Origin of the sequence: Micromonospora citrea, assembly GCF_049629545.1 — a bacterium.
GTDB lineage: Bacteria > Actinomycetota > Actinomycetes > Mycobacteriales > Micromonosporaceae > Micromonospora > Micromonospora citrea_A.
This window is the reverse complement of sequence record NZ_JBNADX010000004.1, coordinates 1-57,671: the sequence shown is the minus strand read 5'-3', so window position 1 is coordinate 57,671 and position 57,671 is coordinate 1. Positions and strand designations below refer to the sequence as shown.

Sequence of the window (57,671 nt, the reverse complement as noted above, 5' to 3'; positions counted from 1 at the left end):
GGTCCTTCAGACCCCGACGGCCCGGCGCGACCGGCAGCGGCTGGCCGCCAACCTGAGCTTCCTGGGCTACGGCACCCTCGACGAGCACACCTGGGTCGCCACCCGGGCGAGCGAGGACGTGGACCTGCTCCTGGAGGAGGCCGGGGTGCGCTACGAGCGGTTCACCGCCGCGCACGCCGCCGGCACGCCGGGCGCGATGGGGGTGGTCCGGCGGGCCTGGGACCTCACCGAGATCGGGCACGCGTACGAGCGTTTCGTCGCCGAGCAGCGTCCCCTGCTGGCCGGGGTGACCGTGCGCAGCGGCGACGAGGAGGCGTACGCAGCCCGGTTCCGGCTGGTGCACGCGTGGCGTACCTTCCTCTTCCGGGACCCGCAGCTGCCACCGGCGCTGCTCCCGGAGCGCTGGCCCGGCATCGCCGCGGCCAGTTTCTTCGACCGGCACGCGGCCCGGCTGCGCCCGGCCGCCGACCGGTACGTCGAGCAGTGCCTCGACAACGGCAACCGCACCACCCGACAGAAGGGTCGTTGAGAACGTGACCGAGCCGCTGCTCGTCGACCGCACCGACGCCGTGGTCACCCTGACGCTGAACCGTCCCACGGCGATGAACTCGCTCGACGTGGCGCTCAAGGAGGCGCTCCGGGACACCCTGGCCGAGCTGGAGACCGACCGGTCCTGCCGGGCGGTGGTGCTGGCCGGGGCCGGCGGCTCGTTCAGCGCGGGACAGGACCTGCGCGAGCACGTGCAGACCCTCCAGTCCCCCACCACGAACCCGCTGGACACCGTCCGGGCGCACTACAACCCGATCGCGGCGAAGCTGGCCAACCTGCCCAAGCCGGTGGTCGCCGCGGTACGCGGGATGGCCGCCGGAGCCGGCGCCTCGCTGGCGTTCCTCGCCGACTTCCGGATCGGCGGGCCGAAGACGAAGTTCCTGATGGCGTTCGCCGGGGTGGGGCTGGCCGCCGACACCGGCGCCTCCTGGACGCTGCCCCGGCTGGTCGGCCATGCCAAGGCCGTCGAGCTGCTGATGCTCGCCGAGCCGGTGGGCGCCGACGAGGCCAGCCGGCTGGGCCTGCTCACCAGGCTCGTCGAGGACGACGAGGCGGTGCTGCCGACCGCGCAGGAGCTGGCGGCCCGGCTCGCCGCCGGCCCGACGGTGGCGTACGGGGCGATCAAGCGGCAGCTCTCCATCGCCGACGCGGGCACCCTGGCCGACGCCCTGGCCGCCGAGGCCCAGGCCCAGGCGATCTGCGGGGCCACCGCCGACCACAAGGCCGCCACCCTGGCCTTCGTCAACAAGCAGAAGCCCACCTTCGAGGGCCACTGACACCTGACGCGGCCCGCGCGACCCGCACGCGCGGGCCGCGCCCAGGCCCTGCGCACACCACCCGGCCGCGCCCTCGCCCAGTGCGCCCGCTGCCGGGCGGCGGCACGGCACCCCGCGCACGACCACGCCGGGTGACGTTACCGCCGGAGGACCGCCGCTGGATGCGGGCCCTTTGCTCTGCACCCACCGGCGCGACAGGCACCCTGGGTATCCGCCCCGGCCGAGGCGGCAATCTGCGCGGATCACACAAGCGCAGCTCAACCCGGTGGTGCGTGGGTGGCTGCAGAGCAAAGGACGCGGTGAGCGGTCCCGCTCCCCGCGCCGCCCGGTGACACACTGTGATCGACCCAGATGTCACTGATGGTCACGTACGCCGGAGCCGACGTACCAGACCGCGTCGGAGGGTGCCGGTACCGCGAACATCACCGGGTAGCCCCATCTTCACCGGGACGCGGGCTAGTCGTCCTCCTCCGGGTCCTGGTTGGCCTCGGCGCCCAGCACGAACGCCTGCATGGCCAGCTCGTCGCCGGAGGGGGAGACGAACGCGGGCAGCTCGGCCGGGCCCAACTCCTGCACGTACGCCCAGAAGAGCCGGACCGCCTCGGCCCGCGAGTCCGCCTCGATGGGCAGGTCGAGGCTGACCAGCCAGGTCCGGCGCGGCGCGGGCGGCCCGAGCCGGTCGACGAGCTGCCGGAACACGTCGGGATCGAGCGGGCCGACCGGCCCGGTGACCGTCACCTGCTCGGCCGGGACGGGCTCGTCGAAGGCCCGCCGGGTGTACGCGACCACCAGCCCGGCACCGGAGCGGGTGACCCGACCCAGCGCCACCAGCCGGGGCGGGGAGTCCACCAGCACGGCCACCGGGTCGCCGGGGCGCGGCCGGGGCCCGGCGGCGGAGCCGGGCAGCTCCAGCGAGTCGTGGTGGACGAGACGCTCGGCGTCGAGGCGCCCCGGCGGGAGGAGCACCGCCCAGGCGCCCTCGGCCCGCCCGGTGCCCGCGTCGGTGCTCCGGCTGGCGCGGTGGTCGGTTGCGGTCATGCCCCCATCCCATCACGCGCCGACGCCGGGGCGGCGACGTGGCAGCCCGCCAGGTGGTCGTCGACCATCCCGGTGGCCTGCATGAGCGCGTACGCGGTGGTCGGACCGACGAAGCGGAAGCCGCGCTTCTTGAGGCCCTTGGCCATCGCCGTGGACTCCGGGGTGAGCGCGGGCACGTCGGCGAACGACTCCGGCCGGGCGGCCCGCGGCGGTGGCGCGTACGACCAGAGCAGCGCGGAGAGCCCGTCGGGCAGCTCCAGGGCGGCACGGGCGTTGGCGATCGCCGCCTCGATCTTGGCCCGGTTGCGGACGATCCCCGCGTCGGCGAGCAGCCGGGTCACGTCGGCCTCGCCGTACGAGGCGACCCGCTCGATCCGGAAGTCGTCGAAGGCGAGCCGGAACGCCGGCCGCTTGCGCAGGATGGTCAGCCACGACAGGCCCGACTGGAACGCCTCCAGCGTGAGCCGCTCGTAGAGCACGTCGTCGCCACGCAGCGGACGGCCCCACTCGGTGTCGTGGTAGGCGGCGTAGTCCGGGGTGCTGAACCCCCAGGCGCAGCGGGCCAGCCCGTCGGCGCCGGTAACCAGGTCACTCACGTCGTACACGGTAGGGCAGGGCCCCGACAGCGGGCCGGGGTCAGGGCAGGCGGCCCTGCTCGACCAGTCGGGCGAACCGCTTCAGGGCCAGGGTCAGGCTGGCCTTGGAGCCGGGCCAGAGCAGCGGCCAGGCGACCCGACCGGCCGCCCCGCCGGGCAGGTGGAACCACTCGTGCCAGACCACCTGGGTGCGGTCGCGTGCCAGCGGGGTGCAGCGCAGCACGCCGGGGCCACGCAGCAGCTTCCCGCAGTGGACCACACCGACCTCGTACGGCGCGTCCACCCGGACCACCCGCATCTCGTCCCGGAGCGCGGCCGGTCCGAGCGTGGTGACCGCCTCGACCAGGCTGCCCTCGCCGCCGTCGCCCTCCACCACCCGGACGGTGGTGAGCGGGATCCAGTCGGACTGCCGCTCCCAGTCGGTGAGCGCGGCGAAGACCCGGTCGGCGGGGGCGTCGACGATCACCGTGGCGGTGAACTCACCGGCCCCCTTGCGGGCGGCCTCGCGCAGCCCGTCCGCGCCGTCCGGGCCGGTCACACCGGCTCCGAGCGGACCTTGGCGGTATCCGCCGGATCGGCGTCCCGCCCGTCGGCCGGGTCGGTTCGCCCGGCGGTGGTCGGCTCGGCCACGTCGACCGGGGCCGGTGCGGCGGCGGCGTCGCGCAGGGCCGGCGTCGCGTCACCGGCCGCCGGCTCGTCACCGGCCGGCGTCGGGTCGGTGGTGGCCGGCGTCGGGCCGGTGGGCACGTCGGCGGCGGCGCCGGCGGCCTCCTCGCGGGTCCGGCGCAGCGCGTCGGCGTCGGCCGTGCGGCCCTCGCGCAGCGCGGTGACCTCGGCCTCCAGCACGCCGATCAGCTCGGTCTTGTAGCCGATGTCGTAGGCGGCGCGGCGCATCGCCTGGTCGACCTGGGCCATCCGGTAGCCGCGCAGCGCGGTGTCGAAGCGGACCTCGCCGACGTCCGACTCGCGCAGCGGGCGGGCGCCCGGCAACGGCACCGCCCGGCCGTCCGGCTCCGCCGGGACCAGGCCCGGATCCCGCCCGGAGACCAGCACCGTCACCCCGAACACCACCGCCGCCACGGTCAACGCGACAACCAGTACGAGCAGAACCTGACCCATGGACAGATCGTGGCACGGCGACCGGCCCCCGAGCGACCCCAACCACGCCACCGGTTCCCGATCCCCTGGTCACGCCACCGCACACGCCCCGCGCCCGGCAGCGGCGGCGGCCGCCCCGACGGCCGGCCAGGCGACCGGATAGCGTCGTCAGCGGCCGGGTGGACCCGGCCGGCGAGGTCGGGAGGCGGAATGGCCGGGGCGCTGCGGCTGGGTGGGCGGACGTTCGCACCGGGCGAGCTGGTGGTGATGGCGATCGTCAACCGGACGCCGGACTCGTTCTTCGACCGGGGGGCCACCTTCGCCCAGGACAGCGCGTTGCGCGCGGTGGAACGCGCGGTCGCCGAGGGCGCGGAGATCATCGACATCGGCGGGGTGAAGGCCGGGCCCGGCGACGAGGTCGACGTCGCCGAGGAGATCCGGCGGACGGTGGACACCATCGCCGCCGTGCGGGCCGCCTTCCCCGAGGTGGTCATCTCGATCGACACGTGGCGGGCCGAGGTCGCGGTGGAGGCGGTGGCGGCCGGCGCCGACCTGCTCAACGACACCTGGTCCGGGGCAGACCCGGCGCTCGCCCGGGTCGCCGCACGGACCGGCGCCGGGCTGGTCTGCTCGCACGCCGGCGGCCTCGCGCCGCGTACCCGGCCGCACCGGGCCGCCTTCGACGACGTGGTCGCCGACGTGGTGGCCACGGTGACCGGGCTCGCCGAGCGCGCGGTTGCCCTGGGGGTACGCCCCGACGGCATCCTCATCGACCCGGCGCACGACTTCGGCAAGAACACCCGGCACTCGCTGGAGATCACCCGGCGGCTCGACGAGCTCTCCGGCACCGGCTGGCCACTGCTGGTGGCCCTGTCGAACAAGGACTTCATCGGCGAGACGCTGGACCTGCCGGTGCCGGAGCGGCTGGAGGGCACCCTCGCCGCCACCGCCGTCTCGGCCTGGCTCGGCGCCCAGGTCTTCCGCGCCCACCAGGTCCTGCCGACCCGCCGCGTGCTGGACATGGTCGCCTCGATCCGGGGCGACCGCCCCCCGGCGCTCACCCGCCGCGGCCTCGCCTGATCCGTCCGACGGCGGCCGGGTCAGGTCCAGCGCAGGATGTTCTTCCGCCAGGCGTAGAGGATGCCGAGGGCGACCACGGCCACGAAGACGCCCATCTCGACGACGGTGACCAGGCCGAAGCCCGGGCGGTCGAAGACCAGCGCCCAGGGGAAGAGGAAGACCGCCTCCACCGCGAAGAGCACGTACAGGTACGCGTACACGTAGTAGCGGATCTGCATCTGCGCCCAGTCCCCGCCGACCGGGTCGAGACCGCACTCGTAGCTGGCCCGCTTGCCCCAGGGATCAGCCGTACGGCTGGGACGTAACACCCGGTTGGCCGAGAACGCCGTAACGAAGAAGAGGACGCTGGCGAGCAGCAAGAGCCCGAGCGTCGCGTACGAGCCCAGGTAACCGGTCACGGTGGGTCAGCCTACCGGGCACCGTCCCGCGCCCGCCGGATCAGGACTCGTACCGAATGCGTTACGGACTTGTTTCCCGATGGGACTAGTGCGCTCCGGCAACTTTTAACGAAGATGAAACCTCACCCAGTGTCACGGAGGACAGATGGCCCGCGTGGACGTACGCCCCCCTCGGCGGGCGCTCGCCCGGCGTACCTCATCGCTGCTCGCGGCATCGCTCGCGGCCGGCCTGGCGGTGGCCCTGGCGGTCGCGCCCGAGCTGGCCACCGCAGCTCCGGCGACCACGGTGACCACCCCCGGCACCGGCGAGACCGCCCCCGGCGGTGAGCCGACGGACGACACGAGCACGCCTCCGGTGGAGCCGACGGCGACGGAGCCGGTGCCGACCACCGCGCCCCCGACCCTGCCGCCCGATCCGACCACCCCGGCGCCGGCGCCGACCACCACCGCGCCGACCACCACCCCGCCGGGCGACCCGGCCCCGACGACCGCCGCGCCGACCACCACCCCGCCCCCGCCGGCCGGCGGCAGGCCGGCCCCGCCGAACGCGCCGGCGTCGAGCCAGCCGAACGCCGACGGGCTCGGGGTCCGGGTCACCACCCGGGACCTCACACTGGGCCGCTCCTACTGGAACGCGAAGAGCACCGTGGCCAGCCTGCGGGTCACCGTGGAGAACACCGGCACGGTCGGCGAGCGGGTCCGCCTCGGCTACACCCTGCCCGCCGGGCTGAGCGACGCCGGGACGGCCGGCTGCGTCGCCGCGGGCGGCGGGAGCTGGGGCTGCGGTGAGTGGAGCGTCGCGCCGGGCGCGCGCTTCACCAGCCTGATCAAGGTACGCGTCGGCGGCGACGCCTGGCGGAGGATGCCGCTGAGCGGCTCGGTCCGGGTGACCGCCACCGGGCCCGGCACGAGCGGCGCCGTCGAGGACAACGAGGGCTTCGCGGTCCTCTTCCCGCCCGGCCCGCCGGTGCCCGGGATGCTGCTCGACGCCGACGAGGTGGCCTTCGACATCACCGGAGGCGCGACCGAGCTGGCCGTCCGGCTGGGCAACACCGGCGGGGTGGACGCCACCGGGCGGGTCGAGGTGGTCCTGCCGTCCGGGGTCAGCGTGCAGAGTCCCCCGCCGTACTGCGCCGTGGCGTCGCCGACGCGTACCCGCTGCGACCTGGGCATGCTGCCGACGGGCCGGACGCAGACCCTGCGGCTGCCGGTGGTCGCCACCCCGCAGGCCCAGCGCGAGGCGCCACTGGCCGGCGCGGTGATCGGCGAGCTCGACCCGCGCAGCGGTCGTACCCGGCAGATGCAGATGAGCTTCCGGATCGTCGCGGCGGCGGCGCTGGCCACCCCGCCGGCGAGCACCCCCACACCGACCGGTTCGCAGGGCGTGCTCGCCGCGGCCGGCCGGAACGCGGACACCGGCGGGATGAATTCGGTGCAGCGGATCGCGGTCGCCCTGATCGCGGTCTCGGTGCTGCTGGTCGTCCTGGCGCTCGCGCTGGCCACCACTTCGCTGCGGCGGCGGATGGGCGGACCGGCGCCGGACCCGACCGCGAATCCGGCAGCGGACTGAGCCGACCCCGCCGGAACTGTCACCAGCCGGTGATATGGATTACGGCGGCGGTCATGAAACGGCACAAATAAGGAAAAAAATCCGCCGAATCCATTCCCATTCGTCGGACCTCCACCAAGGTTGCCCTAACGGCTCGACGTAGGCTCTGGGGTGAGAAACGACAGCGGGCCGGACCAGCCACGGGCGGATCGGCGCAGCGGCGCGTCAAGGAGGTCACGTGGCGGGGCAAGGCCGGGTCACCATCAGGTTCAGCCGCCCGCGCGACGGGGCTGAGCGAAGCGAGGTGCAGGCGTGACCAAGCAGATCCGTCAACTGGACCGGGTGGTCATCCGGTTCGCCGGCGACTCCGGCGACGGCATGCAGTTGACCGGCGACCGGTTCACCTCCGAGACGGCGCAGCTGGGCAACGACATCTCCACGTTGCCCAACTTCCCGGCCGAGATCCGGGCGCCCGCCGGCACGCTGCCCGGCGTGTCGAGCTTCCAGGTGCACTTCGCCGACTACGACATCCTCACCCCGGGCGACGCCCCGAACGTCCTGGTGGCGATGAACCCGGCGGCGCTCAAGGCCAACCTGGCCGACCTGCCGCGCGGCGCGGACATCATCGTCAACACCGACGAGTTCAACCGGCGCAACCTGGCCAAGGTCGGCTACACGACCAGCCCGCTGGACGACGACTCGCTCGCCGGCTACGTGGTGCACCCGGTCGCGCTGACGTCGATGACCGTCGGCGCGCTGGCCGAGCACGAGGTGTCCAAGAAGGACGCCGAGCGGGCCAAGAACATGTTCGCCCTCGGCCTGCTCTCCTGGATGTACTCCCGGCCGTACGAGTCGACGCTGCGGTTCCTGGAGCGCAAGTTCGCCGCCCGGCCCGAGCTGGTCGCGGCGAACGTGGCCGCCTTCCGGGCCGGCTGGAACTTCGGCGAGACCACCGACTCCTTCTCCGTCCGGTACGAGGTGAAGCCGGCGAAGATGCTGCCGGGCACCTACCGGAACATCACCGGCAACGCGGCGCTCTCGCTCGGCCTGGTGGCCGCCGGGGTCCGCTCCGGACTGCCGGTGTTCCTCGGGGCGTACCCGATCACCCCGGCGTCGGACATCCTGCACGAGCTGAGCAAGCACAAGCGGCTCGGCGTGGTCACCATGCAGGCCGAGGACGAGATCGCCGCGGTCGGCGCCGCGCTGGGCGCCTCGTACGGCGGCGCGCTCGGCGTGACCACCACCAGCGGCCCCGGCGTGGCCCTCAAGAGCGAGACGATCTCGCTGGCCGTCGCGCTGGAGCTGCCGCTGGTCATCGTGGACGTGCAGCGGGCCGGGCCGTCCACCGGCATGCCCACCAAGACCGAGCAGGCCGACCTCAACATGGCGCTGTACGGCCGGCACGGCGAGGCCCCGGTCGCGGTGATCGCGCCCAAGTCGCCGTCCGACTGCTTCCACGCGGCGCTGGAGGCGGCCCGGATCGCGCTGACCTACCGCACCCCGGTGATCCTGCTGTCGGACAACTACGTCGCCAACGGCTCCGAGCCGTGGCTGCTGCCCGACGTGGAGTCCCTGCCCGACCTGCGGGTGGAGTTCGCCAGCGCGCCGAACGGCGAGGACGGCACCACCTTCCTGCCGTACCTGCGGGACCCGGAGACGCTGGCCCGGCCGTGGGCCGTCCCGGGCACCCCGGGGCTGGAGCACCGGATCGGCGGCCTGGAGAAGGCCGACAAGACCGGCGACATCTCGTACGACCCGGCGAACCACGACTTCATGGTGCGGACCCGGGCCGCCCGGATCGAGACCATCGGAGTGCCGGACGTCGAGGTGGACGACCCGGACGGCGACGCCCGGGTGCTGGTGCTCGGCTGGGGCTCGACGTACGGCCCGATCGGCGCGGCCTGCCGTGGCCTGCGCCAGCGCGGGCTCTCCGTCGCCCAGGCCCACCTGCGGCACCTGGCCCCGATGCCGGCCAACCTCGGTGAGGTGCTGCGCTCGTACGAACGGGTGGTCATCCCCGAGATGAACCTCGGCCAGCTCGCCCACGTGATCCGGGCGACGTACCTGGTCGACGCCATCGGCTACAACCAGGTCCGCGGCCTGCCCTTCACCGCCGCCGAGCTGGAGACGATGCTGGAAGAGGTCCTGAAGAATGTCTGAGCCCGTCGCCCTCAAGCTCACCGCGAAGGACTTCAAGTCCGACCAGGAGGTGCGCTGGTGCCCCGGCTGCGGCGACTACGCCATCCTGGCCGCCGTCCAGGGGTTCATGCCGGAGCTGAACATCCCCCGGGAGAACATTGTCTTCGTCTCGGGCATCGGCTGCTCGTCCCGCTTCCCGTACTACATGAACACCTACGGGATGCACTCGATCCACGGCCGCGCCCCGGCGATCGCCACCGGCCTGTCGGTGTCCCGGCCGGACCTGTCGGTCTGGGTGGTCACCGGTGACGGCGACGCGCTCTCCATCGGCGGCAACCACCTGATCCACGCGCTGCGTCGCAACGTCAACCTCAAGATCCTGCTCTTCAACAACCGGATCTACGGCCTGACCAAGGGGCAGTACTCGCCCACCTCCGAGGTCGGCAAGATCACCAAGTCGACCCCGCTCGGTTCGGCGGACGCCCCGTTCAACCCGCTGTCGCTGGCGCTCGGCGCGGAGGCCACCTTCGTCGCCCGCACCATCGACTCCGACCGCAAGCACCTCCAGTCGGTGCTGCGGGCCGCCGCCCAGCATGAGGGCTCGGCGTTCGTGGAGATCTACCAGAACTGCAACATCTTCAACGACGGCGCGTTCGACCAGCTCAAGGAGCCGGCCACCCGGGACGACTTCCTGATCCGGCTGGAGCACGGGCAGCCGATCACCTTCGGCGCCGACGGGCAGTTCTGCGTCGTCCACCCGCCGGGCGGCTTCGGCCTCGAGGTGCGCGAGACCGCGGCCACCCCGGCCGAGGAGATCGTCGTGCACGACACCACGGTGGCCGACCCGGCGTACGCCTTCGCGCTGTCCCGGCTGCCCGGGCTGGACCTGCGCAACACCCCGATCGGGGTGTTCCGCTCGGTCGACCGCCCGTCGTACGACAGCGTCGTGCAGGAGCAGGTCGCCACGGCGAAGGCGAAGGTCACCGAGACGCCGGAGCAGCAGCTCGCCGGCCTGCTGGCCAGCGGCGACACCTGGACCATCCTCTGACCCACCGGCACTGACACGACGGAGGCGGCCACCCCACCGGGTGGCCGCCTCCGTCGTCGGTCAGGGGGTGGCGGTGGCGGACCTGGGCCGGTCGTCGCGCACGTGGACCAGCATGTCGCCGGTCTCGATCACCGCGCCGGCCCTGTCCGCCAGGGTGACCACCTTGCCCCGCCGCACCAGCGCGATCACCAGCGACTCCAGCTCGCGCGGGGACTTGCCCACCTCGTGCCGCTCCGCCGACCGCATCGCCAGCGCCATGCCCTGGCCGGGGGTGAGCAGATCCTCCACCACGTCGATGAGCGGCGGGGCCGAGGTGGAGAGCCCCAGCAGCCGGCCGGCGGTGGCCGAGGAGACGATCACGTGGTGGGCGCCGCTCTGCCGCAGCAGCGGGGCGTTCTCCGCCTCCCTTACCGCGGCGATGATCCGGACCTGGCCGGCGGTGAGCTGCCGGGCGGTGAGCGCCACCAGCACCGAGGCGTCGTCGCTGTCGGTCGCGATGATCACCGCCTTGGCGTTGCGGACGTGCGCCTCTTCCAGCACCGACGAGCGGGTGGCGGACCCCTCGATCGCGACCAGGCCGGCGGAGGTGGCCTGCCGCAGGGCCGTCCCGCTGCGCTCCACCACCACGATCCGGGACTTGTCCAGGCCGTTCTCGAGCAGGGCGGAGACCGCGCTGCGCCCCTTTGTGCCGTAGCCGCAGATGATGACGTGGTCCTTCACGGTCCTCCTCCACCGACCCAGGCGACGGCCGGTCCGGTACTGCTCGGTCAGGACTTCCAGGGTGGTGCCGACCAGGATGATCAGGAAGATCACCCGGGCGGGGGTGATGAACAGGACGTTCACCAGCCGGGCGGAGGGGGTGAACGGCGTGATGTCGCCGTACCCGGTGGTCGAGAGCGACACGACCGCGTAGTAGAAGCAGTCGAGAAGGGTGAGGCCGTCCTCGTTGACGTCGCGGTAGCCGTCCCGCTCCAGGTACACCACCGCGACGACGGCCAGCACCAGACCGAGGGCGGCCGCGAGGCGGATACTCAGCGCGCTGAGCGGGCCCCGCCGCTGCGCGGGAAAGTGGATCACCGTGGGGCCTGCCCCGACCTCGCCGTCGCCTGCACGACCACAACATAGCGGTTGGCCACGGTTCCGCACGTCGGGGTGTCGTACGGGACGGCCGGCCGGGCCGGCAACGGGCATGATGGGAACAGTCCCCGCAACCGCCCTGCCGCGAGGAGGCCCCCATGTCGTTGCTGCGACGGGTTATCGGCGCGGTGCTGCGCCGGGTGCGCCAGCGCCAGGGCCGCACCCTGCGCGAGGTTGCCGAGGCGGCGGGGGTGTCCCTGCCGTACCTGTCGGAGGTGGAGCGCGGCCGCAAGGAGGCCAGCTCCGAGGTGCTGGCCGCGATCTGCCGCGCCCTCGGGATCAGCCTCTCCGACCTGTTGGAGGAGGCGCGCGACGACCTGCGCCGGGTCGAACGGCGGGTCCCCGCCGCTCCCCGGGCCGCGCTCGCCCGGCTGGAGCGGGTGCCGGCCGCCCGTGGCGACGCCGCCGGCCCGCGCCTGCGCGTCGGGTTCCACCCGGACTCCCCGGCACCCGAGCCGCGGGCGGCGACACCGGTGCTCGGCGACCGGCTGTTCCGCCTCGACGCCGCACCGCCGGCGACCGGTGGCCGCCTGCTGCACGTGGGCGGGTCGGCCGTCGGCACGGGCGCGACCGTGCTGGCCACCGGCGGAGTGGTTCCGCACCTCGGTTCGCCGGTCGGCGGGACGGGTCTGCGGGTCCGGCTGTTCGCCTCCGCGCCGGCCGGTCGCCCCGCTGCGCGTACCTCCCGGTTGCTGGCCCGGCGGCGGGCCCGGACGGGCCGGCGGCGGCTGACCGCCCGGTAGGGCGTGCCGGTTCTGCCGTCGGCGGATCTGCCGCCGGCAGAAACGCTGGGGGCCCGACCACCGCCGGGCGCAGGCTGGGGACGTGCCGGTCCCCCGGGCGGATCTCGTCGCCCGCCGGCAGCGCGGAGGGTGGCCACCATGATCGGGTACGACGTGCGGATGCTGGCCGACGGACAGCCGTCCTTCGGTGACCACGTCTTCGAGCGGTTGCTGAAGGAACGGATCATCTTCCTCGGCACGGAGGTCACCGACGCCTCGGCCAACCAGATCTGCGCCCAGATCCTGCTGCTCGCCGCCGAGGACGGCGAGCGGGACATCTACCTCTACATCAACTCGCCGGGCGGCTCGGTGAGCGCGGGAATGGCCGTCTACGACACCATGCGCTACGTACCCAACGACGTGGCCACCCTGGCCCTCGGCTTCGCCGGCTCGATGGGCCAGTTCCTGCTCTGCGCCGGGGCGGCGGGCAAACGGTTCGCGCTCCCCCACTCGCGGATCATGATGCACCAGCCGTCCGGCGGGATGGGCGGCACGGCCGCCGACATCACCATCCAGGCGGAGAACATGCTGCACGTGAAGCGGACCATGCAGGAGCTGATCGCCGAGCACAGCGGCCGCACGCTCGACGAGATCCAGCGCGACTGGGACCGGGACCGCTGGTTCACCGCCGAGCAGGCCCGCGAGTACGGCCTGATCGACCAGGTGCTGACCCACGTCGAGCAGCTCGCCGCCTGACCGTCCCGTCCGGCCGGGGCGGGACGTGACGACGGCCGGCGGGATGGTCCCCCGCCGGCCGTCCCGCGTCCGGGTCAGGGCAGCTCGACGAGCCCGCGCGGGGCCGGTGTCCCGCCGGCACACCACGTCGGTGGCGCAGCGCGGCGAGTCACCGGGACCGGTGGACATCGAGGGCGGCTGCGGCGGACCCGCCCCCTCGATCGCGTCCGTCGGCCGTCCCGGCCAGGGCCGGGACCTGCGTTCCTCGATACCCGCCGAGCCTATGCCGGGGTGCTCCGGCGCGCTCCGGACGCGGGCGCAGCGCTTTTCGATCAATTCTCGTTACATGCGCCGTCGTCGGCCCGGCGCACACCGGTGTCGACGGCCGGCCGGTCCCCTCGCGCGGGCCCCGCGTCCCTGTCCGCCGGGGCGCCGGGCCGGCACGGCCGGTCAGGGGTAGCTGACGACCGGGCTGGTGCCGTACTCGCCGACCACCGGGACGCCGACCTCGTTGATCGTCTTCTCGATGCCGCCGCTGCCGTCGAGGAAGACGGTCACCATGTGGTGGAAGCGCACCCCGTCGCGGCGCGGCGCCTCGATCCCCCGGTCGCAGCGGATGTCGACGCCCTGGTTGAAGTACGAGTAGACGCCGAGCCCCCAGGCCTCGTGCTCGCGTACCCCGTCGGCGACCTTGTACGACGCCCAGCCGCGCCCGGTCGGGCTGCGCCAGGCCGCCTGGCTCGGCGGGTCGTACGGCAGTTCGCTCTGGTAGAAGATCGTCCGGCCGCGCTCGCCGTTCCAGATGGTCTGGTAGCGCTGGTAGTGCTCCACGAAGAGCCCGTACGCGGTCACGTCGTCGCCGTTGACGACGACGCCGGTGTCGGCGGTGTTGGCCGTCCAGCCGATGCCGTTGCCGTGGTCGCCCCGCCAGGCCCAGACGTTGTCGATCAGGGTGTGGCGGCTGTTCACCACCAGGCTGGTCCGGGCCCGGCCGACCCACGGTCCGCCGATGCGGAAGAAGAGGTCGTGCACCGAGATCGGGTCGTCGGCGTGCACGCGGCGGGAGTGACGGTGGCCGATCTCGACCAGCGTCGCCGACTCCTGCTCGCCCGCGTCGACCAGGATGCCGGCGATGCGTACGCCGTCGACGTCGGCGACCCGCAGCGCGGCGTCACCGGTGGTCGGGGCGAGGCTCGGCATGCCCAGGCCGAGGACGACGGTGCCCGGGTGGATCACCCGCAGGGCCCGGTCCAGCCGGTAGACGCCGGGGGTGAGCAGCAGGTGCTTCCCGCGCGCCAGTTCCCGGTTGATCCGCTGGGCGTCGTGCTCCGGCCGGGCGACGAAGAAGGCCCGCAGCGGCAGCGACCGGGTGGCGCCGCCGCCCGACGCCCAACTCGTGCCGACGGTGTCCCGGCGCAGCCCCGGCACGGCGACCCGCCAGCGTCCGGCGGCGTCGACGAAGAGGTACGGCTTCTCCCGGGTCACCGGGCTGGTCGCCAGGGTGGTGTACGGCGGGTCGGGGAAGCCCTGCGCGGGTGCGCCGAGGACGCCGGAGAAGACCTGGTTCCAGACCCCGTTGGTCCAGTCGCCGCCGAGTTCGCTGTCCCGGGTGAGCCACTGCTGCTGGGAGCCGTTGATGGTGATGCCGTCGACCTTCGAGTCGGCGATGAAGCCGCCGCTGGAGTAGCCGCCGTTGCCGGGTTCCAGCCAGAGGATGCCCTTGACGTGCACCCGGCGCATCGGGGACGCCTGCGAGACGGCCCACTGGTTCGACCAGTCGGTGGGGGTGACGGAAAGGTTCTCGGCCGAGCGCCAGAAGTTGGTCAGTGCGGAGATGCCGGCCGGTGAGTTCGGGTCGGGCTGGCCGACGACGCGTACCGCGCCGCGGATGTCGACGTCGTCGGGGTGCTCGCCGAGGCCGGCGACCGTCGTGTAGTAGCCCAGTCGGGCGTCCACGTCGTACCGGCCGGGCTTGAGCAGCACCGCGTACCGGTCGGTGCCCATCTCGTTGCGTTCCTGCCGGGCGAAGAGCCGGTCGACGGTGGACTGGATCTCGGCGGCGGGGGTGCTCGGGTCGTACACGAAGACGTTCGGCCCGAAGTCGGGCTCCGGTTCGTCGTGGCGGGCGGGCGCGGCGGAGGCGGCGGTCGGGACGAGCCCGGCCGCCGCGGTGGCCGCGGCGAGGGTCAGCAGTTGGCGGCGGGACGGGTGGAAGTGGGAGGTCATCGGCCTGCCTGTCGGTGGTGGGCGGCCCCACGGACATCGTGAGAGCGCTCTCTCGGATGACCGTCGGGCGTCCCGGTGGAGGAACAGGGGGATGCCGCCGTTTCTACCGCCTCGACGGCGATCGCGCCAGAGGTCACGCCGCATCGGAGCTTGACGGGAGTATTCGTTAGTCTAGACTTACCGTTCGTGACCCCTTACCAAGGGCGGATGTTGGACGCCCTGGGCGACCCGACCCGACGGTCCATCTTCGAACTCCTCGCCGTCGGCCCCCGCTCCGTCGCCGAGATCGCCGCCGACCTGCCGGTCAGCCGCCCCGCGGTCTCCCAACACCTGAAGGTGCTCAAGGAAGCCCGACTCGTCTCGTCCACCCCGGTGGGCACCCGTCGCGTCTACGCGCTGGACCCGCAGGGCCTGGCGGCCGTACGCGGCTACTTCGACCAGTTCTGGAACCAGGCCCTGGCCGCCTTCGCGCAGGCCGTGGAGAAACCGGAGGAGAAATCATGACAACCGACGTCAGCGAACCGACCGTCGTCCGCAGCAGCATCGAGGTCGTCGCCACGCCCGAGCAGGCCTTCAGCGTCTTCACCGACGGCCTCGACCGCTGGTGGAACCGGCAGCACCACCTGCTGCCCGGCGAACTCAAGCAGGTCGGCGTGGACCCGCACGAGGGCGGGCGGGTCTGGGAGGAGAACGACGCCGGCGAGGTGTGCGTCTGGGGTCGGGTGCTCACCTGGGAGCCGCCCCGCACCTTCGCCTTCTCCTGGCTCATCGGCCCGGACTGGGCGGTGCCCGCACCGGACGCGACCGGCAGCCGGGTCACCGTCACGTTCACCCCGACCGACCGGGGCACCCGCGTCGACCTGGTCCACGACCGGCTCGACGCGCACGGGCCCGGTTGGGAGGGCGTCCGCGCCGGGGTGGGCGGCGAGGGCGGCTGGCCCGGCCTGCTGCGGCGCTACGCGGCCGAGGCCTGAGGCGAAGGCGGCCGGAACGCCCGGGCGGCGTCCCGATCCGGGTCGGACCGGGACACCGCCCAGGTGGGTCAGCCCGCCGCGACCCGCCAGGCCTCGGCGAGCTTCAGCACCGCCCTGGTCGGCTCGCCGACCAGCAACGCGTGCTCCGCGTCGGCGGTCAGCGTGGAGGTCCGCGCGGCCGAGGCGGCCGTGGTCCCCTCCCGCACGATCGCCGCCTGCGCGACGTCCCGGAGCGCCGACACCAGCAGCTCGTGCTGCGCGGCGCCGTCCCGGCCGGTGAGGGCCAGCAGGGCCGAGACCGCTACCAGGTCCTTGACCACCCGGCGCTCGTCGCGCACCGAACCGTCGGCGTGCCAGGAGCCGCCGCCGCGCAGCGACCGGTCCAGCAGGGCCACCGCGGCGCGGATCCGGCCGTCACCCTTCACCGCCGCCAACCCGGCGCGCAGCTCCCGCAGCCGGTCCCGGGTCGGATCGGTACGCAGACCCCAGCCGTACGGGTACAGCGGGTCGTAGCCGGCGTCGCCGACGTTGACCGGCTCCTGCGCCAGCGAACGCGGCCAGGACACCGGCAGCCGGCCGGTGAACGGGCGCCTGCCGAAGAGCACGTCCGCCACGCCGGCGCCCTCGGTGCCGGGCAGCCAGGAGGCCACCACGGCGTCCGCCCCGGCGAGCGCGTCGTCGAGCACGAGCGGGCGGCCCGACACCACCAGCACGACGCAGTCGGCCACCGCCGCGCAGACCTTCCGGACGATGTCCCGCTCGGCGGCGCTCAGCGTCATGGTGAAGCCGTTGTTGCCGACGTCGCCCTGGCCCTCGGCGTACGGTCGCTCGCCGATGACGACGACGGCCCGGTCGTGCCCGGCCAGCGGTGCGGAGGCGTCGGCGCTGAAGGTGACCTCGGCGTCCGGGGCCACCTGCCGGATGCCCTCGACGATGCTGGTGCCGGGGGTGATGTCGCCGTTGCCGCCCTGCCAGGTGATGGTCCAGCCGCCGGACTGCGCGCCGACGTCGTCGGCGTTGCCGCCCGCCACGTAGACCTTGCCGGTGGTGGGCAGCGGCAGCACCCGACCGGTGTGGCGGAGCAGCACCTGGGACTTCGCCGCCGCCTCGCGGGCCACCGCCCGGTGCGCGGGCGAGCCCACGTCGGCGAGGTGGGTCCGGTCGGTGAACGGCTGCTCGAAGAGGCCGAGGTGGAACTTCTGGGTCAGGATCCGACCGACCGCGTCGTCGATCCGGGACATCGGCACCGTCCCGGCCTCGATCTGGCCGAGCAGCGTCTCCTCGAAGCGCTGGTACTCGTTCGGCACCATGATCATGTCCAGGCCGGCGTTGATCGAGGTGCGCACGTCGCTGGCGTAGTCCCCGGGGATCTGGTCGATCGCGGCGTAGTCGCTGATCAGGAAGCCGTCGAAGCCGATCTTCTGCTTGAGGACGTCGGTGAGCAGTTCCTTGTGGGCGTGCATCTTGACCGGGTTGCCCACCCCGTCGTCGGTGAAGTCGACGCTGGAGTACGAGGGCATGATCGTCCCCGCGTGGTGCCTGCGCACCGCCGGCACGTACGGCCCCAGGTGGACCCGGTCGAACTCGGCCCGGCTCATCGTGGTGACGCCCTGGTCGATCCGGTACCCCCCGCTGCCCGGCTGGTACGTGGTCCCGCCGTCGCCGGCGAAGTGCTTCACCGAGGCGAGCACCCGGTCGGCGTCCTTGCGGTCGGCCAGCGAGCGGCCCTGGAGCCCGTCGATCACCGTCTCGTTGGCGACCACCAGCGCCGGGTCCTCCCCGAAGGACTCGTAGGTGCGCCCCCACCGGTCGTCGCGGGCCACGCAGACACAGGGCGCGAACGCCCACTGCGGCCCGGTCGCCCGGGTCTCCTTCGCGGTGACGTGCCCGGCCCGCTCGACCAGGCCCGGGTCACGGGCCGCGCCGAGCCCGATGTTGTGCGGGAAGATCGTGGCGCCTCTGAGGTTGCCGTGCCCGTGCACCGAGTCGACGCCGTAGACCAGCGGGATCTGCAACCGGGTCTGCAGCGCGCGGGTCTGGTAGCCGTCGACCATGTCCGCCCAGGACGCCGGGGTGTTCGGGTCGGGCACCGAGCCGCCACCGGAGAGCAGCGAGCCGAGCCGCCAGGTGGCCGGGTCGTCCGGGGCGTCGAGGGCGTTCCGCTCGGCCTGGGTCATCTGGCCGACCTTCTCCTCCACCGACATCCGCCCGAGCAGGTCGGCGACCCGCTCACGGACCGGCCGGGACGGGTCCAGGTACGGCAGGCCGTGCGCGTTCACCACGATGTTCGGCAGGTCCTCGGGGACGGCGACGCCGCTCCCGGAGAGCGTCAGCGGGATGTTCTCCGCCGTCTCGGCCCGGTCGTCGGGGCGCGTGGACACGGTGATCTGCCGGGTGGCCCCGGACGCGGTGCCGGCGGGGAAGACGAACTCCCCCTCGACCGGCTCGTAGTCCTCGCCGAGGGTGGCGGAGCCGCTGCCGGTGGCGTACCGGAGGGTCACGTCGCGCTCCAGCGGCGTGCCACCGGTGGTGGTGAGCCGGAGCGTCACGGTGGCCGACCCACCCTCGTCGAGCAGGCTGACCGCCGGGGTGGCGTCCACCCGCACGGTCGGCTTCACCTCGGGTACGCCGTACACCTGGACGTCGTCGATGCGGAAGGTGTCGGCGTAGCCGGAGCGGGGCTGCATGGCGTAGCCCCACATCCGGTCGAGGTCCAACTCCTTGTTGATGCCGCCGACGGGCTGATAGTCGGTCCGGTACGCGAACCGGGAGAAGGGGATCTCGACCAACCGCCAGCCGACCCAGTCCTCGGTGAAGCTGGTGGTCCAGAGTTCGCTGTGGTCGGCGTCCGCCCCGCCGTCCTTGATCTCCAGGTCGATCCGGCGCCCGGCCCCGGGCGCGGCCGGCGGCACGGTCAGCGGGCTGAAGTACCAGAACCGGAACCCGCCGAAGCGGCTCCAGTCCTGCGGGTCGGTGTCGAAGCTCAGGTGGTGCGAGAAGCCGGCCCAGCTGGTGGTCGTGTCGACGGCCACGGCCAGGGCGTGGTTGCCGGCGGGCGCACCGTCGCGGGGCGTGTCGACGTAGCTCAGCTTCGGGACGCGGGAGGCGTCGCCGGCGAAGGTGGAGACGCCGGGCTGGCCGGCGGGTGGGTCCAGCGGCGGTCGCGGGACCTCGAAGTCGGCGACCGTCGCCACGTTGGTGAACAGCTCCACCTGGTCGAAGCGCAGCTCACCGGCGCCCTGCGGCAGGTTGACCGCGAACCCCCACATCCGGTCGAGCTGGAGCTCCCGGTCCTTCGGACCGTCCGCCGGCTGGTAGCTGGTCCGCCAGGCGAACTCGGGGAAGGTCGTCCGGACCTGCTTCCAGCCGGTGGAGTCGTCGACGAAGGAGGACTCCCACAGCTCCGACGCCTCGCCGTGCGCGCCGCCGTCCTTGATCTCGAACTGGACGCGCCGGCCGCTGCCGTCACCCTTCACCCAGAACGAGAACCCGTCGTACGCCCGCCAGTCCTGGTGACCGTCCGGGGCGGTGAAGTTGTGGGTGAAGCCGCCCCAGCCGTCGATGTCGTACCGGACGGCGAAGGCGTCGTCGCCCTCGCCCGCGCCCGGCCGGTCGCCGGTCGGGACGGTGGCCACCACGGGCCGCTCGGCGTCGGTGGAGGCGAAGAGCGCGACCTCGGGCGGGATGCCGTCGGAGTAGTCCTCGACGGTCCGCCGGACGCCGGCCGGCGGCGGCTCGGCGGCGACGCCGCGGGCCGTGACGTGGTCCGGCACGGCCTGCGCGACCGTCGGCGTGACCAGTAACGACGCGGGCAGGACGACGGCGAGCAGGGCGGCGGTCCGGGTACGGGAGCCGCCCCGCCTGCGATGAGGGTCGGGATGCACGGTGCCTCCTGTGGTGGGGGTGGGGGTACGCGGGCAGGGTGGATCGACCGCGCGCCGGCGGCTCGCGGCGGGTGGGTGGGCAGGCGGGCCTTCCCCGCCGGTACGAGCGGTGCGTCACGGTAGGGTGACGTGAGAACGCTCTCCGTCGATTGTTGTAAGGGACAACATATTGGCTGACGTCGTTCCGGGGAAGTAACGAAACGGTAACGGAAGGCGACGGGCGTGGATGCCCTGCCCCTCCCGGCCGCCCAGCCGACCCCGCCGGCATGCGGAAGGCGGCTGCCGTACCGGCACGGCAGCCGCCTTCCACCAGGACCACTCAGCAGTGAGCGCCGCCCACCACGGGCTCGCGGGTCCCGCCCACCGCAGGCGCATGCAGGCCGGCAGGGCCGGTCAGGAGTACACGCCCCGTACTGCTTCGACGAACGCATCCCCGAGCTCCGAGGGCGGCTGGTCCTTGATGGGGAACAGCTCCATCCGCAGGGCGTACGTGAGTTCGAGCTGGACCCCGGCGCCGTCGGCGTCCTTGTTGACGAAGTTCTCCGGCAACGTGCCGGCGACATTGCCGGTCGCGGGGTAGACAACGTTGATGCCGTCGATGGCTTCCAGGGCCGTCGCCAGCTGAGCGCCCTTGGCGGCGTCCAGCCCACCGATGTGGACCGTCTTGTCCGAGCCCGCCATGCCGTGGATCGACAGCGCGTGCGTCCGCTGGCGGATCAGGATCAGGCACTCCTCGACGTCCCAGTTCACGCTGGTGACGTGCAGTCTCGGGAAGTTCTGACCGGCGGGCAGCTTGCCCTTGAACTGGCACTGGGTGTGCTCGGGGCCCGCGATCGCGCTCGCGATCTCGCTGGTACGCGGCTCGATCGCGCCACCGTGCGGGGCTACGACGATCAGCGGTGAGTCGGTGACCGTCCAGGTGAGGTCGTATGCCTCCTCCTTCTCGACCTTGCGCAACGCGGTCATCGACGGGTACTCCGCGACGCTGCCCGGAATTGCACCCGCCTCCGGCCGCGGCGACGGCGGCGACGGCCGGCCCAACCCGGCTGCGCCGTAGCCCGCCAGCAGGACGAGTGGGACGGCCAGGGCGCTCGAGATCCACTGTGTACGACTGTTCACGGTTCTCCTGTCGATACTCGGACCCGCAGTATCGAGCAGAATCCCCGCCAGCCGCTGCCCTGCGGCCCGCCCGGTCGGCGTCGCGGGCCACCACCGCCGGTCACCGGCCCGGCTGGCCGGCGGACTCCGATCCGGCCGGTTCCGAGCCCCGGTAGCCGATGCCCGAACCGTAGGGGTAGAGGACCCGCGTGCCGTCCGGCGTACGGATGGTGACCGGGAGACGGCCGGTCGGCTCCGCGCCGACCAGGATGTCGGCCAGGGCGACGAGCGAGACGTCCCGATATCCGTACGCCGCCAGGAAGGTGGGAGCCGACGGGAAGTAGGCGATGTCGTACGGCCCGCCGACGGCGACGGTCACCACCGGGGTGTTCGTCGCCAGCAGCGCCGCCACCAGGTTCTGCTGGTTCACGTCACCCCAGGCGTTGTTGGTCAGCACCACGACCACGTCACTCGCGCCGGCCGCCGCCACCACCTGGCGGATCGTCTGCTGGTCCGGCGACCCGGTCCACATCGGGGTCGCGACCAGCCCCTTGGACGACAGTTGGTTGGCCAGGGACGGCACGGCGTTGACGCCCCAGCCGGTGACCAGCACGTGGCGACCGGAGTTCGCCGGCAACGGCAGCACACCGGCCTGGTTGCGCAGCAGGGTGATCGAGCGACGCGCGGCGTCGGCCATGACCTGTTGGGCGGCAGGCGTGCCGACCGTCGAGTCGACCGCCTCGCTCGTGGTGAACGGATCCTCGAAGAGCCCCAACTCGGCCTTCATCCGCAGGATCCGGTACACCGACTGGTCGATGCGGTGCCGGCTCACGGCGCCGGTGCGTACCGCGTCGATCACCGTGGCGATGGCGGCGGGCGGATCCGTGGGCAGGAGCAACTCGTCGTTGCCGGCCCGGATCGCGCCGAGGATCACCTCCTCCTGCGGGATGCCCGCGAGCGCGTCGGCGCGCAGCGCGTCGGTGACCACCACCCCGTCGTACCTCAGGGTGTCGCGGAGCAGCCCGGTCACGATCGGCCGGGACAGGATGGCCGGCGTCCCGGAGGGATCCAGCGCGGGCACGATCACCGCCGTCGGCATGATCGACTTCACCCCGGCGGCTATCGCCGCCCGGAACGGCGGGATGTGCGTACGCAGGATCTCCTCGCGGGTCTCGTCGACGACCGCGATCCCCGTGTCGGGGTTGGCCTCCGCGTCGCCCAGGCCGGGGAAGTGCTTCGCCGTGGCGGCCACCCCGCTGCCCTGGTACCCGAGGACGGCCGCGGCCCCGAACGCGGAGACCGTCGCGGTCCGGTCGCTGAAGGCACGTGTCCCGTCAGCCGTGTTGCGGGGGTTGGTGTTGACGTCCACCACGGGCGCGTGGTCCATGTTGATGCCCATCGCCCGCAGCTGCCTGCCGGTCACCGCGGCCGTCGAGAACGACACGTCGCGGTCGAACGTCGCCCCGATCGCCATGTTGCCCGGCGAGATCGCCGACGGCGGCGGGATCCGGGTGACGACGCCACCCTCCTGGTCGGTGCTGATCTGCACCGGCACGCCGTGGTCGGCCAACGCCGCCCGTTGCAGCCCGTTGGACAGCAGCGCGATCTGCTGCGGATTGTTCAGGTTGTTGGTGGCATTGAAGTAGATGACGCCGCCGGGGTGGAACCTCGCCAGCAGCTCCGCCCCGTTGCGGACATCGTTGCCGTAGAGCGCCTGGTTGGCCGCCACGTCGGCGGGGTTCGTCGTCGTCGCGGTGTCGCCGTTCACCTGGAGGACGAACATCTGGCCGACCTTCTGCGCCAGGGTCATCCCCGCCATCACCGTACGGATCCGCAGGCCCACCGGGTCGTCCGGAGCCGGACCGCCGTCGGCCCGGTACGCGACAGCCTCCGGAACCGCACCCACCCCGGCCGAGCCACCGGCGAAGAGAACGAGACCGCACGACGCGACGAGCACGACGGGAACCCGCAGCACGGCTCGGGTGATCCGACGGAACATACCGTCCTCCTCCAGCGATCAGTGACCCCGACGGTCGGCGTCCACCTCCACGCACCCTGCCCGGCTGGACATGAATGTGGGGTTTTGTCGCTTTCAAATCACCCGGGAGTGGTGATACCGCCGAGGACGGTCGCCGGTGGCTACGGGGTGTCGAGCAGGTGCCTCCTTACCACGTGCCTGCGGGTCTGCCAGGATCGACGGATGGTGAGGGAGCGGCCGGTGGTGATCGCTGTATGCGGGTGCCCCGGGGCAGGGAAGACCACCATTGCCGCTGCGACGGCTGGCCGCCTCGGCATCCCGTTCCTCACCCGGGACGAGATCAAGGTGGGCCTCGGACTGTCCTCCGCCTCCGTCGCCCACGACGGCCGAGTCCGGCTCGACCGGGACTTCCATGTTGCCGGCGGTCCCGTCAGCCGCCGGGCTGAGGGCGTGATGACGGACGCCGTCCGACTGCTCGCGGCCTCAGGGGTGAGCTTCGTCGTGGAGTCCTCGGTGCTCTCCCACGAGCTGCTGGGTGTGCTGCTCACATGTGGCACCCGAGTGTTGGCTGTTCACGTGGTCGCCCGAGAGGCGGTCATCGGCCGGCGACTCGCCGCTCGGGCCGCCGAAGGCGGAGCCGTCGACCAGCAACTCCTGGCCCTGTTCCAGCGGGGCGAGATGAAACGGTCGATCTTCGAACCGCCAGCGGGCGTCGACGCCGTCGTCGAGATCGACACCTCGGACGACGGGACTCCGGCCGTCGAGACGATCGTGGCAGCAGTCGTCGCCCTGCTCGGCCCGTCGACAACGGGAGGCGACCCGGCACCGAGCGAGCCAGCTACGAAGCGTCGGCCAGAGCTCCCAGGGATCCGACGTCCGGGCCAGTCAGTGGAATCGCTCCGTCGAGGTTGAGAGAACTCTCAAGGTGCGTGGCAGGTCGTCGGACGGCGATGAGCGGCGGCTCCAAGCGGCACATCAGTGCCCGGTGGGCAGATTGACGTGGATCCTTGTCCGCAGGCCGAGGGGTCAGTTGGGTTGATGTTCGAGGTGCCCCCGGCAGGATTCGAACCTGCGACACACGGTTTAGGAAACCGATGCTCTATCCCCTGAGCTACGAGGGCGCGAGGGCCTAGTCTAGCGACCTGGGGGTTCACCTGGGGTGGCAGGGAGTGCCCCACGTTCACCCACGTTCCCCGGACTCGTGTTGTAGCAGCCCAGGAGCACACCCCGAGCACACGGACCCGGTTTGCGACCGGCGGTCGGCCACGGTGACCGCGTTGGCACCGGTTCACCCCGGTTGGCATCCGCTGGAGAGCACACACCGCGCACATCATCGAGGATCATGTGGGGCTGCCCGCTCCCCCGGCTGGGCGCCGCCTCCCACGGGGGATTCCGGCCAGCTCGCCATCAGCCGCGCGGTGGCTGGTCGTCGTTGTCGCGGGTCAGGTCCGTCGGGTCGAGGAAGACGACGTCGACGTCGCCCACGGACGGCGGGTCGAAGCCGCGCCGTCCGTCAGCGGGTCACCCGCGCTCGGCTGGTTCATTAAGTGATGATGAGGTCGCCTGTGCCGTAGTGGCTCCACCAGGTAGGCCGGTGTCTGCGGAGTTCGCCCTCGACGCGGGTCAGCAGGAGCCAGTTGCCGTTCTGGACCAGCGCCGCGTCCTCCTGCCGGGCGGCCAACACCCGGGCCACGGCCTTCATCATGTTCGGGATGCCCTCGTCGACCAGGTCGTCTGCCCGCATGGAGAAGTCGATGTCGACGTACGTCTCCGGCTCCCACTCCCAGCGGGCACCGTCGTCGCCCTCGGCATCGAAATAGCCCTGGCTCCCTGAGGAGACGGTCAGCGCGTACCCGCGGGTGTCGTAGAGGCGGGCACTGAACAGCCGCGGGTTGGTGCCGGTCGGCCTCAGCCTGTCGGCGGTGTCCGCTGCCACGAGATCAAAATGATGTCCCGGGGGAGGGAGGTCGCCCGACAGTGTCAGTCTGAGCTCGACAGCCATCTTGACGTCTCTCCTCAGTCTCGACGAACGATCTGCACGATCGCACCCACTCGGCGTTTACCGACCCGCGCTTCTTCGTGGATACGCGCGATGCTGCTGCAAACGACCTCAGGCACGGCGGGAGCCAGAGCACGCCCTCGCCGCAACGATTCATAGCGGCGTCAGAGGTAACGAATCCTGCCGTATTCCTCGTCGTACCATCCGTCGACGTTATGCGTCTGAGTGGTCCCCGCGACGCGTGTCAACATCAGCACGTCGCCGTTGAAGGTTGGGGCCGCGTCCTCGGCCCTGTCGGTGAGGATTCTGGCCACGGTGGCAAGCATGTGGGGCTTGCCCTTGTCGACCAGGGTGTCCTTGCGCATGTAGAAGCTGACGTCGACGTAGGTCGTCGGCTCCCACTGCCACTGGGAACCATCGTCGTCCTCGGCGCGGTAGTAGCCGTGCCTGCCGCCGGTGATGTCCACGACGTACCCCGTGCTCGTCGTTCAGGTCGGCGCTGAGTCTCCGGCCGCCGGACGTCGTGGGCGTCCCGACCGCTCCGGGAGCGGCCAGCTCCGCCACCTGTTCGAGTGGGATGTCGCCCGCCAGCGTCAGCCGGTACTCGACAGCCATCCGGCCTCCCAGAATCCCCGGTTTCGAGTCGCGCGCCGCCACCTCCTACCTCGTGGGGTCCTGGTGAACCCGGTACCCCTTGCCGGCGACCCTTTCGGCACACTCGTTCTCCAACTCCCCCGTCAGTTTCCCGACGACCCCAACTGCCGGGCCTGCGCGATCGCCGCTTCGACGGCCTGCCGGGCCCCGCCGGTGCGCTGAACGACCAGCACCAGGACCTGCTTGATGCCGTCCAGGGCCTGCAGCAGCGGCCCGGGCTGCCCGCCCTCCAGGACCATGGCAACGAGTTGCTGCGCCTCACCGACTCCGGTGATGGCCACGGTCGCCGCGTCACGAGCGGCGTCCACGGGCTCTGCACGGGCGCCAGCCCGGCGATCGTCTCCTGCGGGGTGGCCTCGTTCGGCACCGCCGCGGCGGCCTTCGTCGCCTCACCGATCGAACCGGCAAGACTTCCCAGGCCGCCCTGGATGCCCGTGATCGCGTTACGCACCTGCGCCACACCCGCCGCCACGGCTCCGAAGCCCGCGTCGCCGAGCAACTGCCGGCCGTGAGTTCGGGTACGTCTCGTTCGCGCGGGGTGAGGGCGCTGATCGTGCCGCGCGCTTCGCTGCAGGACAACAACTTCACGATGACGTGCGGGTCCATGACCGTGCCGCCGGCGGCGACCCGGCGCACGGTGTCGATGAACTGCTCGGTGTTGGTGACCCGGTCCTAGAGCAGTTGCCGATGGCGCCCTGCCCGCCGGCGAGCAACTCGTGGGCGTAGAACTGCTCGACGTACTGGGACAGCACGAGGACGGGAGGCCGGTTCGCTGGCGGCGGGCCTGCAGCACGGCCTGCAGGCCCTCGTCGGTGTAGGTGGGCGGCAACCCACAGCAGCGCCGCCGCCAGGCCCGACGCTCCGAGCATCAGCATCGGCACGACCGCGCCTCCCTCCTCGTCCATGAACAGGAGCATGCCGAGGTTGATCAGGGTGGCCGTAGTCGGACGGGTTACGGGCCGCCAAGGCCTGGCCAGGGGGCCGTTGCTGGTCTTCCACATCTTCGTGGCCTGCCAGGACACCCCTCGCTCGTGCAGGATCCGCCGGATCGTTGCGACTCTGATCGCCGTGACTGAGCCCGACTCGATCAGGTAGTCACGCAGCTTGGCCAGCAACCAGCAGGAGAACGGCTGGCCGAGGGAACGGAGGCCGCACCGGGTGATGACGCAGACCCAATCGCGGGTGTGCTCATCGATTCGTCTCGGTGCGGCCCCCACTCCATTTGGTCACCTCAACAAGGGGGCATGTCCGGCGCCGGTTGCCCCTGGGCGGATATCGCCGACGATCGCCCTGCGCCGCATCGGCCATCGATACCCCGACAGGTCCTGAGAACCCCGACCGATTACACGATCAACGCTCAGGACGAGGCACTAGGCGATTTGGCGCCTACGCCGGACCAGCCGGTGGCTCATCACGATGAGCATTCCACCGAGGCCGAGCATGGTCAGTGCGACCGTGGCGTAGGTCGAGATCCGGCTGCCGGTGACGGGCAGCATGCCCTTACGGACCGTGATGCTTGCCGAGGCAGGAGAGCCTGGACCGCTTTCGATCGAGGTGGCGGCCGTCGTGTTGACCTTCTTCCCCGCGGTCTTGCCGGTGACGTTCACCGACACCGTGCAACTCTCGTTGGCGGGCAGGGTCGCTCCGGCCAGGCTGATGCTGCTGCCGCCGGAAGTCGCGGTGACCGTGCCGGAGGCGCAGTTGGTCTGCGCGGCGTTGGGATTGGCGACCACCAGACCCGAAGGCAGGTTGTCGACGAAACCGACTCCGGTCAGCGACGTCGCCGGGTTGGGGTTGCGGAGGGTGAAGCGCAGGGACGTCGTCCCGTTCAGGGGGATGGTGTCGTCCCGGAATGCCTTGGCGAGCGTCGGTGCTGCGACGGCGCCGACTGTGATGCTTGCCGAGGCAGGAGCACCGGGGCCGCTCTCGTTCGAGTCCACCGGGCCGCTCGTGTTGACCTTCGTACCGCTGGTCGTAGCGGTGACGTTCACCGAGAACGTGCAGCTCCCGCCACCCGGCAACGTCGCACCAGCCAAACTGATGCTGCCACCGCCGGCAGTCGCGGTGATCGTGCCACCACCGCACGAACCAGTCAGACCATTCGGAGTGGCCACCACCAACCCCGCAGGCAACGCGTCAGTGAAACCGACCCCGGTCAGCGGCGTATCCGCGTTGGGGTTGGTGAGGCTGAAACCCAGCGCGGTCGTCCCGCCAACCGGAATGGTCGCGTCATCGAAAGCCTTGGCGATCGTCGGTGGCGCGACGACCGCCGCGCCGACGGTGACGGTTGCCGAGGCAGGGGCGCCCGGACCACTCTGAACCGAGGTGACGGCAGTGGTGGTGTTGACCTTCGTTCCGGTGGTTGTGCCGGTGACGTTGACTGACACGGTGCAGCTTGCGTTGGCCGGCAGGGTGGCGCCGAACAGGCTGATGGTGCTGCTCCCGGCAGTCGCAGTGATCGTGCCGGAGGCGCAGTCGGTCTCCGCGCCATTGGGAGTGGCGACCACCAGCCCCGCAGGAAGGTTGTCGACGAAGCTGACACCGGTCAGCGTCGTGTTCGCGTTGGGGTTGGTAAGGGTGAACTCCAGCGCCGTCGTTCCGTTGAGCGGGATGGTGGGGTCCTGGAATGCCTTGGCGATTGTCGGTGCTTCCGCAACCCTGACGGTGATGCTCGCCGCGGCGGGGGTGCCCGGGCCGCTCTCGTTCGAGTCCACCGGACTTGTCGTGTTGACCTTCGTACCGCTGGTCGTGCCGGTGACGTTCACCGAGAACGTGCAACTCCCACCAGCCGGCAACGTCGCACCAGCCAAACTGATGCTGCTGCTACCGGCCGTCGCGGTGATCGTGCCACCACCGCACGAACCAGTCAGACCATTCGGAGTGGCCACCACCAACCCCGCAGGCAGCGCATCGGTGAAATTGACTCCGGTCAGCGGCGTGCTCGCGTTCGGGTTGCTGAGGGTGAAGCTCAGCGATGTCGTCCCGTCCGCGGCGATGGTCGTGGCCCCGAAGGCTTTGGAGATCGTCGGTGGTGTGGCGACGGCAACCGTGACGCTTGCCGAAGCGACGGCGCCCGGGCCGCTCTCGTTCGAGTCCACCGGACTTGTCGTGTTGACCTTCGTACCGCTGGTCGTAGCGGTGACGTTCACCGAGAAGGTGCAACTCCCACCAGCCAGCAACGTCGCACCAGCCAAACTGATGCTGCTGCTACCGGCCGTCGCGGCGATCGTGCCACCACCGCACGAACCAGTCAGACCATTCGGAGTGGCCACCACCAACCCCGCAGGCAACGCGTCAGTGAAACCGACCCCGGTCAGTGACGTATCCGCGTTCGGGTTGGTGAGGGTGAAACCCAGCGCGGTCGTCCCGCCAACCGGAATGGTCGCGTCATCGAAAGCCTTGGCGATCGTCGGTGGCGCGACGACCTCCGCGCCGACCGTGACGGTTGCCGACGCGACGGCGCCCGGGCCGCTCTCGTTCGAGTCCACCGGACTTGTCGTGTTGACCTTCGTACCGCTGGTCGTAGCGGTGACGTTCACCGAGAAGGTGCAACTCCCACCACCCGGCAGCGTCGCACCAGCCAGGCTGATGCTGCCACCACCGGCCGTCGCGGCGATCGTGCCACCACCGCACGAACCAGTCAGACCATTCGGAGTGGCCACCACCAGCCCGGCGGGTAGCGCATCGGTGAAAGTGACCCCGGTCAACGCGGTACCCGCGTTGGGGTTGGTGAGAGTGAAACTCAACGACGTCGTCCCGCCAACCGGGATCGTCGCATCTTCGAAGGCCTTCGAGATGGTCGGGGGCGCGATGGATGCGGCACAGAACGGTCGCGTGATCGTGTTGTGGATCAGCGTGACGGCGCCGTTGCGGGCCAGCACCCGTCCGGCGACGGTGGCTCCCTCACCCAGAGTCGCCGACTGCAACGCCAGGATGCTTCCGACGAAGACGGTCCGGGTGTTCAGGGTCGCCGAGCTGCTGACCTGCCAGAACACGTTGCACGCCTGGGCGCCGTTGACCAGACTGACCCGGCTGTCAACCGCGGTGATCAGATCGGACCCCGCTTGGAAGATGAACACCGAGTTGGGATCGTTCTGCCCGTCCAACGTGACGGTGCCGGTCAGAGACATGGTGGCGGGTGACGTGTACACCCCGGCGACCAGGGTTTGCCCGCCGAGTTCGCCCACCGTGCTGGTCGTGGGCTCGGCCGCGGCGAAGTTGTACGCCGTGGTCAGATCGGACTGGGCCTGCATCGCCTCTGCGTCGCCGATGTGCGTGGCGCCGTTCACCACGGGAGCCCCGGTGACCGACGTGCCCGGCCAGACACCCAGATCCCCGTTGATGACCGAAGGACCGACGGGGGGCGGAACGTCGGTGACCGCCTGACCGGCCAACACCCCGTAGGTCTCGGCAACCCCCAACGGCACCGGAGACTGGGCCCAGGCCGGCGCCCCCGCGACGCCGACAAGGATCGTCGTAGCGGCGACGGCCCCCGCCATCAGCATCGCAGTGGACCGACGACGCACGCGATACGCGAGCCAAACGGATCTCGACACGGATTCCCCCACCAATAAAGCCCGCCAGCGGGCAGAGATTCAGAACGCGAAAGCTGTACCGACGCTCGCGATGAGCACCCAAAAGCCTCGGACCGGAGTGTAGCGGTGCAAACATGCTTCAAACCGACAAGATGCACTAAAACGGCAGTAACCAGATAGGTCCTCGTATCGCTCGTCCAGTCCTGCTGGCCGTGTCTCACAGCGAGGCCCGGCGTCGGAATCGGGCGCGGCACGTCGCATGAGGCCAACCCGGCGCTCCGTGGGAAGTGAGGCTGAGCAGCGCTTATGCACTTCCGCTGAGCTTCAGCAGGCGATCACAGCGACACGCACGTGCGACCGGCGCAGGACGCCTGGAAAGAGAGAAGCCGCAGGTCATCAGCCTGCGGACACAAACGGAGCGTCGGGTTTGGAAACCGATGCTCTATCCCCTGAGCTACGAGGGCGCGAAGGCCTAGTCTAGCGACCTGCGGGTTCACCTGGGGTGGCAGGGAGTGACCCACGTTCACCCACGTCACCCGGACCCCTGTTCGCCCAGCCCAGGACCACACCCGGAGTCTCCATGTGACTCCCATTGATCTTGGCGGGCAGGGCGGAGTGGCCGGCGCGATGGATTCGCGTCGGCTTGGAGCGTGCTGGTTCAGGCTGCGGCGCGGACTGCCGGCGTCGGCCGGGCGAAGGTTTTGCGGTCGCGGATGAGTGCCCAGAGGACGTCGACGCGTCGTCGGGCGAGGGCGAGTATGGCCTGGCGGTGGTTTTTTCCTTCGGCGCGTTTCTTCTCGTAGTACGCGCGGGAGGTGGGGAATTCCCCGGCGGCGGTGAACGCGGCCATCCACAGAATGTGCCGCAGTCTCAGTGGTAGCGGCGAGGCTGCCGATGGTTGCCGGAGACCGTTCCGGAGTCGCGGGAAACGGGCGCCAGGCCGGCGTGGGCGGCGAGTTTCGCGGGGCTGTCGTACTCGGTCATGCCGGCGGTGTGGACGAGCAGTTCGGCGGTGAGCAGGGCGCCCATGCCCGGCAGGCTCCCGATGATCGGCGCTAAGGGGTGGTGGTCAAGCTGCTCGGCGATGAGGTCGTCGACAGCGGCGATGCGTTGTTCGAGGGCGAGGATTTCGGTGGCCATCTAGCCGACCACCACGGCGGCGGCGCGTTGCACGGGCAGGGTGACGGTCTGCTGTCGGGCGGCGGCGACCATCGCTTCGGCGACCTGGATGGCGATCTTGACGTGGCCGCGTCGGAGCAGGGCGGTGATCCGGTCGACGCCGGCGTGCCGGATCGCCGCCGGGGTCTGCCAGCACGCGAGGACATCATCGGCCCCTTCCGGTTCAAGTCGACCGCACGTTCCAGGGCGGGGCTGATCCCGGTGAGGGGTTCCTGCATCCGGAACAGGGTCGCGACGCGCTGGCCGACGAGGTCGGCGCGGTAGCCCGTCAACACGGTCAGCTCGGCAAGCAGCCGGTCGGAGGGTTCCAGGATCGGGATGTCGGGGCGCATGCGGATGGTCTGGGCGATGACCACCGCGTCGCGGGCGTCGGTCTTGTTCTCCCCGGCGAACGCGGCGGCCATGTGGAACGCGACGGTGCCGGAGACGTAGCGGACCTGGACCTGCCTGCGCCACAGCAGGGTCAGCAGCAGCGCGGACAGGCCGGTGGTGACATCGACCGCCCAGCAGACCGGCCGGCCGTGTGTCGACACCTCGGCCATGACGGTGAGTAGGGCGGTCTCGTCGATGGCGACCCGGCGGAAGTAGACGAGCCGACCGTCGCCATCAACGGCGGCGACGGGTGGTGGGTCTTGCCAATGTCCACGCCGATCCACAGCTTCGCCACCCTCGCGCTCCTTCATCTGAATGGATCTCTCTGTCGGGCCGTCGTCTGTGGGTTCGGGTTTGCCGGCACCTTCTACCAATGCGAACGCAGGTCGCGGGTCTCCATCAGCGGTCCACCGAATCTCGCAGACGACGAAGCGGCGGGTGGCATCTCCTACCGTCAGCCAAACGATCTCGACGAAACACACGCAGCCATCCCCACCCCCGGCCCCGCGGGCACGGCGATCCCAACCTCCCGCCGTCGCTGGCCGGCGCCTCGGACACGATGTGCGAGACCCGGGGAGCTTCGGCCTTCCATCGAGCGCGGTAATGGTTACGGTGCGGGACGGGCCAAGGATTTGAGGCCAGCGGGAGTTATGCGGCTTGAGGTTCCGGCTCTGATTTGATGGTCCAGACCTTTTCGAGCAGATCGAGGATCTTGGGCAAGGAACGGTTGGTAGTCGACTCCACATCGCTCCCCTGCATCGGATCGTTGCCGGTTGGCCGCGGGCGACTAGTGTGCCGACCATGGCCCGGCCGGTGCAGGAGTCGCCGCTGATCGGCCGTGAGCTGGAGCTGGCCACGGCGGTCGAGTCGCTGCGTGCCTCGGACGGACCGGGCGCGCTGATCGCCGGATCAGCCGGCGTCGGCAAGAGCCGGCTCGCCCGCGAGGCGGTCGGACACGATGCCATCACACGGGTACGCGGCGCGCGAACCCTCGCTGTCCATGGCGCCGCCGACTCCGCCGAGCTGGTGCTCGGCGCGTTGGCCGGTCTGCTCGGCCCGCCGGGGCCTGACCAGACCAGCCTCAGCCCGGTGCAGGTCGGCCTGCTCGGGCTACGCCGGATCGCCGCGCAGGAGCAGGGCCGGGTGATCCTCTCAGTCGACGACGCGCACCTGCTGGATCCGGTCTCTCTCGCGGTGTTGCACCACGCCGCTGTCGACCGGACTCTCACCCTGCTGGCGACCGTACGCAACGATCAGTCGGTCCCGGATGCGGTCACGGCCCTGTGGAAAGACGCCGGAGTAGTCCGGATCGACCTCGCGCCGCTGAACCCGTTGGCGTCCGAGGCGCTACTGACCGCCCTGCTCGGCGGCCCAGTGGAGGGTCGGACTCTGCGCCAGTTGCGGGACACCGCCGCCGGCAACCCGCTCTTCCTACGCGAGCTCGTCATATCTGCCGATGAGGCCGGGTTGCTCGACCAGACCGGTGGGCTGTGGCGGCTTACTGGCCCGATGACCGCCGTACCCCGGCTGACCGAGCTGTTGGCCAACCGCCTCGCCGCCACCTGTTCGGCCGAACGCGACGCGCTGGAACTGCTTGCCGCCGGCGAGCCGGTCCCACTGCGGCTGGCGGTCGCCCTCGTCGCCGAGGACACCCTGGAGGCCCTGGAACGCCGAGGTCTCCTCTCCGTCAGCCCCGCCGACCCGCCGGTGGTCCGGCTCAGCCATCCGCTCTACGGCGAACTGCTGCGTGCCGGCACCCCGGCGTTCGGCCGCCTGCGGCACCTGCGGCGGCTCGCCGACGCGTCCGAGCCGGAGACGACCTGTTCGGCATCGGCCGGGTGCGGGGAGGATCGGCTGCGGGTCGCCCGCTGGCGGCTCGACGCCGGCGGCCCGGTCAACCCGCAGGTGATGCTGGCCGCCGCGGAACAGGCGACCAGAAACCGGGAGTACGCCCTAGCGTACCGGCTGGCCGACCGGGCCTTCCAGGCCCACCGTGACGTCGCCGCCGGGCTGGTTTCGGTACGGGCGCTGGTGCAGCTCGGCCGCGTCGGCGAGGCACTCGCCCGCTGCGCCGAGCTGACGAAGCTGGCCCGGTTGGCCGAGAGCGATCTGGACCGGCTGCTGGTCGCCGTCGAACACGCCGAGATCCTGGTACACGCGATGGACGACGTACCCGCTGCACGCAGCGTCGTCGAGCGTGCCCGCCAAGACCGAGCACGGGTGACCGGCGCGGACCCGACCGCCGCCGGCGACCCGGCGGCCTGCCCACTGGCCGCGTTCGACCTGTACCTTCGCTCGGTGCAACTGGACTGCACGGTGATCGAACCGTCCTTGGCGGTGATCGGCAGCGATGCACCGATGCCGGCCCGTTTGGCGGCCAGCGGCGCGGCTGGCGGCGCTCTGCTGGTCGCCGGCCGGTACGCCGAGGCGGAGGCACTGATAGCGCACACCATGCCACTGACCGGCGGGAACATCGGCGGTAGCCAGCTGCAGGCCGCCGGCGCGTCACCCGCCGCTGCCGCGTTGCGCTGTTACCGGCCCGACCCGGCCGCTGCCCTGGAGTTCGCCGAACACGGCTACCAGGCCAGTCTGCATCCGACCAACCCGGTCAGCCAGGCGCTGCACGCACTGGTGCTCGGCCAGATCGCTCTGGTCCGCGGCCGGCCACGCACCGCGTTGCGCTGGGCGCGGGAAGCCAAGCTGGTCGCCGAAGAGATCAGCCTCCGTCCGGTGTGCCGCTGGTCCGTCGCCGTTGGACTGCAGGCCGCCGCGCAACTCGGCACCGACGCCGACATCGAGGGTCTCACCGCCGATCTGCACCGCTACGCGGGCGGACCACGCTCGATGCGGCTGTTCGACATCGACGTCGCCCGCGCGTACGCCTGGCGGGGTGCAGTCGTCGGGGACGGTGGCGTCGGTATCGGCGTGCTGGCGGCGTCGGTCGCCGAACACGGCCGGCTCGGCGCGGTAGGTGCAGGGGCGCTGGGCGCACTCGATCTGGTGCGGCTCGGTGCCGGCGCGCGAGCGGTGACGCTACTCGCCGCGTATCCGCCGCCTCCTGGCTGGCTGCTCGGTCACACCGTGGTCCGGTACGCCGCCGCCGCGCAGGCCGCCGATCCGGCCGGACTACTGAATGTGGCCCAGCAGTTCGCCGGGTACGGGATGCCGTTGCACGCCGCCGAGGCCGCCGCTCTGGCTGAGGCCGCCGCCCGAACCGGCGTCGCCACCCGCGACAGGGCTCCCGGGTCGGCCGGCGGCGATCCGGCGGTGGCAGCCGGCGCGCACCTGCTCGCCGAGGTGCAGTTGGTGTCGACCGGCGAGCCGGCCAGCACTCCGGCGCTGCGACGCCGCGGCCCGGTCAGCCAGTTGACCACACGCGAGTGGGAGGTGGCGTTGGCGGCTGCCCGTGGTGAATCCGCTCGGGGCATCGCCAGCCGGCTGCATTTGTCGGAACGTACCGTGGAGAACCACCTGCATCGGGCGTACGCCAAGCTCGGTGTCTCTGGCCGTGCGGAGCTCCGGGCAGCCCTCGGCCCGCATGGAGGCTCAGCTCGGCGCGGTTGAGTACCCGGGCACTCATGCTGGATCACCAGCGCCAGTGGTGGGCTCGGACGACCCGACCACCGTGCCGATCACTCGCCACCGCACGCCTCCCTTCGAAGGGCCTTCCCTCATGCGTCGCAGATCGTCCGTTCTCACCGCCGCAACACTCATGACGATTGGCGGTCTGCTACTCGGCACCGCCACGCCGGCCGTCGCCGACCCGCCGATGGTCAACTTCGCGGACCTCTGCGGGGCGGTCGGTTTCTCCTGGGACACCGGGACGATCGGAGGTGACGACGCCTGGCAGACCACGGTGGTGCGCAACGACGCCGTGATCGACGAGTTCTCGATGCGTTCCCGGGGAAGCGCGGAGTACGGCGCCAGCGACGGTGACCTGTTCGAGATCCGGCGCGAGGGCCTGCCGACATCGAGCTACCTGCACCGTACGCCGGAGGGCTGCACCGACGCGCCGCTGCTGACCGTCACCCCGACCAGCGGCTGCGACGGGCTGGTGTTGTCCTTCAGCAACGAGGGAACCCGGCCGGTTCCTGGAATCCAGGTCCTCGCCGACGGCTACCCACCGTGGGAGGTGGCGCCGCTCGCTCCCGGTCGCACCGCGCTTGAGCTGCCGCTGGTCGACGGCGACCCGTTCTACGTCCGTGGCCCGCGGGCCGGCGGTGGTTGGTCCACCTGGTTGACCGGCACCCATGTCCGGCCGACCGACTGTGCCGTCGAGCCAAGCCCGAGCCCCAGCGGCGACCCGGGCCCCAGCGCTGGCCCGAGCGCCGACCCGAGCCCAAGCGTCACCACGCCGAGCGCGAGCGTCACCACGCCGGGCGCGATCGTCCCGCCGGGTGCGAGCGGCCAACTGCCGATCACCGGCGCCCAGACCGCACTGATCTCCATCGCTGGACTGGTCCTGCTCGGCACCGGAGTGGCGCTGTTCGTCGTGACCAGGCGTCGCCGGGTCAGCTTCAGCACCGCCGGACGGCAGTGATCTGCGTGGGCACCATGGCGATCATCCGACGGTACGGCGTACGACTCCTCGCGGTCGCGTGCGCCCTCACAGCCGTCGGCTGCGGCGGACCGGACGACACCCGGGTGCCGGCCGGGGAAGCGACGGCGGTGTCCAGTGGTTCCCAGTCGGCCCGACCGGCGGAGCCCGCCCGAGACGAGGGGGCCACCGCAGTTGCCGTCTGCGAGCTGCTGACCATCGCCGAGGCCGGTGACCTGTTCGGCGCCGCCGCCACGGTCGACAGCGGCGAGGAGTCGACCCGCGAGTGTGTCTGGGTGGGCCGCGACGGCGCGATGCACCAGCTCCACCTCCAGGTCTACACCGGACGGTCGTTCTATTCGCCGGCGCGCTGGGGAGGCACCGGCGAACCGGTGACCGGGCTCGGCGACGAGGCGTTCCTGATCCGCAGCAGCCCGCTCGGGGTCACCGCCGGCACCCGCGACGGTGAGCAGGTCGTCTTCCTCAACTACCAGATCCTGCTCAGCACGAACGCCGAGCCGGCGCAGCGGGCCGACAACGTGACGCGACTACTGCGTACCGCTGTCGACCGGCTCTGAGACCAACCACCCGATCGGAGCGACCGTCATGTCAACCGTCCGGTATCGCTTGCCCCGCCTTCGCTGGCCTCGTCTCACCGCCGCGGCGCTGCTCACCGCGACCCTGCTCGTCTCGACCGGGCTCACCCCGGACGCGTCGCCGGCCTCCGCCGCGCCAGCTGGCAAGGAAGACATCGCGGACTCCCACGTGGTGGTCCTGGCCTTTGACGACAAAGAACTCGACGACAAGGACAAAGAAGCGACCAAGGAAAAAATCGACAAAGCTGTCGCCAGCCTGCTCGCCGAGTACCCCGGAAAGCTGACCCACACCTACTACCACGCGCTGCCCGGCTTCGCCGTGCACATGTCGAAGCAAATCGCCGAAGCGCTGGCCAAGAGCCCCCTGGTGGCTTACATCGCGCCGCAGATGGAGATCGAATGGCTCGGCGGCGAGCAGCGCCCCCCGTCGTGGGGGCTGGACGTCATCGACCAGCGCCGGGACTTCGACGGCAGCTACCGGTGGGACTCCGACGGCACCGGCGTCAACGCGTACGTCGTCGACAGCGGGATCCGGACGACCCACGAAGACTTCGGCGGACGCGTGGTCAGCACGGTCACCTTCGGCCAGAGCGACGTGGGGCCGGGCGGCTCGCACGACTGCCACGGGCATGGCACGCCGATGGCCGGGACCATCGGGGGCCGGCTGCACGGGGTGGCCAAGAACGTCCGGCTGCACTCGATCCGGCTGGGCTGCACCACGGCGACCACCGCCGACATGATCGCCATCATGGACTGGCTGCACGTCAATGCGGTCCGCCCGGCGGTGGTCAACCTGAGCTGGCGGGTGCCGGGGATACACCCGCCACTTGACGCCGCGGTGACCCGGGTGGTCGACCGGGGGATCACCGTGGTCGCGGCGGCCGGCAACAGCGACCATGACGCCTGCCGATTCTCCCCCGGCCGGGTGCCGGCGGTGATCACTGTCGGTTCGATACATGCGCTCAAGGACCGGATCCGGGGCACCTCCTGGGGCCCGTGTGTCGACCTTTTCGCGCCCGGCGAGCAGGTGACGACCACGACCAACGACAGTGACACCGCGACGACCAACCTCGGCAACGGTACGTCGATCGCCGCCGCACACGTCACCGGCGCGGTCGCCCGCTACCTGGACCGTTTCCCGGACGCCTCGCCCGAGTTGGTGGCGACCACCCTGATCAACGAGGCAAGCAGGGACCGGATCACCGACATCGCGGGCTCGCCGAACCGGGTGCTCTACCTGGACCGCAACGGCCCGGGCAACGACGGCTTCGGGCGTACCGGATCCGATGTCGACGGCGACGGTCGCGACGACATCGTCACCTTCACCCGGGGTGCCGCCGCCGACGTGTGGGTGGCGCTGTCCACCGGATCCGGGTTCACCGCCGGCACCAGATGGCACGAGTATTTCAGCGCCGGTGAGGAGATCCCGCTGCTCGGCGACGTCGACGGCGACGGCCGCGACGACCTGATCACGTTCACCCGGGGTGTCTCCGCCCACGTGTACGTGGCGCTGTCGACCGGCACGTCGTTCGGGCCGTCGCAGCTCTGGCACAGCCGCTTCGCGGTGGGCAACGAAACCCCGGTGGTCGGTGACTTCAACGGCGACGGCCGCGACGACATCGCCACCGTCACCCGGGGCATCCGGGTCCACCCGTCGACCAACCGTACGGTCTTCGTCGCACTCTCCAACGGCAGCCAGTTCGTCGGCACCGGAGTCAGCTGGACCAGCGGCTTCCCCGGCGCAGACGCGATACCGCTGGTCGGTGACTTCGACTGCGACGGGCGCGACGACCTGGTGGCGGTCGACCGGGTCGGTGCAGGCATGCTGCGGGTCTCCGCCTCCCAGGGCGACCGGTTCGCGCCGGCGACGTACTGGGGTCACCCGCTCGCCCTCGGCACAGACGTACCGGCGGTGGGCGACGTCAACGGCGACGGCTGCGCCGACCTGGTCGGATTCGCCAGAGGAGAGCGCCGGTCGGTGGTGGTCGCACTGTCGATGGTCCATTCCTGGTCATTGCGCCAGTTCGGTACGGCAACCGTCTGGCATCATGACTTCGCCGGCGCAGTGCAGGTGCCTGGCATCGGTGACTTCACCGGCGACGGTCGCGACGACGTGATCGCCTTCACCCGGGGCTCCGCAGCGGACGTCTACGTCGCCCCGGCGACGACCGGATCGTCGTTCTCCACCGACGTACGCAGGTGGAGCGACTGGTTCTCATACGGCACCGAGATCCCGATGCCGGCCGCCCTCTGGTGAGCCGTAGCGGCCGGTGGTGCTGTCTTGCGGGGCCGAGCCCACCGGTCGCGGGTGCGGACCGGGCCGCTGGGGCGCCGGTGCTTCATCCGGTCGGAGAACATCTGGTGGTGGCGGATCGGCGCCAGGTCGAGCCGGCCGTGCAGGTAGGCGGCGTCGGTGCCGCGGCGTCGACCGGCGGCGTGCCGTCCAGGGCGGCCTGGTGCCGGCACAACCGGCAGTACCCGTTCTCGATCGCCAGGTCGCGATCGCAGCTACACCCGCGAAGCCCTCCTCACCCTCGCCCAGCGCGCCGACCGTGGCTTCGACCGGCGCGGCTTCGCCGACGCTCTCGGAAAAGCCACCCTGCTCGATCCTGACGACTTCGCCCAGTACGGCGTCGCGGGCCGAGCGCTGGACAATCTCCGTAGCCGATTCGCCGAATGACGCCGTGAACTGCTCGACAAGGATGAACCCGCCGAGGATGACCCGACTCCCGACTCGCGGCAGCGATAAGCCTGCACACGCAGGACCCCACAACACTCCAGCTGATCTTCGGCAAGCGATCACAGCAAGGCCGCGAAGCGCGGGCACACACAGGGTAGAAAACAAGAACCCGCAGGTCAGGCAGCCTGCGGACACAAGCGGAGCGCCGGGTTAGGAAACCGATGCTCTATCCCCTGAGCTACGAGGGCGCGAGGGCCTAGTCCAGCGACCCGGGGGTTCACCTGGGGTGGCAGGGAGTGGCCCACGTTCACCCACGTCACCCGGACCCCTGTTCGCCCAGCCCAGGATCACACCCGGAGCTCCATGTGACTCGGGGTGATCTTGGTGGGCAGGGTGGGGTGGCCGGCGGGACCGGGGTCGCGTCGGCGGGGAGCTTGCTGGTTCAGACTGCGGCGCGAACCGCTGGTGCCGGTCGGGTGAACGTCCTGTTGTCGCGAACGAGGGCCCAGAGGACGTCGACGCGTCGTCGGGCGAGGGCGAGCATGGCTTGGCGGTGGTTATTGCCTTCGGCGCGCTTCTTTTCGTAGTAGGCGCGGGAGGTGGGGCATTCCCCGGCGGCGGTGAACGCGGCCATCCACAGAATGTGCCGCAGTCTCCGGTGGTATCGGCGGGGCTGCCGATGGTTCCCGGAAACCGTACCGGAGTCGTGGGACACCGGTGCCGAGCCGGCGTGGGCGGCGAGTTCGGCGGGGCTGTCGTATCCGGTCATACCGGCGGTATGGACCAGCAGTTCGGCAGTGAGCAGGGTGCCCATGCCGGGCAGGCTGCTCACGATCGGCGCGAGGGGGTGCTGGTCCAGGTGTTCGGCGATGCGTTGCTCGAGGGCGAGGATCTCGGTGGCCAGCTGCCCGACCACCACGACGGCGGCGCGTTGGCCGGGCAGAGTGACGGTCTGCTGCCGGGCGGCGGCGACCATCGCCTCGGCGACCTGGACGGCGTTCTGACATGGCCGCGTCGGAGCAGGGCGGTGATCCGGTCGATGCCGGCGTGCCGGATCGCGCCCGGCGTCTGCCAGCACGCCAGCACATCATCGGGGCCTTCCGGTTCAGGTCCACGTCCCGCTCCAGGGCGGGGCTGATCCCCGGACTGATCCGGCCCCGCCAGCCGGCCACCTTGCCGCTGTTCATGATCCGAGCGGCCGTGCCGCAGCCGCAACTGTCGGGCGATGCTGCTGTTGCCTGCCCCGGATGCGACTGCGGGTGGGATCAGATGATCCTGAGATTGGCCATCATGCCCATCGCGCTGTGGTCGACCATGTGGCAGTGATACGGGTAGACGCCGCGCCAGGTGTCAAAGGTGGCCTGCAACCGCACGCTCTGTCCGGGCCAGACGATCACGGTGTCCTTCAGGCCGGACTCGGTGGGATCGGCCGGCGCGCCGTTGCGGTCGAGCACCCGGAACTGCACCAGGTGCATGTGGAAGTTGTGCGGCATGAAGACGTTGGCGTTGGTCACCGTCCACTCCTCGGTGCTGCCCCAGGCGATGGTGGTGTCGATCCGGGCCGGATCGAAGACCTTCCCGTCGATGTACGCCTGGTGTCCATCGGAGCCCGTCTCGTCCATCCGCAGCTCGATGCTGCGGCGCACGGTCGGTGTGGGCAGCGGCGGCAGGGTACGTAGCCGTTGCGGCACCGACGTGCGGTCCGGCCCCTTGGCCGGTACGACGTCGAAGCGCATCACCTGGCCGACCATCTCGGCCGGACCGGGTCCCATCAGGTTCTGCAGCACCACGGAGGTGCCCGGCTGGTAGCGGGCGAAGTCGATCACCACGTCGAGTCGTTCGCCGGGTGAGAGCATCAGGTATGGCATGGTGACCGGTGCCTCCAGCAGGCCGCCGTCGGAGCCGATCACCGCGAGGTCCCCGCCGTCGGCGAGCCGCAGCAGGAAGAACCGCAGGTTGCTGGCGTTGACCAGGCGGAAGCGGTAGCGGCGGGCCTCCACCTCGAAGCGCGGCCACGGCCGACCGTTGACCAGCAGGGTGGTCCGGTTGTCGGCGTCGTCCATGTTCCAGACCAACTGGGCGTCGGCGTCCAGATGCGCGTCGCGGAGCACCAGTGGGACATCGAATCGGCCTCGGGGCAGCGGAAGTGCCGCCTCGGTGCGGTCGGTGAGCAGGTAGAGGCTGGACAGGCCCCGGTAGAGGTGCTCGGCCTCCATGTGGTGGGTGTGGTCGTGCATCCAGAGCGTGGCGTGCGGCTGCCGGTTCGGATAGGTGTAGACCCGCTCGCCGCCGGGTGGAATCACGGCGTGGCCTGAGCCGTCGTCCTCGGGGGCGGTGGCGCCACCGTGCAGGTGCACCGCCGTGGGCACGTGCAGCCGGTTGCGCTGGCGTACCACCACCCGCCGGCCCGAGGTGGCGCGGATCGTCGGGCCAGGTAGGTCACCGTTGTAGGTGTACACCTCGGTGCGGCTGCCCGGCACGATCTCCAATCGCCTCCGGTGCATGGTGACCGAGTAGTAGTCGGTGGTGGCGGTCCGCAGCACCGGGCGCAGGGTCTGCGGCACGGTCATCGGGACGGTGAACGGGGTCACGGGCGTGGCTGCCGGTGCGGCGACCCGTGCCGTTGCGGGTGCCGCGCCGAACTGTCCGGACAGGCCGGCCAGGCCACCGGTCGCCCCGGCGATGCCCGACGCCGCGCCGAGGCGCAGCAGTTGACGACGAGTGGACAAGGCAGTTCCTTCCCCAGAAGGTTCGCGGGAGTCCGGCAACCGCCGGTGGCTGGTGGACCGGGCGGTCGTCACACGCACGATGATGCCGGGAATCCCATCGGGAGAAGACCCCTATTGACCGCACACTCAGCTCGGTCTTCCGCGATTAAGGGTGACTGCATGCGGAACGTTCATGAGCCGGCGTGGCACTGCGTACGCCACCGACACGGCCAACCACGCAAAGCGGCACTGAGCAGCGTCATGCACCTCTGCTGATCTTCAGCAGGCGATCACAGTGACCCGCGCGTGCGACCGGGGCACGGGACCTGAAAAAAGAGAAGCCGCAGGTCATCAGCGTGCGGACACAAGCGGAGCCTCCGGTTAGGAAACCGATGCTCTATCCCCTGAGCTACGAGGGCGCGAGGGCCTAGTCCAGCGACCTGGGGGTTCACCTGGGGTGGCAGGGAATGGCCCACGTTCACCCAAGTCACCCGTGCCCCCGTTCTCCCAAGCCCAGGAGCAGGAGCACATCTGGAGCACACGTACTCCGGTTTGCGACCGGCGGTCGACCGCGGTGACCTGCGCTGGCACGGGTTGACCCCGGTTGGTATCCGCTGGAGAGCAAACACCGCGCACAGCATCGAAGATCATGACGTGCGCTCCCTCGGCCCGGGACCCGCTGGCCGGGCACCGGACGGCGGTGACCGACGCGGTGTCAGTCCTCGGCCTCACCCACGCCGAAGACTGGGGACCGCCCTCGTCAGGCCGCTGGACCGCTGCTGATCTCAGAGGCGAGGCCCGCCGAGCACGCCGGTGGACGCTTGGTCCACGGGGTTGCTGCGCCCGGCCTGTGGAGACGGCGCCCCACCCTGATGCCTACGGCGACGGTTCCTACCAGGTGTCCGCTCATGCCGATGAGCGGTTGCGTCGGGAGCGGTCGACGAGCGTGCGGCTGGCATGCCGACGGATAGACGAAGGGGGTAGTTCTCGGGGCGTTCCCCGGACTGAGGTTCGCTGTCGCCACCGTCGTCTCGACGCGGCGGTTGACGTCTCCGCACACTGCGACGTGACGCAACCCGAGTTCGTGATGGGCGACCTCATCCGGCCGGATCAGTCGTCAGCGCTCACTGTCCGAGAGGGCGGTAGCGGAGGTGTACGACGCCGTTTCGGAATCGGCGCTCATCGAGGAGCTCAAGGTCGGCGCGCATGCCGGTCGGCAGCCCTGGCTTGCCCCCGCCGACGACGATGGGCAGGATGAACAGCTGGCACTCGTCGACCAGCCCGGCCTTGAAAGCCTGCGTTGCGAGGTTGGCACCTCCTACGGTGAGATCGCTGCTGGCCGTGGCCTTCAGCGCGTGCACTGCGGCGGGGTCGAAACGGCGTTCGAGTCGGGTGTCGGCAGTTGACACCGCGGGAAGGGTCGTGGAGTACACGACCTTGCTCGCCGCCTGCCAGGCGCTCGCGAAGTCGGCCGTGAGGTCGGACTGCGCGGCCAGAGCGGCGTCGGTCTCCCAGACGGCCATCGCCTCGTACAGGCGCCGCCCGTAGAGAAACGTGCCCGCAGACCGCAGGAGGTCGGTGGTGAACGCGAATACCTCGTCGTCGGGTGGGAACCAGTCGAACGCGCCGCGTTCGTCCTCGATGTAGCCGTCAAGCGACACGTTCGTCACGTAGATCAGCTTTGCCATGCCTCTACCTCTCGATGATTGGCTGCAACAGCCTGGACATTCATCAGTGTGGCGTCCAGCTTGGTGAACGCTTGGCGCCAACCCTCCTCGCTGGGGTGCGCCAGGCGTTCGGGGAGCCACTGGCGGATCTCCAGTCGCGTCCGTCCGTCAGCCTCGTCGTGGAACTCGATCCGGAGTCTCGTCTCGAACGGCTCGATGCCCTCCTGCAGCCGGCCACTGACGTGCATGACGCCTTCGAGTAGTTCGCCGTCGGCGACGTCGGTGAGGTCAACGTGGATGTGCACGCGAAGGTCGGGTTCGGCTGCATTGACCTCCGTCCACCGCTGATAGCCGCCGGGGCGTACGTCGAACTCGATCTTGTCGCGCGGTAGTGAGTTGCCGGTCGGGCCCCACCACGCCGCCAGGTGGTCGGGATCGGTGAAGGCTCGGTAGACGAGCTCCCGCGGCGCGTCGAGCACGCGGGAAATGACGAGTTGCGGAGTTTCGGTGTTCATTCGAGCTCCCTGGGGTCGTCGGCCATCCGGTCCGTTGCCGGTCCGGCGGCCTGCACCGCGGCGAGGTGGGCATCGAGGCGGGTGAGGGACGAGTCCCAGAACCGCCGGTAGCGCTCGATCCAGTCGGCCGCCTCGCGCAGCGGGGCAGCTTCGAGGTGACTCGCGCGCCACTTGCCCGACCGTGACCGCGAGATGAGCGCGGCGCGCTCGAGCACTTTCAGGTGCCGTGACACCGCCGGCATCGAGATGGAGAGAGGAGCGGTGAGCTCGGTGACCGTGGCGTCGCGTGCGGCCAGCTCGGCGATGATCGCCCGGCGAGTCGGGTCGGCGAGCGCCGAGAACACCGCGCTGAGCTGATCGGTGCCAGCCATCGGAAGCTCCCTTCACTTAACCAATGTGTTAAGCGTATTGAAGCGCGAGTGATGTTGTCAACGGACGAGTCGCTGGCCGGCTCGGTCCTGCCACCAGCGCTGACGTGCTGCCGAACAACCTGCGGCAAGACGGTGTCCGCTTCTGCCGCATCTGGCGGACTGTCTGAGGTTGCGGGTCGCTGGTGCCAGGGGGCTGGACCGCCGGTACAGCTCGGCAGTGCCTCCCAACGTTGGGCGACCGTTGGTCTTTGTCGACATCGACGGTGCGCTGATCCCGCTCCGCGCCCGGTCAGCCGGAGCCGATCGTCGGCGGAGCGGCAGGGTGGGAGACGGTCCCGACCGCTACGGCGTGACCTCGGCTCACCTCATTGCTCGCCAACGTCAGCCGTCACCCATGACTGAATGCACTGTCACGCCGTCCGCGAGGCCACCGAGGCGCTGGGCATCGCCCGCAGCGTGGGTTACCGGATACTGGAGGGGGAGGCGCTGCTCGCGCTCGCACAGGCGTACGTCGCCGCCGGGCGGGAAGACGAGGCGCAACGCTGCGATGGCGAGGCGACGGCGATCCACCGGAGGAACACCGCTTCACCACAGGTGCGTGAGACGGTAGGAGTCTCCCGCCAGCTCGTCATGGCGCGGTTGGTGACGGTAGGTCGGGACGAAGCCGCATAGAAGCGGATCAGAATACGGCATCTGGTCGCGTGACGCAGTTACACGTTGTCGTTCTGGCTGCAGGTCGACACGGCGGAGACGACGTCGACGGCGTACGACACGTTGACCGTCCAGGTCGGGTCCACGACGGTGGCGACGTACTCGAACGTGAACGCGGCGGCCGGCTACGTGCAGCGCACCGTCAACGTGGCCTCGTACGCCGGCAGACGATGACCGTGAAGTTCACCGGCGTGGAGGACTCGTCCCTGCTGACCAGCTTCGTCATCGGCGACGTGACCCTGCAGGCCAGCTAGGCGGAACGGGGGGGTCATCGGCCCACCCCACCCGCCCACCTGACGGCAGGCCCTTCGTGCCGGCACCCTTCAGCGAGCGCGACCGCGCCGACGCCCTCGCGCTGTCCGTCGCGTCCTCTCCACCACAGGCAGCCGCCGACGGGGAATCCCGGAGAACGGCCGACCCCGTGGGTGAGCACGAGCCAGCCGGCGTCGGTCTCGATCGGGGATCCGCAGTTGCCGACCTGGATCAGTTCCCAGCTGTCCCGGGGGCGTGCAGCGGCACCGGCTCCTGCCACCGGTTCTCGCCGTCCAGGCGGGTCAGGCCGATGGTCTCGCCGTCGGCGCGGCACAGGGCGAGGTGCCGGCCGCAGGCGGTACGGGGGAACAGCGCGATGCCCTTGTTGCGGACGCCCGGCCCGCGCATCGGGGCGCTCTCGAAACGGCGCAGGTCACCGCTGCCCAGCGCGCGGGCGGCAATGTGCCGGCCGTCGTAGGCGGTGTAAGTGGCCCGGTACACGGGTCCGGATTCGTCGGTGAACCGGACGAACCGGGCGTCCTCCATGCCGTTGCTCTCCGCCGGAACAGGGCGTCCAGCACGGTGGCGGTGATCTCGTTGTCGCAGTCCTCCTCGCCACAGATGGTCAGCGGCCGGCCGGCGCGGCGGGCGATCTCGATGGCGGTGTGGGTGCCCTTGTCGGGATGGATCCGGCCGAAGGCGGCCAGTCCGGGGCCGGCGTCGCGGGTGAACGGCAGCCCGGTGAGGTCGACACCGTGGTGCACCGTGGCGACGTAGTCGAGCTCCGCGCTCCGGTCGGCGTCGGAGATCGACACGTAGGACGAACGGGCCCGGACGTACGCGGGGAGGATCCCTGGGCCGGAGAAGCCGTGCACGGTGGTGAGCAGCGGAGCGCGGCAGTGCTCGGCGAAGGCGAGCGGCAGCCAGTCGAGGTGGCTGTGCACCAGGTCGAACTCCGACGAGCGGGCCATCGCGTGGGACACGTGCATCGCCTCCCACACCCGGCCGTCCAGGTCCGGATCGTCGGCGTACCCCCGAGGGCACACGCCGTCGAGGGCCGCCGAGGTGACGGAGTCCAGCGTCGCGAAGAGAGTCACATCCACGCCACGGGTGACCAGCCCCTCGGCGAGCAGACCGGTCACCTGCTCCCAGGGACCGTAGTGGTCCGGGGGTGTCCGCCAGGCGACCGGACCGAGCAGGGCGACCCTCACGGGGACGGCACGTCGGCGAGGTCGGCCGGATCGAGACGCAGGGTGGCGAGCAGCCCCACGTGCTTGGCGGGGTCCACCCGCTCCGGTAGTTCGCGCTCGACCCAGTCGGCCCTGAACTGCTGGCCGCGGTCGCGCAGCGCCGCGACGATCCTGTACCTGGCGATCCTCATCGTCTGCCCCCTTGAGAAGCCGTTCCGGACGGTCATGGTCACGGGAGGCGGAGTGGAGGCCCTGGTCGAATCCCATCACCGGGGTGCCGCGGTCGACCTGTCGCCGTGACCGACGAATAGTGCGGCACGTACCTGCGATCCCCAGGGCGCGGCCGGCGTGGCCGGCATCGCAGCGGTGGGACCCCGTCGATCCGGACCCGCTTCAGGCTACGCCGGCCCGGCCCCTGCCCTGCCCGGTGCCAGTGCCGGGGACGCCCGGGAAGCGGTCAGCGGTCGGCAAACGTCGTGATGAGCACCAGCGGCAGAAGCAGGACGGTCACCAGGAGGAACACCCGCAGGCGGAGCGCGCGGACGACGAGGGCCCGCCTGACCCGTACCCCGAATGTCGAGGGGCCGGATCTCCCGCTGACCGGCGGCGAGAGCCGGCCAGCGGCGATTGGACGAACGGCCATGGCACTGTCTCCTGGTGATCTCGACGGCTCGGCCCGGGTGCCTGAGCGGTCCCGGTCGACGACCGGTCAGCGGAGCATCCCGACTCTCAGCTGGGTCAGCGAGCGCATCAGCAGCCGGGAGACGTGCATCTGGGACAGCCCGACCCGGGTGGCGATCTCCGCCTGGGTCAGGTCACCGTAGAACCGCATGGTCAGGATCCGACGTTCGCGTGGGGGAAGCGCCGCGAGGAGCGGTCGGAGGGTGAGGTGGTCGTCCACGGCTGCGTATCCCGCATCGGCGGCGCCGCTGAGCGCGTGGCGATCGACGCCGTCGGCCCCGGGCCGTGGCTCGTTCAGCGACGCCAGGCGATAGACACCGAGGGCGGCGACTGCGGCCACGAGTTGGGCTACGGTCACCTCCAGGTCGTCGGCGAGCTCTCGATCCGTCGGTTGGCGACCGCGTTGCTGCGCCAGCCTGCCCCGGGCCTCGGACACCTGTGCACCCAGTTCCTGTGCCTTGCGCGGGACCCGGATCGCCCAGGCTGTGTCGCGGAAGTGCTTCCGGATGCCGCCGAGGATGGTCGGGACGGCGTAGGAGGCGAACGGCACGCCCCGACTGCTGTCGTACCCGTCGACGGCCTTGATCAGGCCGAGCGCGCCGACCTGCGCCAAGTCTTCGTAGGACTCCCCGCGGCCGGTGTACCGGCGGGCCAGCCGACCCGCCATCGGCAGGTTCGCCTCGATGATCCGGTTCCGCAGCCGTGCGCGGTCGGGATCATCGGCCTTCAGGGCTGCGCGTTGACGCAACAGTTGTTCGCTGTCCCCCGTAGCCGGGCTCAGCGTCGGAGGGGACGAAACGGCCGCGGGTGTCACGGTGGAGGTGACCATGGTTCCACGCCCCTAACGGGCTGGTGGCGGCGAGACTGGCGGCCACCGGGGACCCGGGCGACACCGTAACCGTACGCCTTCATCCCCCCGACCGACACCCGGACGGGCTCGGGAAGCGCACTCGGCTGTCGAACCGGTCGTCAGCCGGACCGGTGGGTGACTGGCCCCGGCACGATCTGCTCGGAGCCGTCGACGATCGCCTGGGACAGTTCGGACAGTCGCCGGTTGCGACTGCGGGCGCCGTCGCGCAGCAACGCGAAGGCCTGACCCACGTCCACCTGGAGGCGTTCGGCGAGGATTCCCTTGGCCTGCTCGATCAGAACGCGGCTGTTCAGGGCAGTCTGCAGCTGCTCGGTGAGCATGTCGCGCCGGTGGATGGCGCGGTGTTGCAGCAGTCCGATGGTGGCCACGTCGGCGAGCGCCTGACCGATGCGGAGCTTGTCCTCGTCGAGGGACCCCGGCCGGACGTCGAAGAGGTTCAGCGCGCCGATCACCTCGGAGCGCAGGCGCATGGGCAGGGCGTGCACCGCGGCGAAGCCCACCTCGGCCGCCGCGGCGGCGAACCTCGGCCATCGGACGGTGGTCAGGTTAAGGTCGGCGACCGACACCGGTTGGCCGGTACGGAAGCAGTCGAGGCAGGGCCCCTGGTCGGTCTGGAGCTGGAACAGCTCCAGCAGCCGGGTGCGTTCGGAGGAGGCGGCGACCACCTGCAGCGTGTCCCGCTGGTCGGTCAGGAGAAGCCCGGCCGCCGACACACCCAGCAGATCGACACACCTCTCGGTCAGCACGTGCAGGAACTCGAGGACGTCGAAGTCGTCCACGAGAGTGTCGGCCATCTCCACGAAAACGTCGGCCAGCGGGATCTCGGCCATGTCAGTCACCTCGTCAATCAGTGGTTCCGCCGGTCACCCGACGGGATGGTCCGTGAGGCGCCGCCCCGGCGCCGATCCGCTTGTTCACCCATCTCGGTCACCAGGTGTCCCGGCCGGTCCGAGAAACAGGCGCCGGGCGACGACGTCAGCTGCCACGTCCCGCAGCCGCCGGTCCCGGGAGTACGCGTAGGCGCGCAACCGGACGAGCGCCACCGCCGCGGGCACTCCGAACTGGACCATGATCATGCCGGTCGCCTGGTGCACCTCGGGGTGGTGCAGGCCGGTCCCCTCGGGCCACTGATCGTCCCGGTCCACCCCGTGGCGCATCGCGCCGTCCAGCAGCACCGCGCATGCCGTGTCCGCCAGGACCAGCACGTCGGCCAGTTCCTCCGCCGCGAGGTCATCGGCGCGGGCCCGGTAGAGGTCCAGGACACCGAGGCTGATCCCGCCCACCCGTAGTGGCAACGCGAACACCGCACAGACCCCGGCGCGCACCGCGGCCGGCGCGAACACCGGCCAGCGGTTCCGGCACTCCGGCACAGTCAGATCCGCGACCAGGACAGGTCCACCGGTGGTCGCGTCCACGCACGGCCCCTCACCGAGGGTGAGGGTCAGGTCTTCCAGATCCAGGGCGGTCTGGTCCGTGGCGTACACCAGTTCGCGCGGCGTGGCCTCGAGGATGACGGCGACGGCCGCGGAGTCGACGCCCGCGACCGAGACCGCCGCCGCGCAGACATGATCGACCGTGACCGCGCCACCTCGGGCGACATCGCCGAGAGCGGCCCACAGCCGCAGCCGGCGATCGGAGGTCATCGGATCGCCGCGCCCCGGGTTGTCCGTGCCCACTGCTGACTCCGACCCGGATCGTTCGAAGCGGACGTTACGGTACGGCGTCAAGGCCCGGCGAAGGCCAAACCATACTCCGCACGACGCCGCAGCGCGACCGGCGGCTCACCGAACCGCGACGGCGCCGACGGCTGTCGAGCCGGTCGAGGCGCGGAAGCGTACGCTGGAAGCGTCGCTCGGGACCCCGGTGGCTGACAGCCGCCGCTGGCGGACGCCCCCACCGATCGAGGTCACCGTGTCGGCCATCCGCTACGCACCCCCACCGCAGGCCGCTGGGCCTCCCCGCGTTCCTGGCAAGGCACCTTTCACCGCACGTCGGACTGCGGCGGTCTGTCACAGGTCCGCAATCAACCGGACGCGCCGGCGCACCATCGCGCTCAGGCCGACCAGATGCTCCTCGGAAGGCGGCGGTTCTTGATGACCGCACCCCGGAACAGTCATGTTCGATTCCTTCCGCACGACGGTCACCGCGGCACGGATGCTTCTCGTCCGATGCCCCCACGGCCGGCGGTGAAGCGCTCACGGGTCGGCGGCCTGTGGGTCGCCGCCGTGGTGTTCGCGGTCGTACTCCTGCTGCTGCTCGTCTTCGTACTGCAGAACGGGCAACGCGCTGAGGTGTCGTTCCTGGGCGCGCACGGCACCCTGCCGATGGGGGTGGCACTGCTGCTGGCCGCGGTTTCCGGGGTCCTGCTCGTCGCCCTCCCCGGCACCGCCCGGATCGTGCAACTCAGAATGCTGGGCCGCCGTCGCGTCACGCGGGAAGCCAGCGCGCCCGGGCATCGTGCGACTACCCGGCCGGCGCCCGGAGCCACCGGCGTCCCACTGCCGCCCCGGCCAGAGAATCAGGACGGTTGAGCCATGTCCGTCACCACGCCAGCCACCACGATCTCCGTATCGGCCCTTGCCGCACCCCGGCTCGTCCTCGCCCTCCCCCACGACCGGGCGGTTCTGGACGGCGGGTGGTGGCCACGGTCCTGGGACCCGGCCACCGAACTCCCCGGCCTGGTCCTCGCCCTGTCCGAACGCCACGGGCGGATCCGGCATCTCATCCTCAACATCCACACCTGGGAGAGCCGGATCCGCCGGTTGACCGTCGGACCGGACGTGATCCGGATCGGCTGGTTCAACACCCTCGACCCCGCCCTGCTGGTCGCCACCACCGGCCGCGACCTCCAGGTCGACCTGCTGGTGGTACCGCCGGCCACCCCAACCGCGGCGGCCGAGTGGGCGATGGCGACCGCCGCCGACCCCACCAACCTCAGACGCGCGCCCGACATCCTGGCCAGCACACCGGCTCGGCCCAGGGCTGCGGCGGCGACCGGCTCCGACACGTACGCGGTGTGGGACAACGAAGGTGGCAGCACCTTGCCGATCGGCGCGGATCCTCACCGAGCCAGAGCCCACGACGGTGTCGACGCCGCCTGAATCCAGGTTCAGGTGGGGCTGGCAGACGGCTGCGGTGCCGGTGGGCTGACCGACAAGAACCGCTGGTCGGCCCGATACGATGCCGGCGGCTCGCCCCGCGCGGCGGTCAGTTGACGGCCGAGGAACTCGTCGTGTCCGGTGGATCCGGAGGGCGGCCATCGATCGCGCGGAGCCGTTCCGCAACCCGACGCACGGCGATGGCCATCACCCACGCGAGACCATCTACCTGATCGGCGGTGCACCTCGGCGCGAGTTGCCAGACCTCGACGAACACCGCCCGGGTCACCGCGACGGCGGCCGACGGGCTGCCCACACCCTCACACACCTGGATGAAGACAGCACGGACGAGACGGCGGTAGAGCCGACCGAAGGCGGCCCGGTCACGGTCGGCGATCCGCTTGACGAGGTCATCCACGGACTCCCGGCCAGGGAGGACATGAGCAGGGGAAACAGGCATCCGGTGCTCCTGGTGGTGTGCCTGCGGCTGGGGCACCACCAGGGACCAGGGCGGCCGTTACGCCGCCCACCTTACGCCGTCGCCTCGGTCATTCTCCGCACAGTGATGGATGCCGACCGGCGGCAGGCGCGAGCCGTGATCCCGGCGACGAATCGACTCCGACGACCGGTATCCGGGTGGTGGCCGCCGGCGATGGGCTGCTCGCGCCGACGGTGACCCGTCGGCTGATCGACGAGTTCGCGCGTCGGCCGGGGCGGCCCGACCGCTGCCGCGACGGCTGGAGGGTGGTAACCGAGCGGGAAGGGGAGGTGCTCACGCTGATCGACCGCAGCCTCGGCGCAGACGAGGTCGTGCGTGCTCGTCGCAACGTCAGGGGTTATCTGCCGGTGGCTCACCGCATCGGCGAATGGCGGTGGGCCGTCGGGCTGCTCTCGACGGTCGCGGTGGCCTTCCCGGCGTTCGGGCTGCAGGGCTCGGTCAACGTCTCGGATGGAGCGGCAAACTCCGCGTGGTCAGGGGAACCCTCAGCGCTGTCACCGGTGTGGAATCCTCGGATGGTCTTGCCATCCATCGCGATGGCCCGCTTCGCACCCGGGGCTGGCGGGATCCGGGTGGCCAGCCACGCCGCGATCACTGCGGTCACCCGGGTTGGGCAGGGTGAAGCGGCCGACGGGACCGGTGTCGCGTCGGCGCCCGCTGGTCGTGGGGACGCCGGCTCCGGTTCGCGGGGTACGTCAGTACCCCGCGATGAAGTAACCTGCCTGGTCGACGATGACGTGGCTGCGACCGGCGCTGCCGTTGCGGACGATTACGCGGTCGTCGACGCCGACCTGGGCCACCATGTGATTCGCGGCGGTCTCGCGGGCCACGAAGTTGACGTTCGAGGCTTGCGGCACCGGCGCGCCGTTGGGCCGGGCGACGAGGACGCCGCTCGCGGTCGGCGCGGTGACGGTCAGGTTCGCCACCAACGCGGTCGGCCGGGGCGGTGTCCAGTCCGTCCGCAGCACCGACGGCCCGACGGCAAGCTGCGCCCACGGGTCCATCGGCGCCCCGCCGCCATAGGTGCCCCGGGTGTCGTGGATGCGCTGGAGCGGGGTGGGCACGAACAGGTCGGTGGCGCCCTCGCCGTACCAGCCGGACAGGTCCACCACCACATGGGTACTGCCGGAGCTGGCGTTGTGGACGGCCACTCGGCCGTTCACCACCTGTGCCACCACCAGGTTCGGGATGGTCTGCCCGGCGACGAAGTTGAGGTTCGAGGCCGTCGGGACCGGGGTTCCGTACGGGAAGACCTTCAGCACCCCGCCCGCGGTCGGCTTCGTCACCGTGGTGTTCAGCACCACGGCGGTGGCTCCGGCGGGGATGCGGCCACTCAGGTCCAGGGTCCGCGACGTGTTCGCGGGCAGGGCGATGGACCCGGCGCTTCGGGTGTCCAGCACGCGCACCGGTGCGACCGGACGGAAGCCGGAGCCGGACGCCGCGTAGAAGCCTTGGAGGTCGGCGACGATGTGTGCGGTCCCGGTGCCGGTGTGATGGATGCGTAACCGTCCGTTGGACATCGGCACCGTCACCAGGTTCGGCACGGTCTCACCGGCGACGAAGTTCACGCTGGACACGTCGGGCAGGTTCGTCCCGTCCGGGTAGATCCGGAGAAACCCGGCTGCCGTCGGCTTCGTGACGGTCAGATTGAGCACCACCGCGGTGACGTCCGCAGCCGGCACCTCCTGGATCCGCGGGACGTCGAGCACGACCTCGTTGTCGGCCGGCACGGGTGAGGTGGTGGGCGTGCCGACCGCCGCCCGGGTGTCCAGCAGCCGGACCGGCGGCACGGGGGTGTACCGGGAGCCGAGGACGGTGCAGCGGGTGCCGCCGGTGTAGCTCGCGTAGGTGCGGAAGTCGTCGTAGCTGATTTCGATGCCGGCGCATGCCTGGCCGGCCCGGCGATAGGTGTACTCCATCGACGCCGCGTCACCCACCCGCCAGACGGTCTCCGGGTAGAAGCGGAAGGCGACCCGACCCGGGGTGCCGTCCGTCGGCCAGCCGCCCGGCGCGGCCACGTCGGCCACCACATCGAGCGGGCCTCCGCCGCTCTTCGGCTGGAGGGTGGCGGTGGCGAGGGGCCTGCCGTTCCGCAACTCGACGGCGCCCCGGTCACGGAAGCCGGTCCCGGCGCCGGTGTTGGGCTGCGTCGGGTCGTCGGCGTGCGGATTGCCGAGCAGGTCCCGGTCGCTGGCACCACGGGCCGAGTCGTCCGCCGAGTCCAGGGCGGGAGAGTCGAACGACAACTCCAAATAGGGCCGGCCGTTCGGATGACTCGTCCAGTGAATCTTCGGATCCGCCGCCAGGTCGTGCCCGGCCAGGCCGGTGGCCTGCTGGAACGACGCGAGGTCCGGGTGGTCGACGTCGGCCCACCGGTACGGTGCCCGCCCACCGCGCGGATCGATGATGTTGTAGTCGACCTCGGTGCTCGGCACGGATCCCGCCGAGACCGACACGAGCCGGCCTGCGCAGGTGACGTTGCCGCTCACCACCACGTCCTGGACGGCGTTGTTCTTGATGGAGGCACCCTGTGAGGCACCGGCCACCTCGATCACCTGACGGCATGAGCTGAAGAACGTGTTACCGGTGAGGGTCAGACCCGGCGCGTCAGTGGCGACGATGCCCTGTCCGACGAACTGGCTGGCGGTCACCGTCAGGTCGACGACGCCCGGCTCCACCGTCAGGCCGGGCAGGTTGCCGACATCGACGAGCGTGCGGCTGACCGTCACATCCTCAGCCGGACCGGTGATTCGGATGCCCCTCGCCGATCCACCCTGGTCCACCGAGAGCCCGTCGAGCGTGACTCGGCTGGAACCGGTGACGGTCACCGCGTCGGCGCCTCGTACGCCCAGGAGCCGGAACCCCTCGACCCGTACGTCGTGCACACCGTGCAACGCCAGGATCGTCCCCTCGACCGGGACGTCCGTGCTGTACTTGCCGACCCGGACGTACCCGTCGGGCGAGGCGACGCCCCTGACGGTGATCGGCGCCTCGACCGTGCCGGACCGGGTGATCGACACTGTCTCGGGGTAGCTGCCGGGCCGCACCAGCACCGTCTGGCCCGGCTGGGCAACCGCGACGGCGGCGGAGATGGTGCAGAACGGATTCTCCATGCTGCCGTCGGTCACCCCGCCCGCAGTGCAGTTCTGGTTGCTGACGTGCAGCTCGGACACAGTCGCTGTTGTCCCGGCCGCCTGCGTGGGCACCGCGGCGGCGGAAGCCTCCGTCGGGGCCATCAGGCCCGCACCGCCGAGCAGGGGTACGAGCGCCAGTCGCGCCAGGACAGATACGGTCGTCACCGACCACCCCCGTGATCAACTTGTATGTCGCGGCAGATTACACCGGCGAACACCAATGTGAGCAACGCCGAAACGGCCGAAGCGCTGTACCGTTCGGCCGCTCGATTCGGGCTCAGTGACGTCGCACTGGATCGGGGCGAGGCCGCTGCTGCTGGCACCCCTGGTTGCAATCCATGTCCGCGAGGTGCAGCGGCTCGTCAGCGCCTGTCACGACGCCCGCGCCGGGTTGTTCGAGTAGATGCGCCGCCGGGCGTTCTGCTGTCAGGCGCGGCGGCGGCCATGGTGTGGGCGACCTGGACGTGGTTGCGGACGTGGCAGCGTCGGAGCAGCTTGCGCTGGCGTGCCGGCTTGGCGGCCGGGGTTTGCCGGCACGCGAGGATCCGCCATCGCGCCGTCGCGGTCGAGGCTGACCGTCGTGTGCCCGCCCTGCGGTCGCGCCGGACGCCGCAGCGGCGCTACCGGCTGGCGGACCCGAACATGACGACTTGACGAACAACATGTTATCGCTCACAGTCGATGGCTGAGGGCGGCGACGCGCCTGCGGCTTACCGGGCAAGCCTGCTTCGCCGGACCTTGATCAGGCGTACACCAGGGCATGCGGAGGCTCTCTGTTAGCGCTGACATTCTCCCCGCATGCACCCGTCCTGTGCGTCGCGGTGCGCCCAGCCTCGGGTGGACCGTTCGGCTCTTGGTCATTGGAGGAGGATCATGTCTGTCTTTGGTAGATCTCCATCGATCGCGCCGCCGTCGCGGCGGCGTGGGTGGCTGCCGCGGGTCGTCGCCGCCGGCGTGACGGCCGTGGTGGTCGGTGTCGCCGCCGCCGCGGTGGTGTCGACGCCCGCCGTCGCGGCGACCGTCGACACGAGCGCGTGGTACGTGTTGTTGAACCGCAACAGCGGCAAGGCGTTGGACGTGTACAACCTGGCCACGAACGACGGGGCGCGGATCACCCAGTGGACCCGGAACAACGGCAACCAGCAGCAGTGGCAGTTCGTCGACTCCGGCGGCGGTTACTACCGGTTGAAGTCGCGGCTGTCCGGCAAGGTGCTGGACGTCTACAACTGGTCGACCGCCAACGGTGCCAGCATCGTGCAGTGGACCGACGGCAACGGGTCCAACCAGCAGTTCCGGTTGGCGGACTCGGCCGGCGGCTACGTCCGGCTGATCAACCGGCACAGCAACAAGGTGGTGGAGGTGCAGGGTGCCTCGACCGCTGACGGTGGCAACATCGTGCAGTACGACGACTGGGGTGGCAACAACCAGCAGTGGCAACTCGTCCGCGTCGACGGCGGGGGCAACCCCACCACGCCGCCGCCGGGCGGCACGTGCGTTCTTCCGTCGACGTACCGCTGGTCGTCGACGGGGCCGCTGGCGCAGCCGAAGTCGGGGTGGGTCTCGCTCAAGGACTTCACCCACGCCCCCTACAACGGCCGGCATCTCGTCTACGCCACGACGCACGACACGGGCACGAGGTGGGGCTCGATGAACTTCGGCCTCTTCACGAACTGGTCCGACATGGCCTCGGCCAGCCAGAACACGATGCCTTTCTCCGCCGTCGCACCGACCCTCTTCTACTTCGCCCCGAAGAACATCTGGGTGCTCGCCTACCAGTGGGGCGGGACCGCCTTCTCCTACCGGACGTCGAGCGACCCCAGCAATGTGAACAGTTGGTCGTCGCAGCAGACGCTGTTCACCGGAAGCATCTCCAACTCCGGCACCGGCCCCATCGACCAGGCACTCATCGGTGACGACACGAACATGTACCTGTTCTTCGCCGGCGACAACGGCCGCATCTACCGGGCCACCATGCCCATCGGCAACTTCCCGGGCAACTTCGGCTCGTCCTACACGACCATCATGACCGACACCACGAACAACCTGTTCGAAGCCGTCCAGGTCTACAAACTCGAAGGCGAGAACCGATACCTCATGCTCGTCGAGGCCATCGGCTCGCAGGGCCGCTACTTCCGCTCCTTCACCGCCACCAACCTGGGCGGTACGTGGACCCCGCAGGCCGCCACCGAGAACAACCCCTTCGCCGGCAAGACCAACAGCAGCGCCACCTGGACCAACGACATCAGCCACGGCGAACTCATCCGCACCAACCCCGACCAGACCATGACCGTCAACGCCTGCAACCTGCAACTGCTCTACCAGGGACGCTCCCCCAACTCCGGCGGCGACTACGGCCTCCTGCCCTACCGACCGGGACTGCTCACCCTGCAACGCTGA

At 70.9% G+C, this 57,671-nt stretch carries 43 protein-coding genes, 1 tRNA gene and 6 pseudogenes (1 of these 50 running past the window's edge); 21 read left to right on the top strand and 29 right to left on the bottom strand.

Going from position 1 to position 57,671, the window contains the following annotated elements; translation table 11 throughout:
• Together ACPFP2_RS06430 and ACPFP2_RS06425 are read left to right on the top strand one after the other, a co-directional pair.
• A protein-coding gene (locus ACPFP2_RS06430) for a PaaX family transcriptional regulator C-terminal domain-containing protein (RefSeq protein WP_424087071.1) crosses the window boundary here: on the top strand, nt 1-529 show its 3' portion. The gene continues 290 nt to the left of window position 1, outside the view; only the last 529 of its 819 coding nucleotides appear in the window; the start codon falls outside the window, past its left edge; it ends in the stop codon at nt 527-529.
• Between the two features lie 4 nt (nt 530-533).
• Nucleotides 534-1,325, top strand: a complete 792-nt coding sequence (locus ACPFP2_RS06425) for an enoyl-CoA hydratase/isomerase family protein (protein WP_424087069.1) — start codon at nt 534-536, stop codon at nt 1,323-1,325.
• Between the two features lie 456 nt (nt 1,326-1,781).
• Here ACPFP2_RS06425 and ACPFP2_RS06420 read toward each other — a convergent pair whose 3' ends face one another.
• Genes ACPFP2_RS06420 through ACPFP2_RS06405 form a run of 4 tightly spaced genes read right to left on the bottom strand, consistent with a single transcriptional unit; the run spans nt 1,782 to nt 4,078 of the window.
• Nucleotides 1,782-2,363, bottom strand: coding sequence for a hypothetical protein (locus ACPFP2_RS06420; protein ID WP_424087067.1), 582 nt, complete (start codon nt 2,361-2,363; stop codon nt 1,782-1,784).
• On the bottom strand, nt 2,360-2,959 hold the full coding sequence (locus tag ACPFP2_RS06415) for a DNA-3-methyladenine glycosylase I (RefSeq protein ID WP_424087065.1): 600 nt from the start codon (nt 2,957-2,959) through the stop codon (nt 2,360-2,362). Before ACPFP2_RS06415 ends, ACPFP2_RS06420 begins: the two co-directional genes overlap by 4 nt.
• A 40-nt stretch (nt 2,960-2,999) precedes the next feature.
• Entirely contained in the window at nt 3,000-3,497 is a 498-nt protein-coding gene (locus ACPFP2_RS06410; protein WP_363869509.1) for an SRPBCC family protein, read from the bottom strand.
• Complete coding sequence (locus tag ACPFP2_RS06405) at nt 3,494-4,078, bottom strand: DivIVA domain-containing protein (RefSeq protein WP_424087063.1); 585 nt, start codon at nt 4,076-4,078, stop codon at nt 3,494-3,496. Before ACPFP2_RS06405 ends, ACPFP2_RS06410 begins: the two co-directional genes overlap by 4 nt.
• Before the next feature lie 189 nt (nt 4,079-4,267).
• Between ACPFP2_RS06405 and folP the strand changes: the two genes are divergently transcribed.
• Nucleotides 4,268-5,137: a dihydropteroate synthase gene (folP, locus tag ACPFP2_RS06400; RefSeq protein ID WP_424087061.1), complete on the top strand. Its 870-nt coding sequence runs from the start codon at nt 4,268-4,270 to the stop codon at nt 5,135-5,137.
• A gap of 20 nt (nt 5,138-5,157) precedes the next feature.
• On the opposite strand, the gene ndhC is transcribed toward folP, so the two are convergent.
• On the bottom strand, nt 5,158-5,535 hold the full coding sequence (gene ndhC, locus ACPFP2_RS06395) for an NADH-quinone oxidoreductase subunit A (protein WP_424087059.1): 378 nt from the start codon (nt 5,533-5,535) through the stop codon (nt 5,158-5,160).
• A 145-nt stretch (nt 5,536-5,680) separates the two neighbouring features.
• On the opposite strand from ndhC, the gene ACPFP2_RS06390 reads away from it, so the two are divergent.
• The 3 genes from ACPFP2_RS06390 (at nt 5,681) to ACPFP2_RS06380 (ending at nt 10,271) form a co-directional block, all read left to right on the top strand.
• Entirely contained in the window at nt 5,681-7,105 is a 1,425-nt protein-coding gene (locus ACPFP2_RS06390; protein WP_424087057.1) for a hypothetical protein, read from the top strand.
• Between the two features lie 291 nt (nt 7,106-7,396).
• Nucleotides 7,397-9,244, top strand: a complete 1,848-nt coding sequence (locus tag ACPFP2_RS06385; RefSeq protein ID WP_424087055.1) for a 2-oxoacid:acceptor oxidoreductase subunit alpha — start codon at nt 7,397-7,399, stop codon at nt 9,242-9,244.
• Nucleotides 9,237-10,271, top strand: coding sequence for a 2-oxoacid:ferredoxin oxidoreductase subunit beta (locus ACPFP2_RS06380; RefSeq protein ID WP_424087053.1), 1,035 nt, complete (start codon nt 9,237-9,239; stop codon nt 10,269-10,271). Before ACPFP2_RS06385 ends, ACPFP2_RS06380 begins: the two co-directional genes overlap by 8 nt.
• Nucleotides 10,272-10,331: 60 nt before the next feature.
• Here ACPFP2_RS06380 and ACPFP2_RS06375 read toward each other — a convergent pair whose 3' ends face one another.
• Complete coding sequence (locus ACPFP2_RS06375; RefSeq protein WP_424087051.1) at nt 10,332-11,348, bottom strand: potassium channel family protein; 1,017 nt, start codon at nt 11,346-11,348, stop codon at nt 10,332-10,334.
• Between the two features lie 158 nt (nt 11,349-11,506).
• On the opposite strand from ACPFP2_RS06375, the gene ACPFP2_RS06370 reads away from it, so the two are divergent.
• Both ACPFP2_RS06370 and ACPFP2_RS06365 read left to right on the top strand, forming a co-directional pair.
• Nucleotides 11,507-12,151, top strand: coding sequence for a helix-turn-helix domain-containing protein (locus ACPFP2_RS06370; protein WP_424087049.1), 645 nt, complete (start codon nt 11,507-11,509; stop codon nt 12,149-12,151).
• 138 nt (nt 12,152-12,289) lie between these two features.
• Nucleotides 12,290-12,886 carry an ATP-dependent Clp protease proteolytic subunit gene (locus ACPFP2_RS06365; protein ID WP_424087047.1) on the top strand — a complete coding sequence of 199 codons (597 nt, stop codon included), beginning with the start codon at nt 12,290-12,292 and terminating at the stop codon, nt 12,884-12,886.
• Between the two features lie 429 nt (nt 12,887-13,315).
• On the opposite strand, the gene ACPFP2_RS06360 is transcribed toward ACPFP2_RS06365, so the two are convergent.
• Entirely contained in the window at nt 13,316-15,091 is a 1,776-nt protein-coding gene (locus tag ACPFP2_RS06360) for an adenylyl cyclase (protein WP_424087045.1), read from the bottom strand.
• A gap of 186 nt (nt 15,092-15,277) precedes the next feature.
• Here ACPFP2_RS06360 and ACPFP2_RS06355 point away from each other — a divergent pair, with 186 nt between their 5' ends.
• On the top strand, nt 15,278-15,595 hold the full coding sequence (locus ACPFP2_RS06355) for an ArsR/SmtB family transcription factor (protein ID WP_424087043.1): 318 nt from the start codon (nt 15,278-15,280) through the stop codon (nt 15,593-15,595).
• Nucleotides 15,592-16,065, top strand: a complete 474-nt coding sequence (locus tag ACPFP2_RS06350; RefSeq protein WP_424087041.1) for an SRPBCC domain-containing protein — start codon at nt 15,592-15,594, stop codon at nt 16,063-16,065. The genes ACPFP2_RS06355 and ACPFP2_RS06350 overlap by 4 nt, the downstream gene beginning before the upstream one ends.
• 68 nt (nt 16,066-16,133) lie before the next feature.
• Here ACPFP2_RS06350 and ACPFP2_RS06345 read toward each other — a convergent pair whose 3' ends face one another.
• The 3 genes from ACPFP2_RS06345 to ACPFP2_RS06335 all read right to left on the bottom strand — a co-directional run bounded on the left by ACPFP2_RS06345 (nt 16,134) and on the right by ACPFP2_RS06335 (nt 23,046).
• Nucleotides 16,134-19,949 carry a carbohydrate binding domain-containing protein gene (locus tag ACPFP2_RS06345; protein ID WP_424087039.1) on the bottom strand — a complete coding sequence of 1,272 codons (3,816 nt, stop codon included), beginning with the start codon at nt 19,947-19,949 and terminating at the stop codon, nt 16,134-16,136.
• A 393-nt stretch (nt 19,950-20,342) separates the two neighbouring features.
• Entirely contained in the window at nt 20,343-21,068 is a 726-nt protein-coding gene (locus tag ACPFP2_RS06340) for a poly-gamma-glutamate hydrolase family protein (protein WP_424087037.1), read from the bottom strand.
• Nucleotides 21,069-21,168: 100 nt separating this feature from the next.
• Entirely contained in the window at nt 21,169-23,046 is a 1,878-nt protein-coding gene (locus ACPFP2_RS06335; protein ID WP_424087035.1) for a glycoside hydrolase family 3 protein, read from the bottom strand.
• Nucleotides 23,047-23,247: 201 nt separating this feature from the next.
• On the opposite strand from ACPFP2_RS06335, the gene ACPFP2_RS06330 reads away from it, so the two are divergent.
• Nucleotides 23,248-23,937, top strand: coding sequence for an AAA family ATPase (locus tag ACPFP2_RS06330; RefSeq protein WP_424087033.1), 690 nt, complete (start codon nt 23,248-23,250; stop codon nt 23,935-23,937).
• A gap of 136 nt (nt 23,938-24,073) precedes the next feature.
• Here ACPFP2_RS06330 and ACPFP2_RS06325 read toward each other — a convergent pair.
• From ACPFP2_RS06325 to ACPFP2_RS06295, 7 genes and pseudogenes are all read right to left on the bottom strand, one after another.
• Nucleotides 24,074-24,146: transfer RNA gene (locus ACPFP2_RS06325), tRNA-Arg, on the bottom strand.
• 422 nt (nt 24,147-24,568) lie between these two features.
• Complete coding sequence (locus ACPFP2_RS06320) at nt 24,569-25,027, bottom strand: SitI3 family protein (RefSeq protein ID WP_424087031.1); 459 nt, start codon at nt 25,025-25,027, stop codon at nt 24,569-24,571.
• Nucleotides 25,028-25,188: 161 nt separating this feature from the next.
• Nucleotides 25,189-25,639, bottom strand: a pseudogene (locus tag ACPFP2_RS06315) (SitI3 family protein).
• 122 nt (nt 25,640-25,761) lie between these two features.
• Nucleotides 25,762-26,165: pseudogene (locus ACPFP2_RS06310) on the bottom strand (DUF6244 family protein); the annotation flags it as partial.
• 97 nt (nt 26,166-26,262) lie between these two features.
• Nucleotides 26,263-26,793, bottom strand: a complete 531-nt coding sequence (locus ACPFP2_RS06305) for a hypothetical protein (RefSeq protein ID WP_424087029.1) — start codon at nt 26,791-26,793, stop codon at nt 26,263-26,265.
• A 255-nt stretch (nt 26,794-27,048) separates the two neighbouring features.
• Complete coding sequence (locus ACPFP2_RS06300) at nt 27,049-30,177, bottom strand: ice-binding family protein (protein WP_424087026.1); 3,129 nt, start codon at nt 30,175-30,177, stop codon at nt 27,049-27,051.
• Between the two features lie 694 nt (nt 30,178-30,871).
• A pseudogene (locus ACPFP2_RS06295) lies at nt 30,872-32,059 on the bottom strand (IS110 family transposase).
• Nucleotides 32,060-32,565: 506 nt separating this feature from the next.
• Between ACPFP2_RS06295 and ACPFP2_RS06290 the strand changes: the two are divergent.
• The 5 genes and pseudogenes from ACPFP2_RS06290 to ACPFP2_RS06270 all read left to right on the top strand — a co-directional run.
• Complete coding sequence (locus ACPFP2_RS06290; RefSeq protein ID WP_424087024.1) at nt 32,566-35,328, top strand: LuxR C-terminal-related transcriptional regulator; 2,763 nt, start codon at nt 32,566-32,568, stop codon at nt 35,326-35,328.
• 148 nt (nt 35,329-35,476) lie between these two features.
• Nucleotides 35,477-36,304 (top strand): LPXTG cell wall anchor domain-containing protein, encoded by an 828-nt coding sequence (locus ACPFP2_RS06285; protein ID WP_424087021.1) that lies wholly within the window; start codon nt 35,477-35,479, stop codon nt 36,302-36,304.
• Between the two features lie 14 nt (nt 36,305-36,318).
• Complete coding sequence (locus ACPFP2_RS06280; RefSeq protein ID WP_424087019.1) at nt 36,319-36,879, top strand: DUF3558 family protein; 561 nt, start codon at nt 36,319-36,321, stop codon at nt 36,877-36,879.
• Nucleotides 36,880-36,928: 49 nt separating this feature from the next.
• A complete protein-coding gene (locus ACPFP2_RS06275) occupies nt 36,929-39,154 on the top strand; it encodes a S8 family serine peptidase (protein WP_424087018.1) in 2,226 nt (741 codons plus the stop codon).
• Nucleotides 39,155-39,394: 240 nt separating this feature from the next.
• A pseudogene (locus ACPFP2_RS06270) lies at nt 39,395-39,577 on the top strand (nucleotidyl transferase AbiEii/AbiGii toxin family protein); the annotation flags it as partial.
• A gap of 442 nt (nt 39,578-40,019) precedes the next feature.
• On the opposite strand, the pseudogene ACPFP2_RS06265 reads toward ACPFP2_RS06270, so the two are convergent.
• From ACPFP2_RS06265 to ACPFP2_RS06245, 5 genes and pseudogenes are all read right to left on the bottom strand, one after another.
• A pseudogene (locus ACPFP2_RS06265) lies at nt 40,020-40,719 on the bottom strand (transposase); the annotation flags it as partial.
• Between the two features lie 123 nt (nt 40,720-40,842).
• A complete protein-coding gene (locus ACPFP2_RS06260) occupies nt 40,843-42,306 on the bottom strand; it encodes a multicopper oxidase family protein (RefSeq protein ID WP_424087017.1) in 1,464 nt (487 codons plus the stop codon).
• 1,103 nt (nt 42,307-43,409) lie between these two features.
• Nucleotides 43,410-43,973, bottom strand: a complete 564-nt coding sequence (locus ACPFP2_RS06255) for a dihydrofolate reductase family protein (protein WP_424087015.1) — start codon at nt 43,971-43,973, stop codon at nt 43,410-43,412.
• Nucleotides 43,961-44,467, bottom strand: a complete 507-nt coding sequence (locus tag ACPFP2_RS06250) for an SRPBCC family protein (protein ID WP_424087013.1) — start codon at nt 44,465-44,467, stop codon at nt 43,961-43,963. Before ACPFP2_RS06250 ends, ACPFP2_RS06255 begins: the two co-directional genes overlap by 13 nt.
• Complete coding sequence (locus ACPFP2_RS06245; RefSeq protein WP_107074480.1) at nt 44,464-44,838, bottom strand: ArsR/SmtB family transcription factor; 375 nt, start codon at nt 44,836-44,838, stop codon at nt 44,464-44,466. The genes ACPFP2_RS06250 and ACPFP2_RS06245 overlap by 4 nt, the downstream gene beginning before the upstream one ends.
• 402 nt (nt 44,839-45,240) lie before the next feature.
• Here ACPFP2_RS06245 and ACPFP2_RS06240 point away from each other — a divergent pair, with 402 nt between their 5' ends.
• Nucleotides 45,241-45,510 carry a hypothetical protein gene (locus ACPFP2_RS06240; RefSeq protein ID WP_424087010.1) on the top strand — a complete coding sequence of 90 codons (270 nt, stop codon included), beginning with the start codon at nt 45,241-45,243 and terminating at the stop codon, nt 45,508-45,510.
• A 36-nt stretch (nt 45,511-45,546) separates the two neighbouring features.
• Nucleotides 45,547-45,803, top strand: a pseudogene (locus ACPFP2_RS06235) (aminopeptidase); the annotation flags it as partial.
• 300 nt (nt 45,804-46,103) lie between these two features.
• On the opposite strand, the gene ACPFP2_RS06230 reads toward ACPFP2_RS06235, so the two are convergent.
• The 5 genes from ACPFP2_RS06230 to ACPFP2_RS06210 form a co-directional block, all read right to left on the bottom strand.
• A complete protein-coding gene (locus tag ACPFP2_RS06230) occupies nt 46,104-47,012 on the bottom strand; it encodes a glycosyltransferase (protein ID WP_424087009.1) in 909 nt (302 codons plus the stop codon).
• Nucleotides 47,009-47,182: a hypothetical protein gene (locus ACPFP2_RS06225; RefSeq protein WP_424087007.1), complete on the bottom strand. Its 174-nt coding sequence runs from the start codon at nt 47,180-47,182 to the stop codon at nt 47,009-47,011. Before ACPFP2_RS06225 ends, ACPFP2_RS06230 begins: the two co-directional genes overlap by 4 nt.
• Before the next feature lie 518 nt (nt 47,183-47,700).
• The gene (locus tag ACPFP2_RS06220; RefSeq protein WP_424087005.1) at nt 47,701-48,501 is read right to left on the bottom strand and encodes a SigB/SigF/SigG family RNA polymerase sigma factor; all 801 of its coding nucleotides are present in this window, start codon (nt 48,499-48,501) and stop codon (nt 47,701-47,703) included.
• A gap of 140 nt (nt 48,502-48,641) precedes the next feature.
• Nucleotides 48,642-49,373 carry a GAF and ANTAR domain-containing protein gene (locus ACPFP2_RS06215; protein WP_424087003.1) on the bottom strand — a complete coding sequence of 244 codons (732 nt, stop codon included), beginning with the start codon at nt 49,371-49,373 and terminating at the stop codon, nt 48,642-48,644.
• An 84-nt stretch (nt 49,374-49,457) separates the two neighbouring features.
• Nucleotides 49,458-50,186 carry a GAF and ANTAR domain-containing protein gene (locus ACPFP2_RS06210; RefSeq protein ID WP_424087001.1) on the bottom strand — a complete coding sequence of 243 codons (729 nt, stop codon included), beginning with the start codon at nt 50,184-50,186 and terminating at the stop codon, nt 49,458-49,460.
• Nucleotides 50,187-50,768: 582 nt separating this feature from the next.
• Between ACPFP2_RS06210 and ACPFP2_RS06205 the strand changes: the two genes are divergently transcribed.
• Both ACPFP2_RS06205 and ACPFP2_RS06200 read left to right on the top strand, forming a co-directional pair.
• On the top strand, nt 50,769-51,074 hold the full coding sequence (locus ACPFP2_RS06205) for a lipopolysaccharide assembly protein LapA domain-containing protein (protein WP_424086999.1): 306 nt from the start codon (nt 50,769-50,771) through the stop codon (nt 51,072-51,074).
• Between the two features lie 3 nt (nt 51,075-51,077).
• Nucleotides 51,078-51,644, top strand: a complete 567-nt coding sequence (locus tag ACPFP2_RS06200) for a DUF5994 family protein (RefSeq protein ID WP_424086997.1) — start codon at nt 51,078-51,080, stop codon at nt 51,642-51,644.
• Nucleotides 51,645-51,750: 106 nt separating this feature from the next.
• On the opposite strand, the gene ACPFP2_RS06195 is transcribed toward ACPFP2_RS06200, so the two are convergent.
• Together ACPFP2_RS06195 and ACPFP2_RS06190 are read right to left on the bottom strand one after the other, a co-directional pair.
• Nucleotides 51,751-52,059, bottom strand: coding sequence for a hypothetical protein (locus tag ACPFP2_RS06195; RefSeq protein WP_424086995.1), 309 nt, complete (start codon nt 52,057-52,059; stop codon nt 51,751-51,753).
• Nucleotides 52,060-52,835: 776 nt separating this feature from the next.
• Nucleotides 52,836-55,439 carry a DUF1565 domain-containing protein gene (locus ACPFP2_RS06190; protein WP_424086994.1) on the bottom strand — a complete coding sequence of 868 codons (2,604 nt, stop codon included), beginning with the start codon at nt 55,437-55,439 and terminating at the stop codon, nt 52,836-52,838.
• A gap of 708 nt (nt 55,440-56,147) precedes the next feature.
• Between ACPFP2_RS06190 and ACPFP2_RS06185 the strand changes: the two genes are divergently transcribed.
• Nucleotides 56,148-57,671: a non-reducing end alpha-L-arabinofuranosidase family hydrolase gene (locus ACPFP2_RS06185; RefSeq protein WP_424086992.1), complete on the top strand. Its 1,524-nt coding sequence runs from the start codon at nt 56,148-56,150 to the stop codon at nt 57,669-57,671.

Coding starts and splice junctions, on each gene's coding strand:
- ACPFP2_RS06420 (WP_424087067.1), bottom strand. CDS start 2,363: ATGACCGCAACCGACCACCGCGCCAGCCGGAGCACCGACGCGGGCACC.
- ACPFP2_RS06405 (WP_424087063.1), bottom strand. CDS start 4,078: ATGGGTCAGGTTCTGCTCGTACTGGTTGTCGCGTTGACCGTGGCGGCG.
- folP (WP_424087061.1), top strand. CDS start 4,268: ATGGCCGGGGCGCTGCGGCTGGGTGGGCGGACGTTCGCACCGGGCGAG.
- ACPFP2_RS06390 (WP_424087057.1), top strand. CDS start 5,681: ATGGCCCGCGTGGACGTACGCCCCCCTCGGCGGGCGCTCGCCCGGCGT.
- ACPFP2_RS06380 (WP_424087053.1), top strand. CDS start 9,237: ATGTCTGAGCCCGTCGCCCTCAAGCTCACCGCGAAGGACTTCAAGTCC.
- ACPFP2_RS06370 (WP_424087049.1), top strand. CDS start 11,507: ATGTCGTTGCTGCGACGGGTTATCGGCGCGGTGCTGCGCCGGGTGCGC.
- ACPFP2_RS06365 (WP_424087047.1), top strand. CDS start 12,290: ATGATCGGGTACGACGTGCGGATGCTGGCCGACGGACAGCCGTCCTTC.
- ACPFP2_RS06360 (WP_424087045.1), bottom strand. CDS start 15,091: ATGACCTCCCACTTCCACCCGTCCCGCCGCCAACTGCTGACCCTCGCC.
- ACPFP2_RS06350 (WP_424087041.1), top strand. CDS start 15,592: ATGACAACCGACGTCAGCGAACCGACCGTCGTCCGCAGCAGCATCGAG.
- ACPFP2_RS06335 (WP_424087035.1), bottom strand. CDS start 23,046: ATGTTCCGTCGGATCACCCGAGCCGTGCTGCGGGTTCCCGTCGTGCTC.
- ACPFP2_RS06330 (WP_424087033.1), top strand. CDS start 23,248: ATGGTGAGGGAGCGGCCGGTGGTGATCGCTGTATGCGGGTGCCCCGGG.
- ACPFP2_RS06320 (WP_424087031.1), bottom strand. CDS start 25,027: ATGGCTGTCGAGCTCAGACTGACACTGTCGGGCGACCTCCCTCCCCCG.
- ACPFP2_RS06300 (WP_424087026.1), bottom strand. CDS start 30,177: ATGGCGGGGGCCGTCGCCGCTACGACGATCCTTGTCGGCGTCGCGGGG.
- ACPFP2_RS06290 (WP_424087024.1), top strand. CDS start 32,566: ATGGCCCGGCCGGTGCAGGAGTCGCCGCTGATCGGCCGTGAGCTGGAG.
- ACPFP2_RS06285 (WP_424087021.1), top strand. CDS start 35,477: ATGACGATTGGCGGTCTGCTACTCGGCACCGCCACGCCGGCCGTCGCC.
- ACPFP2_RS06280 (WP_424087019.1), top strand. CDS start 36,319: ATGGCGATCATCCGACGGTACGGCGTACGACTCCTCGCGGTCGCGTGC.
- ACPFP2_RS06255 (WP_424087015.1), bottom strand. CDS start 43,973: ATGGCAAAGCTGATCTACGTGACGAACGTGTCGCTTGACGGCTACATC.
- ACPFP2_RS06250 (WP_424087013.1), bottom strand. CDS start 44,467: ATGAACACCGAAACTCCGCAACTCGTCATTTCCCGCGTGCTCGACGCG.
- ACPFP2_RS06245 (WP_107074480.1), bottom strand. CDS start 44,838: ATGGCTGGCACCGATCAGCTCAGCGCGGTGTTCTCGGCGCTCGCCGAC.
- ACPFP2_RS06240 (WP_424087010.1), top strand. CDS start 45,241: ATGCACTGTCACGCCGTCCGCGAGGCCACCGAGGCGCTGGGCATCGCC.
- ACPFP2_RS06225 (WP_424087007.1), bottom strand. CDS start 47,182: ATGAGGATCGCCAGGTACAGGATCGTCGCGGCGCTGCGCGACCGCGGC.
- ACPFP2_RS06220 (WP_424087005.1), bottom strand. CDS start 48,501: ATGGTCACCTCCACCGTGACACCCGCGGCCGTTTCGTCCCCTCCGACG.
- ACPFP2_RS06215 (WP_424087003.1), bottom strand. CDS start 49,373: ATGGCCGAGATCCCGCTGGCCGACGTTTTCGTGGAGATGGCCGACACT.
- ACPFP2_RS06210 (WP_424087001.1), bottom strand. CDS start 50,186: ATGACCTCCGATCGCCGGCTGCGGCTGTGGGCCGCTCTCGGCGATGTC.
- ACPFP2_RS06200 (WP_424086997.1), top strand. CDS start 51,078: ATGTCCGTCACCACGCCAGCCACCACGATCTCCGTATCGGCCCTTGCC.
- ACPFP2_RS06185 (WP_424086992.1), top strand. CDS start 56,148: ATGTCTGTCTTTGGTAGATCTCCATCGATCGCGCCGCCGTCGCGGCGG.